49 protein-coding genes (2 of these 49 only partly in view) are annotated in these 57,336 nt (G+C 63.8%); 32 read left to right on the top strand and 17 right to left on the bottom strand.

Annotated features, from left to right (window positions below; genetic code table 11):
• The 5 genes from ftsW to BLU15_RS03610 all read left to right on the top strand — a co-directional run.
• Window positions 1–601: the 3' portion of a putative lipid II flippase FtsW gene (gene ftsW, locus BLU15_RS03630; protein ID WP_034792447.1), read on the top strand. It extends 554 nt beyond the left edge of the window; the window shows 601 of its 1,155 coding nt (coding positions 555–1,155); its start codon lies beyond the left edge, outside the window; its stop codon occupies window positions 599–601.
• 3 nt (window positions 602–604) lie between these two features.
• Window positions 605–1,729: an undecaprenyldiphospho-muramoylpentapeptide beta-N-acetylglucosaminyltransferase gene (murG, locus tag BLU15_RS03625; protein ID WP_089043442.1), complete on the top strand. Its 1,125-nt coding sequence runs from the start codon at window positions 605–607 to the stop codon at window positions 1,727–1,729.
• A complete protein-coding gene (gene murC / locus BLU15_RS03620; protein WP_090294314.1) occupies window positions 1,726–3,135 on the top strand; it encodes a UDP-N-acetylmuramate--L-alanine ligase in 1,410 nt (469 codons plus the stop codon). Before murG ends, murC begins: the two co-directional genes overlap by 4 nt.
• 2 nt (window positions 3,136–3,137) lie before the next feature.
• Window positions 3,138–4,112, top strand: a complete 975-nt coding sequence (murB, locus tag BLU15_RS03615; protein WP_090294313.1) for a UDP-N-acetylmuramate dehydrogenase — start codon at window positions 3,138–3,140, stop codon at window positions 4,110–4,112.
• 150 nt (window positions 4,113–4,262) lie between these two features.
• On the top strand, window positions 4,263–4,826 hold the full coding sequence (locus tag BLU15_RS03610; RefSeq protein ID WP_143034195.1) for a hypothetical protein: 564 nt from the start codon (window positions 4,263–4,265) through the stop codon (window positions 4,824–4,826).
• A 167-nt stretch (window positions 4,827–4,993) separates the two neighbouring features.
• Here the strand turns inward: BLU15_RS03610 and BLU15_RS03605 are convergent, their stop codons facing one another.
• Window positions 4,994–6,304, bottom strand: coding sequence for an MFS transporter (locus BLU15_RS03605; RefSeq protein WP_060515931.1), 1,311 nt, complete (start codon window positions 6,302–6,304; stop codon window positions 4,994–4,996).
• 320 nt (window positions 6,305–6,624) lie between these two features.
• Here BLU15_RS03605 and aqpZ point away from each other — a divergent pair, with 320 nt between their 5' ends.
• The 10 genes from aqpZ (at window position 6,625) to ligA (ending at window position 20,124) form a co-directional block, all read left to right on the top strand.
• Window positions 6,625–7,311, top strand: coding sequence for an aquaporin Z (aqpZ, locus tag BLU15_RS03600; protein WP_034792491.1), 687 nt, complete (start codon window positions 6,625–6,627; stop codon window positions 7,309–7,311).
• 310 nt (window positions 7,312–7,621) lie between these two features.
• Window positions 7,622–8,548, top strand: a complete 927-nt coding sequence (locus BLU15_RS03595; RefSeq protein WP_090294311.1) for a D-alanine--D-alanine ligase — start codon at window positions 7,622–7,624, stop codon at window positions 8,546–8,548.
• On the top strand, window positions 8,536–9,486 hold the full coding sequence (ftsQ, locus tag BLU15_RS03590) for a cell division protein FtsQ (RefSeq protein ID WP_060605507.1): 951 nt from the start codon (window positions 8,536–8,538) through the stop codon (window positions 9,484–9,486). The genes BLU15_RS03595 and ftsQ overlap by 13 nt, the downstream gene beginning before the upstream one ends.
• On the top strand, window positions 9,483–10,814 hold the full coding sequence (gene ftsA / locus BLU15_RS03585; RefSeq protein WP_034792498.1) for a cell division protein FtsA: 1,332 nt from the start codon (window positions 9,483–9,485) through the stop codon (window positions 10,812–10,814). Before ftsQ ends, ftsA begins: the two co-directional genes overlap by 4 nt.
• 105 nt (window positions 10,815–10,919) lie before the next feature.
• Window positions 10,920–12,707, top strand: a complete 1,788-nt coding sequence (gene ftsZ, locus BLU15_RS03580; RefSeq protein ID WP_034792500.1) for a cell division protein FtsZ — start codon at window positions 10,920–10,922, stop codon at window positions 12,705–12,707.
• 334 nt (window positions 12,708–13,041) lie between these two features.
• Window positions 13,042–13,995: a UDP-3-O-acyl-N-acetylglucosamine deacetylase gene (gene lpxC / locus BLU15_RS03575; RefSeq protein WP_034792502.1), complete on the top strand. Its 954-nt coding sequence runs from the start codon at window positions 13,042–13,044 to the stop codon at window positions 13,993–13,995.
• A 173-nt stretch (window positions 13,996–14,168) separates the two neighbouring features.
• A complete protein-coding gene (locus BLU15_RS03570; RefSeq protein ID WP_034792504.1) occupies window positions 14,169–15,035 on the top strand; it encodes an outer membrane protein assembly factor BamD in 867 nt (288 codons plus the stop codon).
• A gap of 37 nt (window positions 15,036–15,072) precedes the next feature.
• On the top strand, window positions 15,073–16,746 hold the full coding sequence (gene recN, locus BLU15_RS03565; protein ID WP_090294310.1) for a DNA repair protein RecN: 1,674 nt from the start codon (window positions 15,073–15,075) through the stop codon (window positions 16,744–16,746).
• A 159-nt stretch (window positions 16,747–16,905) separates the two neighbouring features.
• Complete coding sequence (locus tag BLU15_RS03560; RefSeq protein ID WP_113080892.1) at window positions 16,906–17,895, top strand: hypothetical protein; 990 nt, start codon at window positions 16,906–16,908, stop codon at window positions 17,893–17,895.
• Window positions 17,896–17,970: 75 nt separating this feature from the next.
• On the top strand, window positions 17,971–20,124 hold the full coding sequence (ligA, locus tag BLU15_RS03555) for an NAD-dependent DNA ligase LigA (RefSeq protein WP_090294466.1): 2,154 nt from the start codon (window positions 17,971–17,973) through the stop codon (window positions 20,122–20,124).
• Window positions 20,125–20,158: 34 nt separating this feature from the next.
• Here ligA and BLU15_RS03550 read toward each other — a convergent pair whose 3' ends face one another.
• The 3 genes from BLU15_RS03550 to BLU15_RS03540 form a co-directional block, all read right to left on the bottom strand.
• Window positions 20,159–20,812: a CatB-related O-acetyltransferase gene (locus tag BLU15_RS03550; protein ID WP_060528756.1), complete on the bottom strand. Its 654-nt coding sequence runs from the start codon at window positions 20,810–20,812 to the stop codon at window positions 20,159–20,161.
• A gap of 203 nt (window positions 20,813–21,015) precedes the next feature.
• Window positions 21,016–21,426, bottom strand: a complete 411-nt coding sequence (locus BLU15_RS03545) for a VOC family protein (protein WP_060515938.1) — start codon at window positions 21,424–21,426, stop codon at window positions 21,016–21,018.
• 320 nt (window positions 21,427–21,746) lie between these two features.
• Complete coding sequence (locus BLU15_RS03540; protein WP_060515939.1) at window positions 21,747–22,046, bottom strand: hypothetical protein; 300 nt, start codon at window positions 22,044–22,046, stop codon at window positions 21,747–21,749.
• Between the two features lie 249 nt (window positions 22,047–22,295).
• On the opposite strand from BLU15_RS03540, the gene panC reads away from it, so the two are divergent.
• The 5 genes from panC (at window position 22,296) to BLU15_RS03515 (ending at window position 25,660) form a co-directional block, all read left to right on the top strand.
• On the top strand, window positions 22,296–23,171 hold the full coding sequence (panC, locus tag BLU15_RS03535; RefSeq protein ID WP_034792514.1) for a pantoate--beta-alanine ligase: 876 nt from the start codon (window positions 22,296–22,298) through the stop codon (window positions 23,169–23,171).
• Window position 23,172: 1 nt separating this feature from the next.
• The gene (gene panB / locus BLU15_RS03530; RefSeq protein WP_034792516.1) at window positions 23,173–23,994 is read left to right on the top strand and encodes a 3-methyl-2-oxobutanoate hydroxymethyltransferase; all 822 of its coding nucleotides are present in this window, start codon (window positions 23,173–23,175) and stop codon (window positions 23,992–23,994) included.
• Window positions 23,995–24,204: 210 nt separating this feature from the next.
• A complete protein-coding gene (locus BLU15_RS03525; RefSeq protein ID WP_034792518.1) occupies window positions 24,205–24,921 on the top strand; it encodes an AzlC family ABC transporter permease in 717 nt (238 codons plus the stop codon).
• A 2-nt stretch (window positions 24,922–24,923) separates the two neighbouring features.
• A complete protein-coding gene (locus BLU15_RS03520; RefSeq protein WP_034792520.1) occupies window positions 24,924–25,238 on the top strand; it encodes an AzlD family protein in 315 nt (104 codons plus the stop codon).
• A gap of 182 nt (window positions 25,239–25,420) precedes the next feature.
• Window positions 25,421–25,660: a hypothetical protein gene (locus tag BLU15_RS03515; protein WP_034792522.1), complete on the top strand. Its 240-nt coding sequence runs from the start codon at window positions 25,421–25,423 to the stop codon at window positions 25,658–25,660.
• Window positions 25,661–25,780: 120 nt separating this feature from the next.
• On the opposite strand, the gene BLU15_RS03510 is transcribed toward BLU15_RS03515, so the two are convergent.
• Window positions 25,781–27,616: an aminopeptidase P family protein gene (locus BLU15_RS03510; RefSeq protein ID WP_090294309.1), complete on the bottom strand. Its 1,836-nt coding sequence runs from the start codon at window positions 27,614–27,616 to the stop codon at window positions 25,781–25,783.
• A gap of 620 nt (window positions 27,617–28,236) precedes the next feature.
• Between BLU15_RS03510 and BLU15_RS03500 the strand changes: the two genes are divergently transcribed.
• Window positions 28,237–29,994: an adenylate/guanylate cyclase domain-containing protein gene (locus tag BLU15_RS03500; protein WP_089043449.1), complete on the top strand. Its 1,758-nt coding sequence runs from the start codon at window positions 28,237–28,239 to the stop codon at window positions 29,992–29,994.
• Window positions 29,995–30,065: 71 nt separating this feature from the next.
• Here the strand turns inward: BLU15_RS03500 and BLU15_RS03495 are convergent, their stop codons facing one another.
• From BLU15_RS03495 to BLU15_RS39435, 3 genes are all read right to left on the bottom strand, one after another.
• A complete protein-coding gene (locus BLU15_RS03495; RefSeq protein ID WP_034792526.1) occupies window positions 30,066–30,941 on the bottom strand; it encodes a 50S ribosomal protein L11 methyltransferase in 876 nt (291 codons plus the stop codon).
• A 161-nt stretch (window positions 30,942–31,102) separates the two neighbouring features.
• Window positions 31,103–31,702, bottom strand: coding sequence for an SCO family protein (locus BLU15_RS03490; RefSeq protein WP_060582701.1), 600 nt, complete (start codon window positions 31,700–31,702; stop codon window positions 31,103–31,105).
• A 338-nt stretch (window positions 31,703–32,040) separates the two neighbouring features.
• Window positions 32,041–32,199: a hypothetical protein gene (locus BLU15_RS39435; protein WP_034792531.1), complete on the bottom strand. Its 159-nt coding sequence runs from the start codon at window positions 32,197–32,199 to the stop codon at window positions 32,041–32,043.
• Between the two features lie 370 nt (window positions 32,200–32,569).
• On the opposite strand from BLU15_RS39435, the gene BLU15_RS03480 reads away from it, so the two are divergent.
• The 3 genes from BLU15_RS03480 to BLU15_RS03470 all read left to right on the top strand — a co-directional run bounded on the left by BLU15_RS03480 (window position 32,570) and on the right by BLU15_RS03470 (window position 35,705).
• Complete coding sequence (locus tag BLU15_RS03480; RefSeq protein ID WP_244546701.1) at window positions 32,570–34,669, top strand: methyl-accepting chemotaxis protein; 2,100 nt, start codon at window positions 32,570–32,572, stop codon at window positions 34,667–34,669.
• 2 nt (window positions 34,670–34,671) lie between these two features.
• A complete protein-coding gene (locus tag BLU15_RS03475) occupies window positions 34,672–35,136 on the top strand; it encodes a chemotaxis protein CheW (protein WP_034792537.1) in 465 nt (154 codons plus the stop codon).
• A 260-nt stretch (window positions 35,137–35,396) separates the two neighbouring features.
• The gene (locus BLU15_RS03470) at window positions 35,397–35,705 is read left to right on the top strand and encodes a hypothetical protein (RefSeq protein WP_034792540.1); all 309 of its coding nucleotides are present in this window, start codon (window positions 35,397–35,399) and stop codon (window positions 35,703–35,705) included.
• A gap of 244 nt (window positions 35,706–35,949) precedes the next feature.
• On the opposite strand, the gene BLU15_RS03465 is transcribed toward BLU15_RS03470, so the two are convergent.
• Both BLU15_RS03465 and BLU15_RS03460 read right to left on the bottom strand, forming a co-directional pair.
• On the bottom strand, window positions 35,950–36,444 hold the full coding sequence (locus tag BLU15_RS03465) for a CreA family protein (protein ID WP_034792543.1): 495 nt from the start codon (window positions 36,442–36,444) through the stop codon (window positions 35,950–35,952).
• 153 nt (window positions 36,445–36,597) lie between these two features.
• Complete coding sequence (locus BLU15_RS03460) at window positions 36,598–37,842, bottom strand: GGDEF domain-containing protein (RefSeq protein WP_162731973.1); 1,245 nt, start codon at window positions 37,840–37,842, stop codon at window positions 36,598–36,600.
• A gap of 333 nt (window positions 37,843–38,175) precedes the next feature.
• Here BLU15_RS03460 and BLU15_RS03455 point away from each other — a divergent pair, with 333 nt between their 5' ends.
• From BLU15_RS03455 to BLU15_RS03445, 3 genes are all read left to right on the top strand, one after another.
• The gene (locus BLU15_RS03455; protein ID WP_090294307.1) at window positions 38,176–38,847 is read left to right on the top strand and encodes a phosphoribosyltransferase; all 672 of its coding nucleotides are present in this window, start codon (window positions 38,176–38,178) and stop codon (window positions 38,845–38,847) included.
• A 169-nt stretch (window positions 38,848–39,016) separates the two neighbouring features.
• Window positions 39,017–39,652 carry a cysteine hydrolase family protein gene (locus BLU15_RS03450; RefSeq protein WP_089043453.1) on the top strand — a complete coding sequence of 212 codons (636 nt, stop codon included), beginning with the start codon at window positions 39,017–39,019 and terminating at the stop codon, window positions 39,650–39,652.
• A 43-nt stretch (window positions 39,653–39,695) separates the two neighbouring features.
• On the top strand, window positions 39,696–40,157 hold the full coding sequence (locus BLU15_RS03445) for a GNAT family N-acetyltransferase (RefSeq protein ID WP_034792558.1): 462 nt from the start codon (window positions 39,696–39,698) through the stop codon (window positions 40,155–40,157).
• Between the two features lie 19 nt (window positions 40,158–40,176).
• Here the strand turns inward: BLU15_RS03445 and BLU15_RS03440 are convergent, their stop codons facing one another.
• The 4 genes from BLU15_RS03440 to BLU15_RS03425 form a co-directional block, all read right to left on the bottom strand.
• Window positions 40,177–41,427, bottom strand: coding sequence for an adenylate/guanylate cyclase domain-containing protein (locus BLU15_RS03440; protein WP_090294306.1), 1,251 nt, complete (start codon window positions 41,425–41,427; stop codon window positions 40,177–40,179).
• A 155-nt stretch (window positions 41,428–41,582) separates the two neighbouring features.
• Window positions 41,583–44,048, bottom strand: a complete 2,466-nt coding sequence (locus BLU15_RS03435; RefSeq protein WP_034792560.1) for an ATP-dependent helicase — start codon at window positions 44,046–44,048, stop codon at window positions 41,583–41,585.
• 133 nt (window positions 44,049–44,181) lie between these two features.
• Window positions 44,182–44,589, bottom strand: a complete 408-nt coding sequence (locus tag BLU15_RS03430) for a carboxymuconolactone decarboxylase family protein (RefSeq protein WP_034792561.1) — start codon at window positions 44,587–44,589, stop codon at window positions 44,182–44,184.
• 124 nt (window positions 44,590–44,713) lie between these two features.
• Complete coding sequence (locus tag BLU15_RS03425; RefSeq protein ID WP_090294305.1) at window positions 44,714–45,358, bottom strand: hypothetical protein; 645 nt, start codon at window positions 45,356–45,358, stop codon at window positions 44,714–44,716.
• 345 nt (window positions 45,359–45,703) lie between these two features.
• Here BLU15_RS03425 and BLU15_RS03415 point away from each other — a divergent pair, with 345 nt between their 5' ends.
• Window positions 45,704–46,018 carry an EthD family reductase gene (locus BLU15_RS03415; RefSeq protein WP_034792570.1) on the top strand — a complete coding sequence of 105 codons (315 nt, stop codon included), beginning with the start codon at window positions 45,704–45,706 and terminating at the stop codon, window positions 46,016–46,018.
• Window positions 46,019–46,169: 151 nt separating this feature from the next.
• Here BLU15_RS03415 and BLU15_RS03410 read toward each other — a convergent pair whose 3' ends face one another.
• Window positions 46,170–46,991: a cyclase family protein gene (locus tag BLU15_RS03410; protein ID WP_034792573.1), complete on the bottom strand. Its 822-nt coding sequence runs from the start codon at window positions 46,989–46,991 to the stop codon at window positions 46,170–46,172.
• A gap of 317 nt (window positions 46,992–47,308) precedes the next feature.
• Between BLU15_RS03410 and BLU15_RS03405 the strand changes: the two genes are divergently transcribed.
• Both BLU15_RS03405 and BLU15_RS03400 read left to right on the top strand, forming a co-directional pair.
• Window positions 47,309–48,490, top strand: coding sequence for an efflux RND transporter periplasmic adaptor subunit (locus BLU15_RS03405; protein ID WP_060582713.1), 1,182 nt, complete (start codon window positions 47,309–47,311; stop codon window positions 48,488–48,490).
• 59 nt (window positions 48,491–48,549) lie between these two features.
• On the top strand, window positions 48,550–51,660 hold the full coding sequence (locus BLU15_RS03400; RefSeq protein WP_060516170.1) for an efflux RND transporter permease subunit: 3,111 nt from the start codon (window positions 48,550–48,552) through the stop codon (window positions 51,658–51,660).
• Window positions 51,661–51,687: 27 nt separating this feature from the next.
• On the opposite strand, the gene BLU15_RS03395 is transcribed toward BLU15_RS03400, so the two are convergent.
• Together BLU15_RS03395 and BLU15_RS03390 are read right to left on the bottom strand one after the other, a co-directional pair.
• A complete protein-coding gene (locus BLU15_RS03395; RefSeq protein WP_034792578.1) occupies window positions 51,688–52,119 on the bottom strand; it encodes an anthrone oxygenase family protein in 432 nt (143 codons plus the stop codon).
• A 191-nt stretch (window positions 52,120–52,310) separates the two neighbouring features.
• Entirely contained in the window at window positions 52,311–52,571 is a 261-nt protein-coding gene (locus BLU15_RS03390) for a hypothetical protein (protein ID WP_060515956.1), read from the bottom strand.
• 315 nt (window positions 52,572–52,886) lie between these two features.
• On the opposite strand from BLU15_RS03390, the gene BLU15_RS03385 reads away from it, so the two are divergent.
• Together BLU15_RS03385 and BLU15_RS03380 are read left to right on the top strand one after the other, a co-directional pair.
• A complete protein-coding gene (locus BLU15_RS03385) occupies window positions 52,887–54,293 on the top strand; it encodes an FAD-binding oxidoreductase (RefSeq protein ID WP_162731974.1) in 1,407 nt (468 codons plus the stop codon).
• A gap of 256 nt (window positions 54,294–54,549) precedes the next feature.
• Window positions 54,550–57,336, top strand: partial view of an AsmA family protein gene (locus BLU15_RS03380; protein ID WP_371589298.1) — the 5' portion only. 930 nt of this gene lie beyond the right edge of the window; the window shows 2,787 of its 3,717 coding nt (coding positions 1–2,787); it begins with the start codon at window positions 54,550–54,552; the stop codon falls past the right edge of the window.

Below are 57,336 nucleotides of genomic sequence, written 5' to 3'. Positions count from 1 at the left end.
GGCCGGCATGCCCTGGCTCTGGATCATCCTGCTTGGCGGTGCGGCCCTCGGCGGCTTCTTCGTCGCCTATACGTTGCTGCCGCACGTGGCCGCGCGTATCGACAAGTTCCTGACGGGCGAAGGCGACACCTTCCAGATGGATACCGCCCGCGAGGCGATCATCCGCGGCGACTGGTTCGGCCGGGGCCCGGGCGAAGGCATCGTCAAGCGCATCATCCCGGACAGCCATACCGACTTCGTCTTTTCCGTTGCCGCCGAGGAATTCGGCATCGTCTTCTGCATGGTCATCGTGCTGATCTTCGCCTTCCTGGTGATGCGCGGCCTCAACCATGCCTTCCGCGAACGCAACGACTTCAACCGGTTCGCCGTTGCCGGCTTGGTGCTTCAGATCGGCATCCAGTCGATGATCAACATCGGCGTGAACCTCGAACTGCTTCCGGCCAAGGGCATGACCCTGCCGCTGATCTCCTATGGTGGCTCGTCCATGGTGGCGATCTGCGTCACTGCCGGCTTCATCCTGGCCTTGACCCGTCACCGCCCGGAGAAGCGCGCCGTGGAGCGCAGCCTGTTTCGGTCCGGCATTGGCGTGCCGGCGGAGTAAAATATGACTAAAGGCATCATCCTGCTTGCCGCCGGCGGTACCGGCGGCCATCTCTTTCCGGCAGAAGCGCTGGCCCACGAGCTGAAGGCCATGGGCTATTCGGTGCATCTGGTCACCGATAGCCGCGCCGAACGTTATGCCGGCAAGTTCCCCGCCGACGAGGTTCATGTCGTGCCTTCGGCGACAATCGGCTCGAAGAACCCGGTCAGCGTCGTCAAATCGCTCTGGACGCTGTGGAGCGGCATGCGCGCGGCGCGAAAGCTGATTGCCCGGCTGAAGCCCAAGGCCGTCGTCGGCTTCGGTGGCTACCCGACCGTGCCGCCGCTCTTGGCGGCAACCGGCATGGGTGTGCCGTCGATCATCCACGAGCAGAACGCCGTCATGGGCCGCGCCAACAAGGCGCTGGCCTCGCGCGTCAAGGCGATCGCCGGTGGCTTTCTTCCGGAGGGCACGGGCGCCTTTGCCGCGAAAACCGTGACGACGGGCAACCCCGTTCGCCCGGCGGTGCTAGCCGCCGCCAACACGCCCTATGTGTCGGCTGTCGGCGACGCGCCATTCCATCTCGTCGTCTTCGGCGGCAGCCAGGGCGCACAGTATTTTTCCAAGGCAGTACCGCAGGCGATCTGCCGTCTGGACGACGAGGTTCGCCAGCGATTCAAGGTCACGCAGCAGGCCCGGCCTGAAGACAGGGACGGCGTGATCGCCACCTATGAGAAGCTCGGTGTGCCCGCCGAGGTCTCGCCGTTCTTCACCGATATGGCCGAGCGCATCGCCGGCGCTCAGCTCGTCATTTGCCGCTCCGGCGCCTCGACGGTATCGGAGCTTGCGGTCATCGGCCGGCCGGCGATCCTCGTGCCCTATCCCTATGCGCTCGATCACGACCAGGCGGCCAATGCGGCCGCCCTTGCCGCCAAGGGTGGCGCACGCGTGATCGCGCAGGCCGAACTCACCGCCGACCGTCTCGCCGGCATCCTCAATGATGCGATCGGCAAGCCGCAATCGCTCGCGGAGATGGCGGCAAATGCCCGGGAAACCGGCAAGCCAGACGCAGCAAGCTTGCTTGCATCCCTCGTAGAGGCTATTGCCAGCGGTTTGACAGTCGAGAAATTCAGGGAAACACGCTCATGAAAATGCCGAAAACCATCGGGCTGGTCCATTTCATCGGTATCGGCGGCATCGGCATGAGCGGCATCGCCGAGGTGCTGCACAATCTCGGACACAAGGTCCAGGGTTCCGACCAGTCCGACAGTGCCAATGTGCAGCGCCTGCGCGCCAAGGGCATCGAGGTCTTCGTCGGCCACAAGGCGGAAAACCTCGGCGAAGCCGAGGTGATCGTCGTTTCGACCGCGATCAAGAAGAACAATCCGGAACTGATCGCCGCGCGCGAGAAGTTCCTTCCCGTCGTGCGCCGCGCCGAGATGCTGGCCGAGCTCATGCGCTTCCGCAATGCGATCGCGATCGGCGGCACGCATGGCAAGACGACCACGACCTCGATGGTCGCAGCGCTGCTCGAGGCCGGCGGGCTCGACCCGACCGTCATCAACGGCGGCATCATCAATGCCTATGGCACCAACGCCCGCATGGGCGAGGGCGAGTGGATGGTGGTTGAGGCCGACGAATCCGACGGCACCTTCCTGAAGCTGCCGGCCGATGTTGCCATCGTCACCAATATCGACCCGGAACATCTCGACCACTACGGCAATTTCGATGCCGTGCGCGCCGCGTTCCGCCAGTTCGTCGAGAACGTGCCCTTCTACGGTTTCGGCGTGCTCTGCCTCGACCATCCGGAAGTGCAGACCATGGTCGGCAAGATCGAGGACCGCAAGGTCGTGACCTACGGCGAGAACCCGCAGGCCGACGTGCGCTTCCACAACATCCGCATGGACGGCGCCACCTCCGTCTTCGACATCGAGATCCGCCGCCGGCGCACCGGCCAGGTGATCCCGATGAAGGACCTGCGCCTGCCGATGCCCGGCCGCCACAACGTGTCCAATGCGACCGCGGCGATCGCCGTTGCGCAGCGCCTCGGCGTCAGCCCGGAAGCGATCGCCAAGGGGCTTGCCTCCTTCAGCGGCGTCAAGCGCCGTTTCACGCTGACCGGCGAGACGAACGGCGTGCGCGTCTATGACGACTACGGCCACCATCCGGTCGAGATCAAGGCGGTGTTGCGCGCCGCACGCGAGGCCTGCCAGGGCCGAATCATCGCCGTGCACCAGCCGCACCGCTACTCGCGCCTTTCGAGCCTGTTTGAAGATTTCTCGGCCTGCTTCAACGATGCCGACACGATCCTGATCGCGCCTGTCTATGCGGCCGGCGAAGACCTCATTCCGGGCGCAACGGCCGAGGAACTGGTCGATCGCATCAAGGCGGGTGGCCATCGCGACGCCCGTTACGTCTCCGGTCCGGAGGCAATCGCGCCGGTTGTCAGCAAGATTGCACAGCCCGGCGATTTTGTGGTTCTCTTGGGGGCTGGCAGCATCACCTACTGGGCGGCTGCCCTGCCTAAGGAACTCGCGGATATTTCAGGAAATTGAGCATGAAACAGGTCAACGGTCAGAAACTACTGGAATCGCTCGGAAGCGGCGTAAGCGCTGTGCGCGGCCGTATCACGCCGGATGCGCCGATGGATCGTGTCACCTGGTTCCGCGCCGGCGGTCTTGCCGAGTTGATGTTCCAGCCGCACGACACCGACGATCTCATCACCTTCCTGAAGCTGGTCCCGGCTGAAGTGCCGGTCACGGTTGTCGGCGTCGGCTCGAACCTGCTGGTGCGCGACGGCGGCATTCCCGGTGTCGTCATCCGGCTGTCGGCCAAGGGTTTTGGCGATCTGGAACTGGTCGGCGAAAACCGCATCAAGGCCGGCGCGATCTGCCCGGACAAGAACATCGCCGCCATGGCGCTCGATCACGGCATTGGCGGCTTCTACTTCTACTACGGCATTCCCGGCTCGCTCGGCGGCGCGCTGCGCATGAACGCCGGCGCCAATGGTGCCGAGACCCGCGAACGGGTCGTCGAGGTGCACGCGGTCGACCGTCAGGGCAACCAGCATGTGCTGTCGAATGCCGACATGGGCTATGCCTACCGCCATTCGGCGGCGGCGAAGGACCTCATCTTCACCCACGCGGTGTTCGAAGGCTACGCCGAGGACAAGAACAAGATCCGCACCGACATGGATGCCGTGCGCCAGCATCGCGAAACGGTGCAGCCGATCCGCGAAAAGACCGGTGGCTCGACCTTCAAGAACCCGGAGGGCCACTCGGCCTGGAAGCTGATCGACGAGGCTGGCTGCCGCGGCATGATGATCGGCAGCGCGCAGATGTCGCCGCTGCACTGCAACTTCATGATCAACACCGGCCAGGCGACCGGCTACGAGCTCGAATATCTCGGTGAAACCGTGCGCCAGCGCGTGCTCGAACATTCCGGCGTCCGGCTCGAATGGGAGATCAAGCGCATCGGCAACTTCATGCCGGGCTACGAGATCAAGGAGTTCCTCGGCCGCGGCATCGCGTAAGGCTCGGTTGCGAGACGTGATCTGAAAGGCCGTGGCGGAAGCGCTGCGGCCTCTTGTTTTTCCGGCGGGCGGCAAGCGGCTGCCAGCGCCTTTGCAGAATGCCGGGGTCCCTACTCAATCACGGTCGAGGAGAAAGCTCGAGTGCGTTGCTTGCAAAGACTGTCGTATGCGAGGTTGCTCGCCGTTTCAGCCCTATTGGCCAATCTTGCGTTCTTTGCGCCCGTCAAGGCTATGGATGAGGTGCGTCTGCAAGCTGCCGTCGCCTCGCTCGGTGACGGTGCTGACGCCCAGCGTCTCGAAGCCAGGGTTGCCGATCTCGTAAAATCAGGCGACCAGATCGAGCTTGCGAAGCTGGCCGAACAGATCCGGATGAAAGACGGCGATTTCCTCGACATTCTGGCAAAGTTCTATGAGCAGCCGGAGCAAGCGAACGCGACGCCCGGTTGGCAGCAGATCGCACTCTCAATGGGGCCATGCCACTACGCCAACGCTGCCATCCGCATCGTCGCGATGAAGATCGCGAACGGCACTCACCCAGCCATCCGAAACGGCGTTGTCATGATCGACGGCACGGAGGTCGACAATATTTTCGCGGAATCGATGCATCGCTGCGAGTTGATTGCGCGTCTTCCCAAGTCCACGTGGCAGGTCGGCTCTAGCTGCGCCATGACCGGCGACTGCGCCGACGATCCGGACCTCATGGAGCAGCAGTGAGTCGAGCAGCCAGCGCTTTGCTGGCGCTGGCCCGCCGCGTGCTGCGATCGTCATCGGATTGGCTTCGGAGGCTTCGCGAACAGAGGGCGCCAAACGAAAGGGCCGCAGCGTTGCCGCTGCGGCCCTTCTTGGTTGTGATCGGCCGCGCTAGGCGGGGCCAGTCGTGATCAGGCCGAAACCTCGTCTTCCGTCGACAGCACCAGGCACAGAAGCGTGATGGCGGCGGCGGCCAGCAGGTAGTAGCCGACGTAATCGAGGCTGTAGTTGGTGGCGAGCCAGGTGGCGATGTACGGCGCCAGCGACGCGCCGAAGATGCCGGCGAGGTTGAAGGTCATGGACGCGCCGGTGTAGCGCACCGAGGTCGGGAAGGGGGCTGCCAGCGCTGCGCCGATCGGGCCGTAGGTGAGGCCCATGAGGCCGAGGCCGATGATCGAGAACAGGAAGGCGCCGCCAAGGCCGCCGGCAAGAAGCGGGGCCATGAACAGGCCGAAGACGCCGATGCCGATGGTGGTGATGATCAAGATCAGGCGACGGCCGTAGCGGTCCGAGAGGATACCGGCAACCGGGATCATCAGGCCGAAGAAGACGACGCCGGTCATCTGCACGACCAGGAACTGCTCACGCGAATAGCCGAGCTTCGCCGTGCCCCAGGAGAGCGAGAAGACGGTCATCAGGTAGAACAGCACGAAGGTCGCAAGCGCCACGAAAGTGCCGAGCACCAGGCTGCGCTTGTGGAAACGGAAGATCTCGGCGATCGGCACCTGCACGCGCTCGTGCTTGTCGACGGCCTTCTGGAACTCTGGCGTTTCGGTGATCTTCAGGCGGACATAAAGGCCGACGGCGACGAGCAGGATGCTGGCGATGAACGGCACGCGCCAGCCCCAGGCGAGGAAGGCTTCGTTGCTCATCACTTCGCCGAGGATCAGGAAGGTGCCGGCCGACAGGATGAAGCCGATCGGCGCGCCGAGCTGCGGGAACATGGCGTACCAGCTGCGCTTGCCCTCAGGCGCATTCTCGGTGGCAAGCAGCACTGCGCCGCCCCATTCACCGCCAAGGCCGAGACCCTGGCCGAAACGGCAAAGCGCGAGCAGCAGCGGAGCTGCGACGCCGATCGTGGCATAGGTCGGCAGAAGGCCGATGACGACCGTGGAGATGCCCATGGTCATCAGCGCCGCCACCAGCGTCGCCTTGCGGCCGACCTTGTCGCCGAAATGGCCGAAGATCACGGCGCCGAAGGGGCGGGCGAAAAAAGCGATCGAGAAGGTCGCGAAGGATTGCAGCATTGCCGAGGTCGGGTCCGAGCCCGGGAAGAACAGGTGCGGGAACACCAGAACGGCGGCGGTGGCGTAAACGTAGAAGTCGAAGAATTCGATGGTCGTGCCGACGAGGCTTGCGAACAGCACCCGGGCAGGGGAGTTCACTGCCGCGTGCTTTGACGCATTGTCCTTCGGCGACAGGGAGGTTGTCGCGTCTGTCATTATCATTGTTCCTATGGATGTAAGACCGTCTTGGGAGGCGGGTGCGGGCGTCTTAACGCAAGTTTCGACATGACGAAACCCTGATATCGTAAGAAGTGCGAACGATATCGACGTCATGCGCATCATTATTCTGTCGGCGCTCCGCTCTGGGGCCGCGGCGCGGGACGGCCTTTTCGCTTGCGCCTCAACTGCTTTGCCGTAGGCAGATTTTCACGTTTTGCGGGAGCTTCGCTTGGCGGGACAACCCGGATTGACGAGAATCAAATTGTGGCAAACTCTCGACGGCGAAGCGATCGGCTTCGTTTTTCAGGAGCGAATGCATGTTCAAAAGGCTTTCTGCGGAATTTCTCGGTACATTCTGGCTCGTTTTCGGCGGTTGCGGCAGCGCCGTGCTGGCGGCTGCCCTGCCTGAGGTCGGTATTGGCTATCTCGGCGTCTCCTTTGCTTTTGGCCTGACGGTGCTGACCATGGCCTATGCGGTCGGCGGCATTTCCGGCGGGCATTTCAATCCGGCCGTCTCGGTGGGGTTGCTGGTTGCGGGCAAGTTCCCGGCGCACAAACTTGTCGGCTATGTCATCGCCCAGGTGCTGGGTGCCATCGCCGCGGCGGCGGTTATCTATCTGATCGCCAGCGGCAAGGGGGATTTCCAGCTCGGTGGCTTCGCTGCCAACGGTTACGGCGCGCATTCGCCGGGCGGCTACTCGCTGACGGCGGCGCTGGTTGCCGAGGTGGTGCTGACCGCCTTCTTCCTGTTCATCATTCTCGGCTCCACCCATGGCCGAGTGCCCGCGGGCTTTGCGCCGATCGCCATCGGCCTGGCGCTGACACTGATCCATCTGGTCTCGATTCCGGTGACGAACACGTCGGTCAATCCGGCCCGCTCGACGGGGCAGGCGCTCTTCGTCGGCGATTGGGCGGTCGCGCAATTGTGGCTGTTCTGGGTGGCGCCGATCGTCGGCGCGGCGATCGCCGGCATCGTCTGGAAGATCGTCGGTGATGACGACTGATCCAATTCGGATGCCGTCAGGCATAGACCCGCCGCCCTGGCTGCGGCGGGTTTTTTCATTTTTTCTTCTGTTTATGCATTAGATTCAAGATTACTCCGCAACCCTTTGATCTCTCGCTAAAATGCCTTGTTCCACATGCGCTTGCGCCTGCAACCGGCGTTTCATTTCCTGACCGGGGTTAACGAAAGTAAACGGTTCGTTAACCTTAATGACGTTCTAGTGACCCCAATGGCGCAGCTGACTCGCGAGGGCGGGAGCCAGCCAGACGCAAGGAAGCCTTGCGATAGTGGCGTATTGTCTGGGGGTTTGAATGAACGGCAAGCATGTGGCTGTCCTGATGGGCGGATTTTCTTCGGAGCGACCGGTTAGCCTGTCGTCCGGGGCTGCCTGTGCGGATGCCCTGGAGGCTGCCGGCTATCGCGTCACCCGGATCGACGTCGATCGCAATGTCGCAGAGACGCTGGCCGCGCTGCGACCCGACGTTGCCTTCAACGCCCTTCATGGACCGTTCGGCGAGGACGGCACGATCCAGGGCATCCTCGAATATCTTGAGATCCCCTACACCCATTCCGGCGTACTTGCCTCGGCGCTCGCCATGGACAAGGCGCAGGCCAAGCACGTTGCGGCTGCTTCGGGTATTCCAGTTGCCGATGCGCAGGTCATGGATCGCCATGCCTTTGGTCCGAAGCACCCGATGAAGCCGCCTTACGTGGTCAAGCCGGTTTCCGAAGGCTCCAGCTTCGGTGTCGTCATCGTCCAGGAAGATCAGTCGCATCCGCCGCAGGTGGTGACGTCGAGCGAATGGCGTTACGGCGACCGAATCATGGTCGAGCGTTATGTCGCCGGCCGCGAACTGACCTGTGGTGTCATGGGCGACAAGGCGCTCGGCGTCACCGAAATCATCCCGCAGGGCCATGCCTTCTACGATTATGATTCCAAATACGTAAAAGGTGGTTCGCGTCACGTCATTCCGGCACAGATTTCACCAAATATTTACCAAAAAATACAAACACTCGCTCTGAAGGCGCATCAGGCAATCGGTTGCCGGGGCGTCAGCCGATCCGACTTTCGTTTCGATGACAGTTCCTCCGCCGAGGGCGAGCTGATCTGGCTGGAGATCAACACCCAGCCCGGCATGACACCGACCTCCCTGGTGCCCGAGATGGCCGCGCATGCCGGCTACAGCTTCGGTGAGTTTTTGAGTTGGATGGTGGAGGACGCGTCGTGTTTGCGTTGAGGGGCAAAAGGGGCAAGAGGGTTCGTCACCTCGATGGCGCCGCCGCCGTCGATGTGGATGGCGCGCGCGTACTGCCGCGTCCGCTTCGTCGCGTCGTGCGCTTCTTCGTCAGCCTCGGCGCTGGCCGCATCCGCTTTCCCGCCTATACCGGCACGCTGTCGGCGATCGCCTTTTTCGCCGCCACCGGCTTTTACGGCATGTCGCTCGGCGGCCATACGCAGAATTTCGCGCAGGCCTCGACCACGGCCGCAGGCTTCGCGATCGAAGACGTCAAGGTTTCCGGCAACGACCAGACCTCGGAAATCGACATTCTCCAGCAGCTCGGCCTCGACGGCACGACGTCGCTGGTGGCGCTCGATATCGCCGAAGCGCGCAAGCTGATTGCGGAAATGCCCTGGGTGCAGGGCGTCACCGTTCGCAAGATCTATCCCGGCACGATCGAGGTTAGCCTCACCGAGCGCAAGGCCTTCGGCATCTGGCAGCACGGATCGGACCTTTCGCTGATCGAGCGCAGCGGCAGCGTGATCGCGCCCTTGCGCGACAACAAGTTTGCCGCTCTGCCGCTCTTCGTCGGCCGTGACGCCGAAACGGCGGCTGCCGATTTCTACGACGAGTTCTCCCGCTGGCCGGAGATCCGCTCGCGCGTGAAGGCCTTCGTGCGCGTGGCCGGCCGCCGCTGGGACCTGCGCCTCGACAACGGCATCGTCGTCAAGCTGCCGGAGCACGACGTCGCCCGGGCGATGAAGGTGCTCTCCGACATGGAAAGCCAGCACCAGCTCCTCGAGCGCGATATCGCTGCCGTGGATCTGAGGCTCGAAGACAGAACAACAGTTCAGTTGACGCCGGACGCAGTGACCCGGCGCGAAGTTGCCTTGAAGGCGAGGGACAAGATGCTGAAGGCGCAGGAGACCGAAAAGAAGAAAGAAGGCCGCATATGAGTCTATTCGGTTCCTCCAGCTTTGGCCTGCCGCGCCTGAAGCCGCTTTCCTCGAAGCGGTCTCATGTCGTCTCGGTGCTGGATATCGGTTCGACCAAGGTGGTCTGCATGATCGGCCGGCTGACGCCGCGCGCCGAAAGCCAGATCCTGCCCAACCGTACGCATAGCGTCGAAATCATCGGCATCGGCCACCAGAAGTCCCGCGGCGTCAAGAACGGCGTCGTCGCCGACCTCGATGCGGTCGAGAGCGTCGTCCGGCTCGCCGTCGATGCGGCCGAGCGCATGGCCGGCCTCACCATAGACAGCCTGATTGTCAACGTTTCGGCCGGCCGGCTGCAGAGCGACGTCTATACCGCGACGATCGATCTCGGCGGCCAGGAAGTCGACGCCAATGATCTGCGCAAGGTTCTCTCCGCCGCCGGCCAGCAGTCGCTGCGCTCCGACCGCGCCATCCTGCACTCGCTGCCGACGGGCTTCTCGCTCGACGGCGAGCGCGGCATCCGCGATCCGCTCGCCATGTTCGGCGACGTTCTCGGCGTCGACATGCATGTGCTGACGGCCGAACGGGCAGCGCTCAAGAACCTCGAACTCTGCGTCAATCGCGCCCACCTTTCGGTCGAGGGCATGGTGGCGACCCCCTATGCCAGCGGTCTTGCCGCTCTGGTCGACGACGAGGTCGAACTCGGCTGTGCGGCGATCGACATGGGTGGCGGCACGACGACGATCTCGGTCTTTGCCGAAGGCAAGCTGGTTCACGCTGACGCTGTCAGCCTCGGCGGCCATCACGTGACGACGGATCTGGCGCGCGGTCTTTCGACCCGCATCGAGGATGCCGAACGGCTGAAGGTCGTGCACGGGTCGGCTCTGCCCAACAGCGCCGACGAACGCGACATCGTATCGGTTCCGCCGATCGGCGAGGACGACCGCGATCAGCCGACGCATGTGCCGCGCGCACTTGTGTCGCGCATCGTGCGCGCCCGCATCGAAGAGACGCTGGAACTCATCCGCGATCGCATCCAGCGCTCGGGCTTCAGCCCGATCGTCGGCAAGCGAATCGTTCTGACGGGCGGCGCCAGCCAGCTGACTGGCCTGCCGGAAGCGGCTCGCCGCATCCTCGCCCGCAATGTTCGCATCGGCCGTCCGCTCGGAGTTTCCGGGCTGCCGGCCGCTGCCAAGGGCCCGGCCTTCTCCACGGCGGTCGGCCTGATGATCTATCCGCAGGTCGCCGACCTCGAGACCCATGCCTCCCACGGCGGCATGTTCTCGGCGCTCGGCGCCGGCAACGGCCGCATCGCCCGCATGGGCCAGTGGCTGAAAGAGAGCTTTTGAGTGACGGCCGGCTCCGACAGGGACGGGGCCGGGTGAAGACAAACTAGGACTTTGAAAGATTTGGCCGGCTCGGCAAGGCGGCCAGAAACCAGAAGGAACGGGACTATGACTATCAACTTGCAGAAGCCGGATATCACGGAGCTGAAGCCCCGCATCACCGTCTTTGGTGTAGGTGGCGGCGGCGGCAATGCTGTCAACAACATGATCACCGCAGGCCTCCAGGGCGTCGATTTCGTCGTCGCCAACACGGATGCCCAGGCACTCACCATGACCAAGGCCGAGCGCATCATCCAGATGGGCGTCGCCGTCACCGAAGGTCTCGGCGCCGGTTCGCAGCCGGAAGTCGGCCGCGCGGCCGCCGAAGAGTGCATCGATGAGATCATCGATCACCTCAACGGCACCCACATGTGCTTCGTCACCGCCGGCATGGGTGGCGGCACCGGCACCGGTGCAGCCCCGATCGTCGCGCAGGCCGCCCGCAACAAGGGCATCCTGACGGTCGGCGTCGTCACCAAGCCGTTCCATTTCGAAGGCGCGCGCCGCATGCGGCTCGCCGACCAGGGCATCGCCGAACTGCAGAAGTCGGTCGACACCCTGATCGTCATCCCGAACCAGAACCTCTTCCGCATCGCCAACGACCGCACGACCTTTGCGGACGCGTTTGCTATGGCCGACCAGGTTCTCTATTCGGGCGTTGCCTGCATCACCGACCTCATGGTCAAGGAAGGCCTCATCAACCTCGACTTCGCCGACGTCCGCTCGGTGATGCGCGAAATGGGCCGCGCCATGATGGGCACCGGCGAAGCTTCGGGCGAAGGCCGCGCACTGGCCGCCGCCGAAGCCGCGATCGCCAACCCGCTGCTCGACGAAACCTCGATGAAGGGCGCCCAAGGCCTCCTGATCTCGATCACCGGCGGCCGCGACCTCACCCTGTTCGAACTCGACGAAGCGGCTACCCGTATTCGCGAAGAAGTCGACCCGGATGCCAACATCATCCTCGGCGCGACGTTCGACGAAGACCTCGAAGGCCTCATCCGCGTCTCGGTCGTTGCCACCGGCATCGACCGCACGGCCGCGGAGGTGGCGGGTCGTTCCGCCGACTTTCGTCCGGTAGCAGCAAAGCCGGTCGTCCGCCCGTCCGCCGCCGTTCCGGCCCAGCAGCCGCAGCCGGTTGCCCAGCACCAGCCGGCCCCGGTTCACCAGCCGGTGATGCAGCAGCCGGTCGCCCAGCCGGTTCAGCAGCCGATGCAGCAGCAGGCAACCGCCGACCAGATCGCAGCCGCCATCCGCGAAGCCGAAATGGAGCGCGAGCTCGACATCGCGACCCGGGCTGCCCAGGTGCAGGCCCAGGCCCCGGTTCAGCAGCCGATGCACGACGACAACTTTCGTCCCCAGAGCAAGCTTTTCGCCGGTGCTGCACCGGTAGAGGCCGCTCCGGTCATGCGCCAGCCGCAGCCGCAGATGCAGCCGGTTCAGCCCCAGCCGCAGCCGATCATGCGCCAGGAGCCCGTCGCTCCGGTCATGCGCCAGCAGCCGGAACAGGTTCGCATGCCGAAGGTCGAAGACTTTCCGCCGGTCGTAAAGGCAGAGATGGACCGCCGCGCACAGCCGGCTGCCCCGATGCAGGAAGAGCGCGGCCCGATGGGTCTGCTCAACCGCATCACCAGCTCGCTCGGCCTGCGTGACCGCGAACAGACCCCGGCAGCCGCCGACATGACGGCTTCCGCCCCGACCGCTGCTTCCCAGCAGCGCCGGCCGCTCTCGCCGGAAGCGAGCCTCTATGCGCCGCGCCGCGGCCAGCTTGACGATCACGGTCGCGCTTCGCCGCAGGCGCGCCCGCAAGAAGATGATCAGCTCGAAATCCCGGCGTTCCTGCGCCGTCAATCGAACTGATTGGAAGGCCCGTTCCTTCACCTTGCCGAATGCCCGGGCAACTGCCCGGGCATTTTTGCATTTTGTTCATTATTTCAGGTGTTTGATTCGATGTTACGGACCGTCGCAAATGCGTAACAAAGCGAAACGAACAGTGATTTGGAATGGTGCCTCCAAACTCCTATTTTCAGACTCGGAATTGGGGACGCATGCGATTCGATCAAGCGCTGTCTGTTCGAAACGCAGAGGACCGGTCGTTGAGCCGGGACTCTCGGGCATCTTTCTTGTGCCCTGAAGATCGTTGCGTCCACCAGCAGGTTTTGGCCATTGGCCACAGGTATTGAAAGTGACGAGAATGGGAATCGAATTGCTCGGGTTTCAGACGACGATTGCAAGCCCGGTAACGCTCAAGGGAATTGGCGTTCATTCCGGTGCGGAAGTGTCGATCACCTTCCATCCGGCCGAAGCCGATGCGGGCATCGTTTTCCAGCGCGTTCTCTCCAACGGCCGGGTCAGCGAATACAAGGCGGTTTCCTCGCAGGTCGGCAACACCGATCTCTGCACCGTTCTCGGCATGTCGCCGGCGACTTCGATCGCCACGATCGAGCATGTGATGGCGGCGATCTACGCGCTCGGCCTCGACAACCTCACGGTCGAAGTGCACGGCGCCGAAATGCCGATCATGGACGGCAGCTCCGAACCCTTCATCGACGCGATCGAGCAGGTGGGCGTTCGCGCCCTTGCGGTCAAGCGTCGCTACATCCGCATCGTCAAGCCGGTGCGCATCGAATCGGGTGCCTCCTGGTCGGAGTTCACGCCCTATGACGGCATGCGCTTCGAGGTCGAGATCGATTTCGATTGCCCGCTGATCGGCCGCCAGGCCTGGAAGGGCGACATGACGCCTTCGGTCTTCAAGCGCGAGCTGTCGCGTGCCCGCACCTTCGGCTTCATGCGCGATGTCGAACGCCTCTGGGCGGCTGGTTTTGCGCTCGGCTCCTCGCTCGAAAACTCCGTCGTCATTTCCGACGACAACACGGTGATCAACGTCGAGGGCCTGCGCTACACCGACGAATTCGTGCGCCACAAGACGCTCGATGCGGTTGGCGACCTCTCGCTCGCCGGCGCGCCGTTCATCGGCTGCTACCGCTCGTACCGCGGCGGCCACAAGATGAACGCCAACGCGCTGAAGGCACTTCTCAGCGACCCGACGGCCTACGAAGTCGTCGAAACGGCAACCCCGCGCCAGCGTACCCGCGCGCGCGATATGGTTGCAGTGGCAGCTCCGGGCTTCGCGCCCTGGTCCGCATAACAAGAAAAGTCATCATCTCCTCCAGTCGCCGGCCGAAAGGCCGGCATTTTCATGATAGAGCTGCCACAAATTTGCATGAATCACCGATCATGACGTTGCGGTCTCAAGGTAACTTGCTCTAAAAGCGCATGTCTGGCGGGGTGCATGCCCGCAGAATGGAACGGGAATATCCGATGGTTCTTGCAGTTTCTGTGGATTTGAAAAAGTCAGCGCGCGTCGCCGCCGTCATTGTCGCGGCCGTTGCCGGCAGCGCCCTGATTACCGCCTGCCAGAACGATCCCGATATCGACATCACCAAGCTGACGGCCGAAACCGATCCGCCGGAAGTGCTCTACAATCAGGGCCTCGCCAACCTCAATGCCGGCAAGACGACGGAGGCGGCGCGCAAGTTCGAAGCGCTCGACCGCCAGCATCCGTTCTCGGAATATGCCCGCAAGGCGCTGGTCATGAACGCTTTCGTTTCTTACCGTAACGGTCAGTACCAGGAGGCGATCAACGCCACCGGCCGCTACCTCAATCTTTATCCGCAGTCGGAAGACGCGGCCTATGCGCAGTACATCCAGGGTCTCGCCTATACCAAGCAGATCCCGGCGGTGACGCAGGACCAGAAGCCGGCCTTCAAGGCGATCGAGGCCATGCAGGCGGTCGTAGACCGCTACCCGGACTCCGAATATGTCGACGACGCCAAGTCGAAGATCCGCTTTGCCCGCGACCAGCTGGCCGGCAAGGAGATGCAGGTCGGCCGCTACTATCTCGAGCGCAAGGAATACCTTGCCGCCGTGTCGCGTTTCCGCGTCGTCGTCGAGCAGTATCCGAACACCAACCAGGTTGAAGAAGCGCTGGCGCGCCTGACGGAAGCCTATTTCGCGATGGGCGTGACTCAGGAGGCGCAGACCGCTGCCGCCGTTCTCGGTCACAACTACCCGGACAGCCAGTGGTACAACGATAGCTTCAAGCTGCTGCAGTCGGGTGGCCTTGAGCCGCGTGAAAGCGGCAACTCCTGGATTTCGCGCGCCGCCAAGAAACTCGTCGGCGCCTGATATCTATCGGCGCCCTTCAAGGAAGATATAACCCCGGATGCTTGCCCAGCTTTCGATCCGCGATATCGTCCTGATTGAACGGCTCGATCTCAATTTCGACGCCGGGCTCTCGGTGCTGACCGGTGAAACCGGGGCCGGCAAGTCCATCCTTCTCGACAGCCTGTCGCTCGCCCTTGGCGGGCGCGGCGATGGCTCGCTCGTCCGCCACGATTCCGACAAGGGGCAGGTGACGGCGGTCTTCGACGTGCCGATGGGGCATTCGGCGCGGCTGATGCTCAGGGAAAACGGCATCGACGACGACGGCGACCTGATCTTTCGTCGCGTGCAGTCGGCCGACGGCCGCACCAAGGCCTATGTCAACGACCAGCCGATCAGCGTCCAGCTGATGCGCCAGCTCGGCCAGACGCTGGTCGAAATTCACGGACAGCACGATGACCGCGCGCTCGTCGATATCGATGCGCACCGCACGCTTCTCGACGCCTTCGGTGGCACCGCCGAAGAAGCGGCACATGTGAGCGAACTCTATCGCGCCTGGAAGGATGCCGAGCGCGGCCTGAAGAAGCACCGCGAGCGGGTCGAGGCGGCCGCGCGCGAGGCGGACTACCTTCGGTCTTCGGTCGAAGAACTGGAGAAGCTCAGCCCCCGCGACGGCGAAGAGGACGAGCTTGCCGAGAACCGGGCGCGGATGATGAAGGCCGAGCGCATCGCCGGCGACATCAACGAGGCCTCGGAGTTCCTGAACGGCAACGCTTCGCCGGTTCCGCTGATCGCCTCACTCGTGCGCCGTCTCGAGCGCAAGAGCCAGGAGGCGCCGGGCCTGCTCGAAGAAACGGTCGAGTTGCTCGACGGTGCGCTCAACCAGCTTTCGGACGCGCAGATGTCGGTCGAGCGGGCGTTGCGCAACACGGAGTTCGATCCGAAGGAATTGGAGCGGGTGGAGGAGCGGCTGTTCGCGCTGCGCGCCGCCAGCCGCAAATATTCGGTTCCGGTCACGGAACTGCCGGCACTCGCGGTTCGCATGATTTCCGATCTCGCCGATCTCGATGCCGGCGAGGAAAAGCTGAAGCAGCTCGATGCACAAGTCGGCGTGGCACGGGTGGCGTTCGACGCTTCGGCGCGCTCGCTCTCCGAAAAGCGTCGCCATACCGCGACCGCGCTTTCCGACGCTGTCATGGCCGAGCTGCCGGCGTTGAAGCTCGAGCGGGCACGCTTCATGGTCGAGGTGCAAAGCGATCCGTCGCTGCCGACGGTCGACGGTATCGACCTCGTCGAGTTCCACGTCCAGACCAACCCCGGCACGCGGCCGGGCCCGATCATGAAGGTGGCTTCCGGCGGCGAACTTTCGCGCTTCCTGCTGGCGTTGAAGGTGGCGCTTGCCGATCGCGGCTCGGCGCCGACGCTCGTCTTTGATGAAATCGACACCGGTGTCGGCGGTGCGGTGGCCGATGCTATCGGCCAGCGGCTGAAGCGGCTCTCGGCAACGGTGCAGGTGCTCTCCGTCACCCACGCGCCGCAGGTCGCGGCCCGTGCGGCAACGCATCTTCTGATCTCCAAGGGTCCTTCGACCGAGAAGGCCGAGATGATTTCCACCCGTGTCGCCCGCATGGACGACAAGGCGCGCACCGAGGAAATCGCCCGCATGCTTGCCGGCGCCTCGATCACCGAAGAGGCGAGGGCGGCTGCCGCTCGCTTGCTTTCCGGCAACGGCTAGATCATCCTGGCGCCAAGTGGAAGCATTGGCGGCTGAAGGATGCGATGTCCTCAGAATGTTCATCTGAACCCACGGTCTTGGGCTTCCTAAGCCTTTTGGTTGAATTGTTGCGCCGCTGCACCCGTGTTCTATTTCCTCTGCGGTTGGGGCACTTCGGGCATGTGGGAGAAACTTGAGCATAGACTGGAGATCCGGTTTGCGCAGATGCGTGCGCATCCGGAACTGATCCTGCTCATCGCGCTCGCCTATGCCGGCCTTATCCTGACGATAAAGGAAGCGAACCAGGAACTGGGTGGCTTCGGGGTGTTCGCGTGCATTGCGATCGCCGTGACTGCAGCAACTCTTGTCGCAAGGCTGCGACACGCCTCGCAGGTCGGGCTGGCGGAGGAGGAGGCCGATCCTCAGCCGCCGAACGCGGACGAAGTCACGCCATTGGCGCTTGTGGCGCCCTGTGCGCACGGGGACCGTTCCTATCTTGTCCGCGTCCCGGCGCCGACGGCGGTTGCCTATGAGGTGGTCCGCAAGGCACAGGATGTGTTTCGCAGCGGCGCGATCGATCCCGAAGAGGATATGAGGGCGTTCCATTCCGACCCCTACAGCCTGATCTGCCTGCAGGACCTCGACGGCAACATCTTCGGCTTCATCGACTACTACGCCTTCGAGAAGAACCACTTCAAACTGTTCCTGCAGGGGCATTATGCCTTCGGCAACCTGCTGGCGAGCGGGCTGCTTGCCCATCCGCAGGCGCGAAAGGCGAAGGTCGTCTATCTCGCGACCATCCTCAATATGAGCTTCCTGCTCGATTCCATGCGCGCCGAGCGCCGCAGGCAGAACGGCATTCTCGTCTGGGCGACGGTTTCGGCGATCCTCGAACACCACACGTTCCCGCCCGACGGCATCGACATCTACAGCATCGGCTGGGACAAGGGCGGGGCCGCGATCCTGAAGATGTTCGGTCTGCAGCCGGTGAGCCGGGTGATGCGTGGCCAGGCGGAAGGCAAATGGATCTACTGCAAGCGTGGTGTCCAGAAAAAGGATCTCGAGGCCATCCGCTGCCGTTATCAGAGGCGCTATGAACGCTGGTGCGAACTGGATGTCAGGCCGCTTGTCGGGCTCGCGCCGGGGGCCGTCAATGCCACTGGCGCGTGAGCTGACGGCGCCGGACGGTCTTTTCTTTCCCATCAGTTGCTCTACAAAACGACTTCGAATCCGGAGTCGTCGCGCATGTCCCAAGAATTGAAACCCGTCGAGAATCTCAATGAAACGGAAGCGGCCGAAGAGCTTGCCTTTCTCGCGGCCGAGCTTGCGCGCCATGACGCGCTTTATCATGGCCAGGACGCGCCGGAGATTTCGGATGCGGACTATGACGCGCTGAAGCGGCGCAACGACGCGATCGAGCAGCGCTTTCCGGTACTCATCCGCGACGACAGCCCCTCGAAGAAGGTGGGTGCTGCACCCTCCGTCACCTTCCAGCCGGTCGTGCACGCCCGGCCGATGCTGTCGCTTGACAACACGTTTTCCGACGAGGACGCGCGCGATTTCGTCGCCTCGGTCTATCGTTTCCTCGGCCAATTGCCGGACAACTCCATCGCCTTTACCGCCGAGCCGAAGATCGACGGGCTCTCCATGTCGCTGCGCTATGAGAACCGCCGGCTGGTGACGGCCGCGACCCGCGGCGACGGCACGACTGGCGAAAACGTCACCGCCAATATCCGCACCATCGGCATGATCCCGCAGACGCTGCCGGCAGGTGCGCCCGATGTCGTCGAGGTGCGCGGCGAAATCTATATGGCGAAATCGGACTTTGCCGCGCTCAACGCCGAGATGGCGGCGCTCGGCAAGCCGCTCTATGTCAACCCGCGCAACACCGCTTCGGGCTCGCTGCGCCAGCTCGACGCCAAGGTGACGGCGAGCCGCAAGCTGCGTTTCTTTGCCTATGCCTGGGGCGAGATCTCGGAAATGCCCGCCGACACGCAGATGGGCATGGTCGAGGTGTTCAAGAGCTGGGGCTTCCCGGTTAACCCGCTGATGCAGCGGCTCTCCTCGGCCGACGCGCTGCTGGAGCATTACCACCACATCGAGCGCGAACGGCCGGATCTCGACTACGATATCGACGGCGTCGTCTACAAGGTCGACCGGCTCGACCTGCAGGCCCGCCTCGGCTTCCGTTCGCGCTCGCCGCGCTGGGCAACCGCGCACAAGTTTCCTGCCGAGCAGGCCTTCACCCGGCTGACGGCGATCGACATCCAGGTCGGCCGTACCGGCGCGCTGACGCCGGTGGCACGCCTTGAGCCGATCACGGTCGGTGGCGTCGTCGTCACCAACGCGACGCTGCACAACGAGGATTACATCAAGGGTCTCGGTAATTCGGGCGAGGCGATCCGCGAGGGCCGCGACATCCGCATCGGCGACATGGTGATCGTCCAGCGCGCCGGCGACGTCATTCCACAGATCGTCGACGTGGTCATGGACGAGCGCAAGGCGGGGAGCGAGCCCTATCGCTTCCCGACCACATGCCCGGTCTGCGGCAGCCATGCGGTGCGCGACATCAACGAGAAGACCGGCAAAGTAGATGCGGTGCGCCGCTGCACCGGCGGTTTCGTCTGCCGCGCGCAGGCCGTCGAGCACCTGAAGCACTTCGTCTCGCGCAACGCCTACGACATCGAGGGCCTCGGTTCGAAGCAGATCGAGTTCTTCTTCGAAAGCGAAGACCCGACGCTGATGATCCGCACGGCGCCGGATATCTTCACGCTGGAGAAACGCCAGGAGGCGTCGCTCACCAAGCTCGAAAACATCGACGGCTTCGGCCGCGTCAGCGTGCGCAAGCTTTACGACGCCATCAATACGCGCCGTTCGATCGCGCTGCAGCGTTTCATCTATGCGCTCGGCATTCGCCATGTGGGCGAGACGACGGCAAAGCTGCTGGCGCGTTCCTATGGCACCTACGAGCACTTCGGCGAGGCGATGCGCGACGCGTCGACGTTTACGGGCGACGCCTGGAATGAACTCAACAGCATCGACGGCATCGGCGAGGTGGTCGCCCGTGCCATCGTCGAGTTCTACAAGGAGCCGCGCAACCTCGAAGTCGTCACCCGGCTGTTGTCGGAGGTGACGCCGGAGGCAGCGGAAGCACCGGTTGCCTCAGACAGCCCGGTCGCCGGCAAGACTGTCGTCTTCACCGGTTCGCTCGAAAAGATGACGCGCGATGAAGCCAAGGCCAAGGCCGAGAGCCTCGGCGCCAAGGTGGCAGGTTCCGTGTCGAAGAAGACCGACATCGTCGTTGCCGGACCGGGTGCCGGCTCCAAGCTCGACAAGGCCCGCGAACTCGGCGTCGCGACCATGGACGAGGACGAGTGGCTGGCGCTGATCGGCGGGTAATCCCCGCCGGTTGCATGCAATCGGCAGAGCGTCGTTACGCCTGCCTGCTGTCGTACTCTTCGGAGGCGGCTTTCAGGGCGGCAATATCGTCGGCGCAGATGAAACGGCGCAGCGCGTCGAACTTCGACCGTTCCCACTGGTAGATGCCGAGCGCAATCAGCGTCTCGACATCGGTCGCGGGGAAACGCTGGCGCACGGGGCGGGCAGGGTTCCCCGCAACGATGGTGTAGGGCGCAACGTCCTTCGTCACGATGGCACCCGACGCGATGACGGCGCCTTCGCCGAGCGTCACACCCGGCATGATCATGGCGCGCATGCCGATCCAGGCGCCGTCGCCGATGACGGTGTCGCCCTTGCCGACATAGGCTTCGCCGATCACATCGAGGAAGGGATAGAGGCTAACCCAATCGGTGCGATGGGTGTGGTTGCCGCCCATGAGGATCACCGCCTCGGCGCCAATCGCGACATAGTCGCCGATCAGCAGTTGATCGATTGGCCATTGCGGTTCCCAGGCCCTGAGGCTGTATTCGTCGCCATAGAGGTAGCGAACGACACTTTCCTCGAAGGATCCGGTCCAGGCGTTGCTGTAGTAGCTGTTGCTGCCGCGCACGTGAATGTTCGGGTTGCGCACTGTCTCATGCAAGAGCTCGACCTTGGACCAATGCTTGGCTTCGACCTTCGTGGACATGGGGTTCCTCATTCTCAATGCTTGCAAGCGAAGCTGCGCGTCGCTCGCCATTCGTATCCCGTCCCAACTATCGGATTCACCGGTCGCTTTCTTCTCAAATCGGGCGCCGACCGGAAGCTTTGGCGGGCACTGCGATCATTCCATCACACAAAAACGCCCGCCGCTTTTGGCGGCAGGCGCAAAGTTCGGGGCACTGCGCGAGATCAGGAGGCCTGCTGCTGGGCGGCTTCCTGGTCCATCCACATGAATTCCCAGACGTGACCGTCGAGGTCCTGGAAGGAAATGCCGTACATGAAGCCGTAGTCGAGAGCCGGCTTCCAGGGCTTGGCGCCGGCAGCGAGCGCCTTGGCGAGCATGTCGTCGCATTCAGCGCGGCTGGACGCGGAAAGGGCGGTAATGACCTCGGTTCCTTTCCGGGCGTCGCTGATCTCGCCGGTGATGAAGTCGCGGAACTTCGGCTCGGTCAGAAGCATGACGAAAATATTGTCCGAGATCACCGTGCAGGCGGCGGTGTCGTCGGAGAACTGCTCGTTGAAGGTGAAGCCGAGGGCGGCGAAGAACGCGCGCGAGGCCTTCAGATCCTTGACCGGCAGGTTTACGAAAATCATGCGCATGAAATGCTCCTTGGAATGGATTTCGTGTTTTACGGATCTGATCACTTCGTTGTTTCGGCGAAACCACGAAGCGATCTAACTCTTTGATTGACGCAACTCCGGACGGAAAACTGCGTCGCACTTTTCCTGGAGTTGCCCTAAGGACGAATGCCGGTCGACGATCCCGACACCGGCTCAAAGATTTTTTGAGCCGGGCTGATGTGGGGTGCAACTACAGGTCTTCAAGCGGAGCGAGACCTGCTTCGATGCTGCAAATAGGATCGACGGTGCTAGCGGCTGCGAGCGGCCCCAAGGGCGCGCGCCGCTGCTCGATGTTATTGTCACTTCACCGTGCACACGCCGTTGGCGCCGCCCTTGCCGGTGTAGGACACGCTCGGCGAGCCGTCGGGATTGATGCTGAGCGAGATGGTGACGCCGGCGCCGTGCGCTTCGTAGTAGTTCTCGTTGAACACCTTGAGCTTGGCTTCCTTGCCGTTGATGTAGATCGGGCCGCCTTCGTCGGCATGGACCTCGATCTTGCCGGGGCAGGTGGCGTTGACCAGCGGGATTTTTGCTTCGGCCGCAGCGGCGAAGGCAAGCGTCGGGACGAGAACGCCGAGAAGGCGCAGGCAGGGTTTCATCTTGCTCTCCAGCGTGGGTTGCATGTGGCGTCGATCGCCAACCGTGACAGGCTGCCGGTGGAAGTCAAGCGCGGCTGAGCGTCACCAAGCTGTCATCAATCCGATTGTTTTTTTGCGCTGCACAAGATAGAGGATTGCAGCCGAATTTTATGCAAATGCCTTTTCGCGGAGCAGGTCGCGGCCATCTGCGAAGGCAGCGCACCAGCATCCCAAAGGGCAGGGCGCCGGCGCGGATTGGAGGGTCCGGAGATGAAGACTTTCACCACCATCGCCGAGCTGCGTGCAGCGCTTGCCGAGCATAGACGCGCCGGCAAGACGGTCGGCTTCGTGCCGACCATGGGCTACCTGCATGTCGGCCATATGGAGCTGATGCGCCGGGCCCGCGAGGAAAACGACGTCGTCGTCGCCAGCATCTTCGTCAATCCGCTGCAGTTCGGCGCCAACGAGGATCTTTCCAAATATCCGCGCGATCTCGCCCGCGACCAGGCGATGCTCGAAGCGGGCAGCGTCGACTATCTCTTTGCCCCCGGTGTTGCCGACATGTATCCGCGACCGATGGAAACGGTCGTCGACGTGCCGACGCTTGGCAGCGAGCTCGAGGGCTCCGTGCGCCCCGGTCATTTCGCCGGTGTTGCCACCGTCGTCACCAAGCTCTTCAACATCGTTGGGCCCGATCGCGCCTATTTCGGCGAGAAGGATTTCCAGCAGCTGCAGATCATCCGCCGCATGGTGGACGATCTCGCCCAGCCGGTGACCGTGATCGGCGTGCCGACGGTGCGCGAGGCCGACGGGCTCGCCTGCTCGTCGCGCAATGTCTACCTGACGGCCGAAGAGCGGCGTGCCGCGGCGATCGTGCCGAAGGCGCTGGATGAGGCGCAGCACCTCGTTGCCTCCGGCGTCAGCGATGTCGTCGAACTCGAAAAGGCCGTGACCGAGTTTCTGGCGAGCGAGCCCTTGGCGAAGCCCGAGGTCGTAGCGGTGCGCGATCCCGAGACGCTGGAGACGATCGAAACGATCGGCGACCGGCCGGTGCTGCTTCTGCTCTTCGTCCGCTTCGGCACGACGAAGCTGCTCGACAATCGCGTGATCGCCCCGAAATCCGCATCATTTGCAAAGGTTGCCTGACATGAGCGTGCAGACCGCCAAGCGCCGGCTCAGCCCCGCCAACATCGAAGCGCTGAAGGGCGAGCGCCCGATCGTCAGCCTCACGGCCTATACGACGCCGATTGCGCGGCTGCTCGATCCGCATGTGGACTTTCTGCTGGTCGGCGATTCCGTCGGCATGGTGCTCTATGGCCTCGACACGACCGTCGGCGTGACGCTGGAAATGATGATCGCCCATGGCCAAGCGGTCATGCGCGGCTCGCAGCAGGCCTGCGTCGTCATCGACATGCCCTTCGGCTCCTACCAGGAATCGAAGGAGCAGGCGTTCCGCAGTGCGGCGCGTATCCTCAAGGAAACCGGCTGCAGCGCAGTGAAACTCGAGGGCGGGGCGGAGATGGCCGAGACGGTCGAGTTTCTCGTCAGCCGCGGCATTCCGGTGCTCGGCCATGTCGGCTTGATGCCGCAGCTCGTCAACACGACCGGCGGTTATCGCTCGGTCGGCCGCAACGACAAGGAAGTGGCAAAGATCCGCCGCGACGCCAAGGCGATCGACGATGCCGGAGCGTTTGGCATCGTCATCGAGGGCACGGTCGAGCCGGTGGCCCGCGACATTACCGCGGAGCTGCGCTCGCCGACGATCGGCATCGGCGCGTCGCCTGCCTGCGACGGCCAGATCCTCGTCTCCGACGACATGCTCGGCCTCTTCAACGACTTCAAGCCACGCTTCGTCAAGCATTTTGCCGAGTTGGCGCCGGCGATCTCGAAGGCTGCCGAGGAGTATGCGAACGAGGTGAAGGCGCGCACGTTCCCCGGCATCGAGCATACGTTCCAGGTCAAGAAGTAAGGGGCGGCTGGCCCGCGCCGGCGCTTATTCCAAGCGATAAAGCGCATCGTTTTCCTGATCGGTGCGCCTTTTGTTCAAGCCTCGTTCGCCGAGGCATCATAAAATTCAATCATTGTATCAGCGCATTTGAATTGTTGCCGGGGGCGCAAGCGCCTATCAGTCCGGCACCGGCCGCATGGCGCGTCATCGCCTCGGCCGGCGGAGGTTTCCATGAAAAAAGATGAATTCTGGGAAGGGGTCCGCGGCGGCTTTCCCATCATGCTGGCAGCATCGCCCTTCGGTGCGCTGTTCGGGGCGCTTGCGGTCGACAATGGCTTCACCATTGCCGATGCGGTGTTCATGAGCGCGACCGTCTATGCCGGCGCTAGCCAGATGGTCGGCATCGAGCTCTTCGGCAATCACGTCCAGCCCTGGCTGGTGGTGCTCTCCGTCTTTGCGGTCAACTTCCGCCACGTGCTCTATTCGGCCTCGATCGCCAAATATGTCCGGCACTTCACCTTCGGGCAGAAGTTCCTCGCCTTCTTCCTGCTGGTCGATCCGCAATATGCCGAGACCGAAAAGCGCGGCGAGCGCGGCTTGCCGATCACCTTTGCCTGGTATCTCGGCTTCGGTCTCGTGATCTACATCCCGTGGATCATCAACACGCTGGTCGGCGCGATCTTCGGGCAGATGATCGGTGACCCCAAGGCGATCGGCCTTGATGTCCTGCTGCCGGTCTATTTCATGGGTCTCGTCATGGGCTTCCGCAAGCGTGACCGGTTCCTGCCGATCGTCATCGTCTCGGGGCTTGCATCCGTCGCCGGCATGCATTTCGTCGGCTCGCCATGGCATGTCAGCATCGGAGCACTAGCCGGCATCATTCTTGCCGCCTGTCTGCCGCCAAGCGAGCGGGCAGTGGCACCGACGGGTGTCGAGAAGGAGGCGTGAACATGGATCCGCAACACCTGAACCTCATCTACCTGATCATCGCGGCGGCCGTTGCGACCTTCCTGACGCGTGTCGGCGGCTATATCCTGATCACCCAGATGAAAGAGATCCCGCCGCGGCTGGAGGCGGCGCTCAACGCCGTTCCCGCAGCCGTTCTGACGACGCTGGTGGCGCCGGCCTTCGTCTATGGCGGGCTCGACGTGACGATCGCCATGTTCGTCGCCTTTGCCATCGCGCTTGGGCTGAATCTCTCAACACTGCGCATGCTCGTCATCGGCTGGGTGGTGGTCATGGTGATCCGGCATCTGGTGATGTAGGACGCCCGTCCGCGGTGGTGTGCGAAGCCGTGGACGGATGTGTTGCGCCCGTTTCGATTGGCGGCGCGCGCATCCTGGACTATCATCTCTGCCGTTGCCGGAGAGGCAGGACATATCCCCCCTCGTTAGGTGGCGTACGACGTCACCGCAGCATGAAGCCTCCCGGCAGTGGAGGAGCGACCATGTTGACCAGGATCTCTATTGCCCTTTTGCTGGCGCTCGCGCCGGCAACGGCCTTTGCCAATCAATGCCCGACCATGATGAAGGCGATCGATGCGGCCATGCAGACCGCTTCCTTGTCCGATGCCGACATGGCCAAGGTCAAGGAATTGCGCACCAAGGGTGAGGCACAGCACCAGGCTGGCGATCACGCCGCCTCGGAGGCAACGCTTGGCGAAGCGAAGAAGCTTCTGGGCATCTGAACGAGAGACCAGGACGTCCGGAGCCAAGGTCTGGCGGGTGAGGGCGCAGCACGCTATCGGCTGCGCGACGGCTCGTTTTATGGGCCCCCGCGACAGCAGGAGCCCAGCAGAGAGCATGACTCAGCGTGACAGCGCTTCCGTTGCGGCCTTCAGCCAGGCGCGCGTCTCGTCGCTGGCCAGCAGCGGCATCAACTTTTCGCGCGTCTCGGCGTGATAGGCGTTAAGCCAGGCGAGTTCCTCGTCGGTCAGAAGCGCCGGCAGCACCAGGCGGCGATCGATCGGGCAGTAGGTGATCGTGTCGAAGCCGAGCATCGGCAGGTCGCCGCCATCAACCATCGTTGCCGGCTGCACCACGATGAGGTTCTCGATGCGGATGCCGAAGGCGCCGGGGCGGTAGTAGCCGGGCTCGTTGGAAAGGATCATGCCGGCCAGCAGTTCCTGCGTCGAAAGACGGGCGATGCGCTGCGGGCCTTCATGCACCGAGAGATAGGAGCCGACGCCGTGGCCGGTGCCGTGGGCATAGTCGGCGCCCGCCTTCCAGAGCGCGATGCGCGCCAAGGGGTCGAGATCCACGCCGCGCGAGCCCTTGGGGAAGCGCGCCGTGCTGATCGCAATCATGCCCTTCAGCACCAGGGTGAAGAAGCGTTTCTGCTCTTCAGGCACGGCGCCGACGGCCACCGTGCGGGTGATGTCGGTGGTGCCGTTGATATACTGCGCGCCGGAATCGATCAGGAACATGGTGCCCGCTTCGATTGCCTGGTCGGTGGCCGTGGTGACGCGGTAGTGCATGATCGCCGCGTGCGCGCCGGCGCCGGAGATGGTGTCGAAGGAGATGTCCTTCAGCGGGTTCTGCATGCGCTCGCCGACGGTGGCGCGGGCGGCTTCCAGCTGGTTGGTGGCACCGATCTCGGTGACTGTGCCGGGCTGTTGGCTGTCGAGCCAGGTGAGGAACTCGACCATGGCCGCACCATCCTGCAGATGGGCGCGGCTCGAGCCTTCGATCTCGGCCGTGTTCTTCTGGGCGCGGGGCAGGCGGGCGGGATCGACCGCTTCGACGACCTTGCCGCCCTTGGCGCGGATCAGTTCGGAAATGGCGAAGGAGGCGAGATCGGGATCGATCATGACGGAGGCGCCGGCGGTGCCGAGAGCCCGCAGACGGTCGTCGAAGGTCGACGGTGCGACGATGTCGGCGATCTGGGTGAGGTAGGCCTCCTGCTCGATGCCGGTCTTGCGCTTGTCGAGGAAAAGTTCGGCGCGGCCGTCGGCGTGGATGATGGCGCGGGCCAGCGGATGCGGCGTGTGCGGCACGTCGGACCCGCGGATGTTGAATGTCCAGGCGACGGACGAGGGGTCGGTCAGCACGACGGCTTCGGCGCCCGTCTTGGAAAGGCCGGCTGCGATCGTCGCGATCTTGTCCTTGGCAAGCGTGCCCGCATGTTCGATCGGCTGGATCGTCACCTTCCCGAGCGGGGCAGCCGGACGGTTCGTCCAGATCCTGTCGAGCGGGTTGTGATCGAGGAAGACGAGCGAACCGCCGAGGGAAGCGAGCGCCTTTTCCAGCCGGCGCACTTCGGCGCCGGTGTGGACCCAGGGATCGATGCCGAGCTTGAAGCCCTTGGCTCCATGGTTTTCCAACCAGAGATGCGGCGGCTCGCCGATGAGGTCGCCACCGGTAAAGACCGCGCCGTCGACCTGCTCCTTCAATTGCGTGACGTAGCGGCCATCGACGAAGACGACCGCTTCACGCTGCGTGATGAGGGCGACGCCGGCCGAGCCGGTAAAGCCGGTGAGCCAGGACAGGCGCTCGGAGGAGGCCGGCACATACTCGCCCTGGAACTCGTCGGCGCGCGGCACGAGAAAGCCGTCGATGCCGAGGGCTGCGAAGGACGCGCGCAGGGCTTCGGTGCGCTCCTTGCCGAACTGCGGCGTGGAGGTGACTTCAAATGACTGAAACATGAGGGAATTCCGGTAGATTGAGCGGCAAACCGCGGGAAAAGATGGGCTATGTTAGCGGAAATCGCCCTTGCCGGGAAAGAGGCGATATCCTGCAGGGTGGCCTGATCCCCGGCCCGCGCAACGCTGCGGTTGCACCCTGATAGGAGGGCAATTGCTCATTTACCATACATATGCGCTCAGCGCATGGCACCCATGCTCAGAAAACTCTTTCTCTATCGGAATAATAGTTTATAAGCCGCCTCAACGAACACGGACGAACATCCGGTGGTTCAAAAAGCTGCGGTTCCGAGAATAGTTGGTCACTCTGTTCTCCTCCTCCCTCAAGGGTGGTCAGCTTCGGAACGGTAGACGCCCGCTCGAGCACTCCTCCTCCTCAGGCTCGCGGGCATGGTTGGCCACAAGCCAACCAGCAGGCGATGCCTCTGGCATCGCCTTAGTTTCGAAAGGCCGCCCGTCATGATGGACGAGGCGGCCTTTTCGTTTTTCCCACTTTGCCTTGCGGCTGACGCGCCGCATTCGCGTGCGTGCGGCGGGGTGATTTAGCTGCACGTCATAATCCGATATTGTGGGAGACGTTCGATTTCCGAACGGGGTGCATCACCCGGAGGAGAGCTGGGAGCGTGGTCGAGAAGCCCATCCACCGTCGCTTGGTTGCGATCCTCGTTGCCGACGTGGTCGGCTACTCCCGCATGATGGAAGCCGACGAGGCCGGAACGTACGAAACGTTGAAGCAACGACGAAACCACGTGCTCGATCCCGTTGTTAAGGCGCACGGAGGACGCATCGTCAAATTGATGGGTGACGGTGTACTGGTTGAGTTCGCCAGCGCGGTGGACGCCGCTGAGGCGGCCATTGAACTCCAGCGAAAGATGAAGGAGGCGAATGCCGGCGTTTCCGAATCTCGCCAGATCTTGCTCCGCATCGGCATCAACATGGGCGATGTGATCGGCGAGGGCTCCGACATCTATGGCGAGGGCGTCAACATCGCCGCTCGGCTGGAGGCGTTGGCCGAGCCCGGTGGCCTCTGCATGTCGGAAAAGGTTCACAATGAGATTCAAGGCAAAATCCCCGTCGTGATGAAGGATCTGGGACTGGTGCAGCTCAAGAACATTGCGGCACCCGTCCGGACCTTCGGGATGGAAACGGCACGTCCGCTCGCGGGGGTGCCGCCTTCCCGCGGCAAGGAATTTACCACCATCGCGGTTCTTCCCTTCACAAACATGTCGGGTAATGCGGACCAGGACTACTTCGCCGACGGCATTACCGAGGACATGATCACCGAGTTGAGTCGATTCCGAAATCTCTCTGTCGTCGCCAGAAACACCACCTCGAGTTACAGGGGGCAATCGGTAAACGCGGCGAACGTGGGGCAAGAACTTGGCGCAGACTTCGTGCTTGAAGGCAGTGTCCGGCTGGCCGGCCAGCGCCTGCGCGCCTCGGTGCAATTGATCGAAGCACAGACCGGTGCAAACGTCTTTGCCGAGCGGTTCGATCGCGAAATGGCCGACATCTTTGCGGTTCAGGATGAAATCGTGGAGGCGATCGTCGCGCGGCTGTTCTTCAATCTGCAAGAGGTTGCGGGTGTCGTTCGTGCCAGGAGCGCCAAGACGAACATCTCTGCCTATACATCGTGGCTGCGGGCAGGGGCCGCCTGGCGCAATGGAGACGAACCGGGTGCGCGCGAACACATGCAGCAGGCGATTGTCCTCGACCCGGCCTATGCGCCCGCACTCGCCTCGCTGGCGCTGCTTTATGCCTATTGGCGGTTCAGCGAGCCGAACGCGGCGACGGATGCCAAGCTTGAGGCCGAGTGCCAGGAGTTCGCAGCGCGAGCAATCGCTGCCGACAAGAACGATCCATTCGTGCTTTCCACCGTTGCCGCCTGCTTGCTGTTGGTCGGGAGAGTTGACGACGCCATGCGCTACTCGGGCATCGCGATCTCGATGAGCCCGCGCGATATCAACGGTCTCGTTGCCCGAGGCATGATCGTTTCCTATGCGGGGCTACACGAAGAAGGGTTGGCTCTTGTCGAACGGGGCTGCAAGTTCGAGCCGCTCCTGCCGCCGGCGTTCCTCTCCAGTCTCGGCGATTGCCACTATCTGGTGCGCCGGTTCGATGCGGCGCTGGCAGCCTACGGAAGCCTTATCGATCCGCCGATCTTCTTCAGGCTGAACCAGGCGGCGTGTCTGGCCCAGCTTGGCCGAGCCGAGGAGGCGGCAGCCATAATGCACGCAATGCCGCAAGCGTTTGACACGGAAGTCTATGCTCGAAACACGGCGAAGATGTGCGCCTTGCCTGAAGATGCGGAACTTTGGCTGAGTGGCTTCCGCAAAGCAGGAGCGCTTATCGCTCCGTCCTCCGGTCCGGCAAAGGGGTAGGCCGCGCACCTCGGTGTCGGCAGCTTCTCATTGAAGTCTGCCGTCGATGTGTCACCTCCGTGTGGAGCGGCTTACTTCTCCAGATGAATCGTCACCCAGCCGTTGCGCCAGATGGTGCGCACGTGGCGCAGATGCTGGCCGTTGTAATGGGCGAGCACTTTCCAGCGCTGTTCGGCGAGAATGCCCGAGAGAATGACCGAGCCGCCGGGGGCGAGGTTGGCGACGAGCTGCGGCGCCATCTTCATCAAGGGGCGGGCGAGGATGTTGGCGATGATCAGATCGAAGGGGCCGTTGGTGCTGAAGGCCGTCGAATGAAAGCCAGGGGCGGTCGCAAAGGTCATGCCGGTAACGACGCCGTTGACCCGGGCGTTTTCTTCGGCGACGCGGGTGGCGATCGGGTCGATGTCGGTGGCAAGGACCGGCACGTGCATCAGTTTCCAGGCGGCGATCGCCAGCACGCCGCTGCCGGTGCCGAGATCGAGCACGTTGCGCACCGTGCGGGTGCGCGCGACGGTCGCCAGCACTTCGAGGCAGCCGGCGGTGGTGCCGTGATGGCCGGTGCCGAAGGCCTGGCCGGCGTCGATCTCGATGGCGATTTCGCCGGTCTTGACCTTGTCGCGGTCATGCGAGCCGTGCACGACGAAGCGGCCGGCGCGCACCGGCGCCAGGCCCTCGAGTGACTTGGCGATCCAGTCGATATCCGGCAGCACTTCGCGCTCGATCGGGAGATGAGCGAAGTTTTCGGAGAGCGCTTCGGTGAGACGTTCGCCCACGCTCTCCTCGTCGACCATCATCATGTAGATCGAGGCTTCCCAGATGTCGCGCTTCTCGTCGACTTCCGTCGTGCCGATGGCATAGTCCTCTTCGCCGAAGACCTCGCTCATGCGGTCGAGCACGGCTTCCGCCTGCTTCTCGGTGGTGGTGACGAAAAGTCTGATCTCGCTCAAGGGTCCGTCCTTCGGCTGGCAAATCCGCCGCCCGCACCAAGCCCTGAAAGGGGTGCGCTCAAGCGTCGGCAATCGTGTGCTGTGCGCTATCACGATTGCCCTACAAAGGCAAAGCGCCGGACGGGGCCGGCGCTTGCATCTTCAGGTCAGGATCGAAGGGCTCAGCCCTTGGTCAGGTTTTCCAGCTTCTTTACCGCCGTCTCCGGGTTTTCCTCGTAGGCGATGGTGCCGGAGAACTTGCCGTTGGCGTCGAGCAGGAACACCGATGCGGTGTGGTCCATGGTGTAGTCGCCGTCGGGCTTTGCGGCGTCGACCGGAACCTTCTTGGCGTAGACGCGGAAGCCCTTGACCATCTCCATGACCTTGTCGGCCGGGCCGGAAATGCCGGTGATGCGCTTGGAGACGTTGGAGACGTACTGGCCGAGGATTTCGGGCGTGTCGCGCTCAGGGTCGACGGTGATGAAATAGGCTTGCAGCTTGTTGCCTTCGGGGTCGACCTTTTCCAGCCAGCCGTTCAGTTCGAACAGTGTCGTCGGGCAGACCTCGGGGCAATGGGTAAAGCCGAAGAAGAGCGCGGTCGGCTTGCCGGTGAAGGCCTTCTCGGTGATTTCCTTGCCGTCCTGGGCAACCAGCGTGAAGGGCACGCCGAACGGGCCGGAGGCGGCCTGCTCTTTCGACTGGGTCATTTCATAGGTCAGCCAGCCCAGGATGCCCGCCATGACGACGACGGCGGCCCAGAGGACGATGCGGATGGTTTTCATGCGTGCTACCGATTTTGTTGGGGCCGAAGACGGCCGTGTCCGGTTGATAGGCCCTTGATACCGCCTTCACGGACCCCGCGCAAATGGGACAATTGCCGCAGGTTGTGACAGCGGGGTGAGCATTTTGTCGGGCGGCTGCCACTCATCCCGCTGCCGCGACCTTCGTCGTGACGGGGAGAAGGGACCGCACGGCCACCTCCCGCTCCGACAATGAGCCTCAGTGCGCCAACACCCACCGCAGAAGAACCGCACGGCGACGTTTCGCTCGCTTTCGTCCCTTCTTCCCGCAAGCAGGGAGAGGGTAAGGGTAAGGGGCAAAACTTAGAAGCGTGTCCGCGCTAAAAACACCAGGAAAGGCCGGACTGGGCGAGTGCCAGGAACATCTCGGCGCCGTTTTCCATCCAGCCGCGGAAGGCAAGCAGCAGCACGACGGCGATCGCGGCCGCAAGGGTTGCGACGAGAGGAAGGCGGATCGAGCGCTCGGTCTTCGTGTTCATGGCGTCATCATAACAGTTCGGGCGGCAAGGGGAAGCGGGCGCGCTGCCGGCGGACCGTGGGTCTGTCTGGGCCTGTCACGAGATCGGTGTCAAAACCGGCACCCGGCGTGCTGATGGATTGTGCCCTCAAATGCCGGGAAAACCGGCGCTTGCAGTAAATATGCGCGATCTCGAAAATAAGGCGCTTTCCCTGGGGATCGGCGAGGCGCCTTAGCGAATGTTTAAGGTCTGTTTGACAGTGTTTTTTCAGCGCGGGGGAGCGTTGTGCTCCGACATGACATGAGGTCATCCGGTTTGATCGAGCCCGGTTTTCCGCATCGATCCTAACGGAGGATCCGGCCCGCGCCGGGTCCGTGAGCATGGAATGTCTATGACCGCCGCATCTTCCCCATTGAAGCGCAATCTTTCCGTAAGCCAGCGGCTGGCAACGCTTGCCGGTGCCGCTTTCGTCGGTTTTGGCTCCGTGCTCGGAGTCGCCTGGTACGAGGGCCGGCAGGCGAACGATGCCCTGCAGGGCGCGCTCGCCGCGCAGAACGGGCTGACCACGGTCGACGAGGTCCGGCTTGCGACCACCAATCTCGTGCTCAATGCGATGGACAGCATCATCGACCGCGAGGAGGGCGCGATCCAGCCGGCGCGCGCCGCCAGCATCGCCGAGATCCTGAAACTGCTTGAGACGAAATCGACCGATATCAAGGCGCTTGCCGGCCTCATTGGCGGCAGCGATGCGCTTTCGACCTTTGACGCCGATGTGGCGGAACTGCGCCAGGCGATCGGAACGGACCTGAAGGCACTGATCGAAGGCAAGGCTTCGGCTGACGACTTCGGCAAGATCGACGACGCGATCGACGGTGCCGGCGAACGGGTCGCCACGGCGCTCGCCGGCCTTTCCGAAGCGGCAACGACGCTGGTTCAGACGCGCGTTGCCGAGGCGCGCGCCACCTCCGACGAGGCGTTCCAGCTTCAGCTCGCCTCCGGCCTCATCGCCATGGCGACGCTGCTTTATCTGCTCTGGTTCCATGGCAGCACGCTCAGGCGCGGCATTCTCTCCCTGCGCGATGGCATGCAGCGGATCCAGAAGGGCGAACTTTCGACCAAGCTGGAAGCGCTCGACCACGGCGACGAAATCGGCGCCATGGCGCGCTCCGTCGACCTCTTCCGCCTGTCGGCAATCGAAAAGCAGTCTCTCGAACAGAGTGCTGCCCACAGCCGCCGCGAGATCGAGAAGGAACGCGAACAGCAGCAGCAGGAGCGCGAGGAGGCGGTGCGCCGCATCCAGGCGGCGATCGACAATCTCGGCCGCGCGCTGACCCAGCTTGCCGAGGGTGACCTTGCCGTTGCCATCGACCGACCGTTCGACGGCAATCTCGACCAGCTCCGGCAGAACTTCAACCAGACGGTCGAGCGGCTGCGCGTGGTGCTTTCGAGCGTCAAGGACAATGCGCTTTCGATCGAATCCAACGGGCGGCAGATGCGCACGGCGGCCGACGACCTGGCGCGCCGCACCGAGCGGCAGGCCGCTTCGCTGGAGCAGACCTCGGCAGCCCTCGACGAAATCACCGTGACGGTCCGCACCGCGACCCAGCGCGCCGAAGAGGCGAGCCAGATGGTCGACCAGACCCGCACCAATGCCGAGGAGTCCGGCCGCATTGTCGGCCAGGCGATCGCCGCCATGGCCCGCATCGAGGGTGCCTCGAACGAAATCGGCAAGATCATCAACGTCATCGACGAGATTGCCTTCCAGACCAACCTTCTGGCGCTCAATGCCGGCGTCGAGGCGGCGCGCGCGGGCGAAGCCGGCAAGGGCTTTGCGGTCGTGGCGCAGGAAGTGCGCGAGCTGGCGCAGCGCGCCGCCGGTGCCGCCAAGGACATCAAGGCGCTCGTCAGCCGCTCCGGCAGCGAGGTCGGCACCGGCGTCAAGCTGGTGCAGGCGACCGGCGAGGCGCTCGGGCGGATCGGCACTGATGTCGCGCGCATCAACGAACTGATGACCGCGATCGTGATGGCGGCGCGCGAACAGTCGACGGGTCTCAACGAGATCAGCACGGCCGTCGGCCAACTCGACCAGATGACGCAGCAGAACGCCGCCATGGTCGAGCAGACCAATGCCTCCAGCCACACGCTGGCGCAGGACGCCGAACGCCTGACGGACCTCGTCGGCCAATTCCGCGAAGGGCACACGATGCAGCGCGCCATGCCGACGGCGGCGCCGGCGCCTGTGACGCCCGCGGCGAGGACCGCTGCGCCGGTGCAGACGAAAACACCTTCGGTTTCAGCCGTTCAGCGGCCGGCAGCCAAGGGCACCAGCGAAGCGGTGCCGCTGCGCAAGATCGGCGCTGCCAAAATGGCCTCGTTTCCAACTCCATCTCCCGCCAAGGCCCTTATGGGCAAGCTTGCGGGCGCATTCGGCAACAAACCGGGCTCGGTGCCGTCGACGACGGCCTCCGGTGAAAACTGGGAAGAATTCTGAACATGAGCAACGCAATCAAGCAGTCCGGCGCCTATCTCGAAATCGTGTCGTTCCACCTCGGCGACCAGGAATTCTGCATCGATATCATGGCGATCCGCGAAATCCGCGGCTGGGCGCCGGTAACGCCGATGCCGCATACGCCGCCCTACGTGCTCGGCCTCATCAACCTGCGCGGCGCGGTGATCCCGGTCATCGACATGGCGGCCCGCCTCGGCATGAAGATGACCGAGCCGTCCGAGCGCTCGGCGATCATCGTCACCGATATCGCCGGCAAGCTCGTTGGCCTCCTGGTCGAGCAGGTCTCGGACATGATGACGATCAAGAGCGAGGCGCTGCAGCCGGCGCCGGAGATCATCCCGGAAGCGCAGCGCGCCTTCTGCCGCGGCATCGTCGCTTTGGAAAAGACCATGGTCTGCTTCCTCAACCTCGATACCGTCATTGCCGACGAGCTGGCCCAGGCCGCCTGACGCAAGCTTGTTCCTTATCTGAGAAAGCCCTGGTGCATCGGCGCCGGGGCTTTCTTGCGTTTCGGCGTGTTTTCAGACCGTTTCCGCACGTACTGGAACGATACGGTCAAGTTAAACTTCGGCAATGAACTTCACGCTTGGGCGATGCCATTGTGACAAAACGTCAAGTGGCTGGGCGGGTTACTTGTACTACTTTACCGGTGTTGCCGGGTGCCCGAACGGAGGCCGGGTGCCTGGTCCCGTCAACAGGAGTTGAACCTATGACAATCTCTCTCAGGAAACTCGCCGCCGTGCTCTCCGTTACGATGGTCATCGCCGGACCGGCCCTGGCCGACAGCTATTACCAGGGCATCGACGTCAACAATCCTCCCGGAACGCAGAACACACACAAGATGATGACGCCAATGAAGCGGCCGAGCGCTTCGGTTGACACGATGTCGACGGGCAGCATCAACAGAATGTCGGCGCCGGCGCCGACGCCGGTCTACCGTGATCGCAACCCCTATGGCGGATACCAGGGCGGTGATGGCGACTACTACCAGGGCATCGTTCCGCCGACGGCCTACTAGATCATCCCGCGGTGAAGTGGAAACGTTGAAAGCGGAAATTCGATTTGGCATGAATGCGCCAGGGAGTTCACGTAGGTTCGTGTGAACGCACGGAACGTCAGGTGCTTACAAAAGCGGAACGGGTTGCTCCCAGACTTCTCCCTGTTTCGCACCGAAGAGGTTTCGGAAGCGCCCGCAAAGCGGCGGGCGCTTTCAACCTTTGACCGATCGCCTTGCACGCCGATGCCGGCGGCAGGGACCGCTCCTACTGCGGCTTGCCGTTCTGCCAATTGACCGTCTGGCCGTAGAGCGGAATGGTGGTGATCGACATCTTGGCAGAGCCATCCGTCAATTCGCGCGAATGCGCCAGATAGATCAGCGTATCGTTCCTTCTGTCGTAGATCCGTGTGACGAGCAGGTTCTTCCAGACGAGCGACAAGCCGGCGCGAAACACTTCCTCGCCTTCCTTGGAAAGATCGATGTCGCCGATTTCGATCGGGCCGGTCTGCCGGCAGGCGATCGAATTGTTCGACGGATCCTCGAACCAGTTGCCGTTCTTCAGCCGGTCGATGACGCTGCGGTCGAAATAGGTCACGTGGCAGGTCACACCCTTGATCTTCGGGTCGCTCACGGCATCGATCATGATGTCGTTGCCGAGCCAGTCGACCCCGACTTCGCCGACTGTTTCGGCGCGAGCGGGCAGGGCTGTGGCGGCTATGGCAAGGCCGGCAAAAAAGAGCGCACGAAGCGAACGCGACATGGATGTCCTCCTGCAGCGCCTGACGTCTCACGCAAGGTCGCCGTAGCATTTTGAATTGACGCATGTTTTTGCCGAGGCAATCCCCGGGAAGGCATGCGCTCGGGCAGCCAGGTTCACATAGGTTCGGGAATTGGCTTTACAAGGCGTGCCGGCTCAACCGGTGCCGCGAAGAAGCTGCGGCTCGAGGTTTCGGTGGTCGGCAGCGCGCATTTGCGCGGCGGCGGCGGCAAGAGCCCGTGCGCTGGCCTCGGGCTGGAAGCGGCCGGCGATGGTGCAGCGGTCGCGGCCGTCGGCTTTGGCGTCGTAGAGCGCCATGTCGGCGCGGATCATGATGTCGCTGATCGTATCGCCGGGCTCGGCCTCGGCAAGGCCAATGCTCACTGTCAGCCGGATCGGGCGGTCGAAGCGGCCGATCGGCGTATCGCGCACCGTGCGGCCGATCTCCTCGGCCACTGCAAAGGCGGCATCTTCCGAGTGATTGGGCAGGACGATGCCGAACTCTTCGCCGCCGATGCGCCCGAGCGTGCCGCGCCCGCCGAGACAGGCGGCGACCGTGCCGGCGAAGTGGCCGAGCGCCGTGTCGCCGACCGCATGGCCGTAGCGGTCGTTGATCTGCTTGAAATAATCGAGATCGAGCAGCAGGAAGGTGACGGGTCTCTGGCGCGCAAAACCCACTGCCAGCGCCCGCTGTCCGAGGTCGAGCAGCGCGCGGCGCGACAGGGCGCCCGTCAGCTCGTCGCGGGCAATGGCGCTCTTGAGGTCGGTGATCACTCGGTTCTGGATCATCAGGATCACGCCGAGGAACAGCACAGGCAGGTAGAAATATCTAAGCACGACGCAGGCGAAGTCCCAGCTGGCTGACGCAAGCGGGGTTTCGGCGGTCCCGTGAGCGATCGGCGAGAAAATCGTGACCGCAATCAGGGCGGAACAGCCGATGGCGGCGCAGCCGATGACGCAGAGGCGCTCGATCGGCCCGGGCGCTGCGCGACGGTGCTGCGAACAGACGGCGATGATCAGCACGAAGGCGGCGGCGATGCCGACGGCCGACAGTGCGTGCAATGTCGCGCTGTGCGGGCCGAAGGCGGCAATCAGCACCACCACGGCCGAAATCGAGGCGGCAGCGACCAGCGGCGTCGACATCGGCCGGAGGACACCGAGCGCCCGGTGAAAGCCCGAGAGCACGAAAAGACAGGCGCCAATGAGAAAGACGATGCCGATCAGCGACAACGGCCGCAGCGCCGGGATCTCGGATAGCATCAGAAACAGCGTTGCCGCCGCTGCGACGGCGCAGGCGGCTGCGAAATCCGTGCCCCCCTCGACCATGGAGGCGCGCAGGGAAATCAGCACCGGGAGCATCGCCAGAAGAGCGATGATCGATATGGCAGGGAGAAAGCTCATTTCGAAACGGCCTGTCGTGCTAAAATCAACAAAGGCGGCTTGCGTCTCAGCCAGATATGTGACGCCAATTGGTAGCGATGGCGCCTTAACGAAACCCGGCGAAATCCGTTGCAATTTTAGCGATTGGTCGGGATTGGCACGGTTGTTCACAGCGGCGCCCGATCAACCGTGGGGCGGCACGCCGGCAGGCGAAGAGGCGTGCATGAACGGTACCGCCCGCAGCCCCGGGGTGAGGCCCTTCGGGCGGCGCGATCCGAGCCTCCGGCCAGGCATGCGCGCGCCTTGTTTTCAGGGCCCGATACTCACGCAGCAGGACGAACCGGGAGAGGCGACATGTTCACGGCAACGTGGCTCTTCGAGGACAGGGCGGATGCCGGGCGCCAGCTGGCGCGCGCGGTCGAAGACAAGGGTCTTGACGATCCGCTCGTCATGGCGCTGCCGCGCGGAGGCGTTCCGGTCGCCTATGAAATCGCCGTCCATATTGCGGCGCCGCTGGAAATCCTGATCGTGCGCAAGATCGGCGCGCCTGGGCATGAGGAATTCGGTCTGGGCGCTCTGGTCGATGGCGAGGAGCCGGAACTGGTGCTCAACCGTCGGGCGATCCGGCTGGTCCGTCCGCCGAAAGGCTATCTGGAGGCCGAAACGGAGCGCCAGCGCGCCGAGATCCTGCGCCGCCGCACGCTCTATTTCGGAGACCGCGCGCCGGCGTCGCCCCGAGCCCGTGATGTAATCCTCGTCGACGACGGTATCGCCACCGGCGGCACCGTGCGGGCGGCGATCAAGGCGCTGCGGCGAATGGGGGCGGGGCGCCTCGTGCTTGCTGTTCCGGTGGCGCCGAAAAGCGAACTTACCGAACTGCGCAGCCAGGTCGATCGCATCGTCTGCCTCGCCACGCCCTTCGCCTTCCGTGCCGTCGGCCTGTACTACCGCAATTTCGAGCAGACGGCAGACGAAGAGGTGCTGGCGCTGATGGAGAAGGCGCGGCTGCGCAACGAGCGCAATTGATCCATGTTCCGGGCAAGCCGGGCTCCGGTTGCCGCGATTTCCGCCAGGCATCCGAATAGTTGCGCGAGGCGGCCGAAACCGTCTTGCAAGCCTCCTTCTCCCGCGCCACATTCCCGGCGCGCGATGTTGCCGGGAGAGGGCGCCGGAGGAGGCGCCCGGAGGAGATGTCATGGCCGCGAAACTGGAAATCGGAAAGACGCTTGAGGATTTCTGCCGGCCGGAGCGGATGGCGCTCATCGTCTACGACATGCAGGTGGGGATTACCAATCAGGTCAAGAACGGCCCGGCGGTGCTTTCCAAGGTGCTGAAGGTGCTGGACGCTGCGCGGGCCGGCGGGTTTCCGGTGATCTTTCTCCGGCATCTGTCGATGCCGAGGCCGCTGATGGGCGCCTTCCAGCTACGCCAGGCGATGGCCTGGCAGCGGACAGACGATCCGGATGCGGTGCACCCCTGGTTTCTGCGCGGCACGCCGGGCTTCGAGCTGGTGCCAGAACTTGCGCCCCGTGACGACGAGGCGATCCTCGACAAGATCACGTTTTCCGCCTTCGAGGGCACGCCGCTCGCCATGATCCTGCGCGACCTCGGGCTTACTTCCTTCGCCATCTGCGGCATCGCCACGGAAATCGGCATCGACCCGACCGTGCGCCATGCGACCGATCTCGGCCTGGTGCCCGTCGTCGTGCGCGACGCCTGCGGGGCAGGCCACCACGAGGCCGGCGAGCGCGCGATGGAAAACATCGCCTTCATGGGCGATGCGATCATGACCGACGTTCAGGCAATCACCGCCGCGATGACCAAACACTAGGGGCCGCAGTGCCGCTCCATCCAATCGATCACAGGACCGACAAATGACCGACAAGCTTCACATCCGCCCGATAGCCCGGACCGACTACGAACAATGGCTGCCGCTCTGGGACGGCTACAACGCCTTCTACGGCCGCTCCGGCGAAACCGCGCTGGACCCGGCGATCACCGCCATGACCTGGTCGCGCTTTTTCGACGCCTACGAGCCGGTGCATGCGCTGGTGGCGGAGAGCGAAGGGCGGCTGATCGGGCTTACGCACTACCTCTTCCACCGCAGCACGACGATGATCCAGCCGAACTGCTACCTGCAGGACCTCTTCACCAATGCGGAAGCCCGCGGCAAGGGCGTCGGACGAGCGCTGATTGAGGGCGTCTATGAGGCGGCACGTGCCGTCGGCGCGCCACGCGTCTACTGGATGACGCACGAGACCAACGAGACGGCGATGACACTTTACGACAAGGTGGCGGAGAAGTCGGGGTTTCTCGTTTATCGCAAGGCGGTCTGAGGGCTCTCCCTGCGGCTGCTTACGTCGCCGTGTGCGCGCGGATGCCAGGGACACATGCATCGGGATCCGGCATCCGCGTGGTCCAGATCTCGGTCGGGCCGAAGCCCTTGATGTCCTCGCGGCCAGAGCAAATGAACAGGAAAGACTCGCCTAGTCGCTGCCTGATTTCTGCGGTGGTGGTGATGCAGCCGGGCTTGCCGATCGCTTCCAGGCGCGCGGCAAGGTTCACGGGTGCACCCCAGATATCATAGGCGTATTTCGCTCGCCCAAGCACGCCAGCCGTTACCGATCCCGAGGCCATGCCAGCGCGCAGCTTGAGGACGACGCCATGGCGTTCGCCGATCTCGCGGGCCGCGGCGATGGCGCCGAAGCCGAACACTGCCGCCGCCTTCTCGGGCGTGGGGTGCCGGGCGGGCACGCCCGCCACCGCAAGATAGGCATCGCCGACGGTCTTGATCTTTTCGACACCGGTTGCTGCGGCCAGGCGATCGAACTCGCTGAAGAGCTCGTTGAGCAGGTTGACCGTCCGTTCCGGCCCCAGGCTGTTTGACAGGGCCACGAACTGGACGATGTCGATCAGGACAACAGTCGCATGCTCGAATTCGTCGATGATCGTTTCACGCTCGTTCCTCAGCAGGCGCGCCACGATCTCGTCCGGCATGATCGACGTCATCAGGCGGGCGAGCCGCCCCTGCGCCTCTCTCGCCATCTGGAAGGCATAGTAGATCGTTGCGAAGCACATGAGCGTGAGGGTGATGATCGACGACGAATGGAGGAGTTGCAGGAAACGGGTGTCGTCATAGACACCCGCCCGCGCCTGAGGAAACGCGATGGATGCGGCGATGACCGTGATTGCAGCCATGGCGCTGAGGACCGTCACCAGTGCGATGTTTTGAAACCCGAGGATCGCGAAGGCGACCGGCGTCACGCCGAGCAGCGTCAGCAGGACGCCGGAGTCCCGGCCGACATAGGAGGCGATCCAGACGAGGACCACCACACAGATACCGAATTCCCAAAGCCCTGACGCGACGCGGCCGAAGCGATGAAAAAGCGGAGTCATGGCTGCCGCGACGGCTAGCGCGAGATTGGCATAGACGAGGGGGATGAGGCTCGGCTCGCCATAGAGTGCGTAGATGAGCGCAAAGCTCGTGGTGGTGACGACGATCACACAGGCCGCGACATTCGCGACGAGGATGCCTTCACGGTCACCCTCCGCAACATTTGCGGCGCCCAGCTCCAGCAGGCTGCGAACAGCGCTCGTCCAGGACATGTCTCCACCCACTTTGCGTCGAGGGAGATCGGTACATGGTTTCGTTCAAACGCGAGAATTGTGCCCGCAATATTATTGCACTTCGCCGGTTGGCGCCATGAGATCGATGGTTGTGCAGTCCATAGGGAGTGCACGTGAGGAGGGCTTCGACCTCCTCACGCCTTCTCCACAAATCCATCCAGCACCCGCTTCTGGCCGGCGCGGTCGAAGTCGATGGTGAGCTTGTTGCCTTCGATGGCGGCGATGTTGCCGTTGCCGAACTTCATGTGGAAGACGCGGTCGCCGACCGAGAAACGCGAGGGTTCGGTGGCCGTCGATTTCGCCACCAGCTCGCCGTCGATCGTGCGGCCGCGCGGGCCGCTTTCGCCGTAGCCGATGCGCTCGACCGCATGGCCGGAGCGGGTGCCCCAGTTGTCGCGGGTGGCGTCGGAGCGGTGCTGCTGGGCGCGCTTCCAGCCGGGCGTGGAGTAGTTGTTCTGGAAGGGATCAGCCTTGTCGAAGCGCGACTGGCCGTAGCCGCCACGACCATAGCCGCCATAGGATTGTTCATTCTCGGCCACGTCCACATGGGCGAGCGGCAGCTCCTCGAGGAAGCGTGACGGCATGGTCGACTGCCAGAGGCCGTGGATGCGGCGGTTGGAGACGAACCAGATGTGGCAGCGATGCTTGGCGCGGGTGATGCCGACATAGGCGAGGCGCCGTTCTTCCTCAAGGCCGGAGCGGCCGCCCTCATCAAGCGCGCGCTGGTGCGGGAACAGGCCTTCCTCCCAGCCGGGCAGGAAGACGGTATCGAACTCCAGGCCCTTGGCCGAGTGCAGCGTCATGATCGAGACGGCATCGAGGTTCTCGTTCTGCTCGGCATCCATGACCAGAGCGACGTGTTCGAGGAAGCCGCGCAGGCTCTCGAAGGCTTCCATCGAGCGGATGAGTTCCTTCAGGTTTTCCAGCCGTCCGGGGGCTTCCGCCGTCTTGTCGTTCTGCCACATGGCCGTATAGCCGCTCTCGTCGAGGATCTGCTCGGCAAGCTCGGTGTGCACGGTCGTTTCAAGCAGGCTCTGCCAGCGGCGGAAATCGGTGACGACGTCGAACAGTGCCTTGCGCGCCTTCGGCTTCAGCTCGTCGGTCTCGATGATCTCGGAGGCCGCCGCCAGCATCGGGATGTCGCGGGCGCGGGCATAGTCGTGCAGCGTGCGCACGGTGGTGTCGCCAAGACCGCGCTTCGGCGTGTTGACGATGCGCTCGAAGGCCAGATCGTCGGCCGGCTGGCAGACGAGGCGGAAATAGGCCATGGCATCGCGGATTTCGAGGCGCTCGTAGAAGCGCGGGCCGCCGATGACGCGGTAGTTGAGGCCGAGCGTGACGAAGCGGTCTTCGAATTCGCGCATCTGGAACGAGGCGCGCACAAGGATCGCCATGTCGTTGAGCTTGTGGCTCTTGCGCTGCAACTGCTCGATCTCTTCGCCGACGGCGCGGGCTTCCTCTTCGGAATCCCAGGCGGCGTGCACCTGCACCTTCTCATCATCCGGATCGGTGCGGTCGGTAAAGAGCGTCTTGCCGAGGCGGCCCTCGTTGTGGGCGATCAGGTGACCGGCAGCGCCCAGAATGTGCTCGGTCGAGCGGTAGTTGCGCTCAAGCTTGATCACCTTGGCGCCCGGGAAATCCTTTTCGAAGCGCAGGATATTGTCCACTTCCGCGCCGCGCCAGCCATAGATCGACTGGTCGTCGTCGCCCACGCAGCAGACGTTCTGCGGTACGCCCTTGGGGCGCTGGGCAAGCAGCCGCAGCCACATGTACTGCGCCGTGTTGGTGTCCTGGTACTCGTCGACGAGAATGTAGCGGAACTTGTCGTGATAGTCCTTCAGCACATCCGCATGCATGCGGAAGATGCGGATCGGGTGCAAAAGAAGATCGCCGAAGTCGCAGGCGTTCAGCGTCAAGAGCCGGTTCTGGTAGGCAGCATAGAGTTCGCGGCCCTTGCCGTTGGCAAAGGCGCGGGCGTCTCCCTCGGGGATCTGGGCGGGATCGAGGCCCTTGTTCTTCCAGCCGTCGATCATGCCGGCAAACTGCTTGGCCGGCCAGCGCTTGTCGTCGATGCCTTCGGCCTGGATGAGCTGCTTGATCAGCCGCACCACGTCATCTGTGTCGAGAATGGTGAAATCGGAACGCAGGCCGACGAGCTCGGCGTGGCGGCGCAGCAGCTTGACGCCGATCGAGTGGAAGGTGCCGAGCCAGGGCATGCCTTCGACCGCATGGCCGACGAGCACGCCGATGCGCTCCTTCATCTCGCGTGCCGCCTTGTTGGTGAAGGTCACCGCCAGGATCTGCGAGGGAAAGGCGCGGTTGGTCGAAAGGATATGGGCGATGCGGGTCGTCAGCACCCGGGTCTTGCCGGTGCCGGCGCCGGCAAGCACGAGCACGGGGCCATCGAGCGTCTCGACCGCTTCGGACTGTTCCGGGTTGAGGCCGGAGAGATAGTCCGGGCGCGGCTGGGCGCGATCGCGCGCCGCCATGGCGCGCGCGGCGATGCCGCCCGTTGCCGGAATACCTGCGGGGGCGGGCTGCTGCTTGCGCGGCGCCGGCTCCTCGTCGAAGAAGGGAATATCGTCGAAACCACTCATCATGCGGCTCAATGTAGTGATTCGGTGGGGAAAGGCCAGAAAGGATGTTCTTCTTTTATTCCGTTTTCTGCGCCAGCCGCACCAAGCCTGTGGAAAGACAGGCGATTTCGAGACCGCTTATTCTTGGTCGCGCGGTCTATTCTTTTGTCTTGTCGAAGGCGGTATCCACAGGCACCTGCAGCGCCGTCGCCAACTGGTTGGTGCGTGCGGCAAGCGAGATCACCCTGAGCAGGTCCGCATGCTCGGCGTCGGTCATGCCTTTCGCCCTTGCCGCCGCCGTATGGGAATGGGCGCAGTAGCCGCAGCCATTGGTGACGGAGACGGCGATATAGAGCATCTCCTTGACCAGCGGATCGAGCGCCGAGGGCGTTGCCATCACCGCCTTCACGTCGCGCCAGGTCTGTTCCAGGAGCTCCGGATCGAAGGCGAGCCACAGCCACATATTGTTGATGAAGTCGGATTTGCGGGTGGTGCGAATGTCGTCGAACACGGCTTTGACACGCGGATCGGCTTCCGGGTTCTGAGGCGGGGATACGGTGCTCATGGGGCTCCTTCGCTGTTGTTCTCGGCGGTTGTGTGCGGGCCGGCCGGTCGCCTGAAGCGGTGACGATAGCCGACGTCGCGGCGATTGCCAGCGCTGCGTTTTGGGGAAGCCGTCGCCGATGCGTTCAGTTGGGGATTTCGTTGCAGGGCTGATTGTTCGAGCCGAAGGGTCCGGTCGTAAACAGCACGCCCTTGCTCGAGCCCTGATAGGCGTTGCCGTTCTGCGTGACGATGAAGACCCTGCGGCCGCAAAAGCCCGTCGGCTGCGCGGCAACCACGCGCGTCTGGCCACTGGCGTCAGTGACGGTCTTGGGGTTGCAGGCGCCATAGGGCGTGTCGGCCATGCGAACGGTTGCCGTCGAGCTGCGGCTGAGCGGCGCGGAACTGCCGGGTGGGTATGTGCCCGAAGCCGTGCCTGCAGCGGCCACGGTCGATTGCGTGATCTGAAAATCTGCCGTGCTGTCGTCGTAGCGGCACCGCTTGATGGCCCAGATCCAGACGGCAATGTCGCGCACACCGCTCTCGGGGTCTTCGGCCGAAGCCGCGATGGTGAGCGGCGCCAGGTCGGGAACACTTCGGCGGCGGTTGCAGCAGCTGCTGTCGTTGAAGACCGGGTCGGGATTGCCATGGTCATCCAGGATGCCGGTGATCTCGAGTTTCGTGGTCGGGCCGGTCTTGTCGTCCGCCTGGACAGTCACGGTCTGACACCCCGCAAGAAGCAGGCCCATGGAGACGAGCGCAAATGTCAGGCAAAATGCATGCGGCCCCATGACGACCCCCGCCATTGTCCGTACCGCTGCCCAAGATACTCCCGAAGACTTTTGCCCGCAAACAAGCGCCTTCCTTTGCCGCGCTCGATCAACCCCGCGGCATCGTTGCCGTCCACAAACGATGCGCGTCCTTCAGCACCTTCCTCTGTCGCTATCGCAACCTCGTCGAACGCTTCGTCAGCACTCAGGCACTTCCGTGCCGTCGTCACCGGCTTCGACAAGCACAGCGAAAACGACCTTGCTCTCGTCAAACTCGCTTCAGCCAAAACCTGGTTGTGCTCTATAGGTCGGTGACCTAGAAGAAGCTTCGAACGCTCGGAGCGGCGTTCAGGCAGGAGCCCGACCATGATCAAGATGAGCGTCTACTATCCGGCCGATGGCGGCTCGAAGTTCGATCACGACTACTACCGCACCCGCCACATGCCACTGATCCAGGAACGGCTCGGCGATGCCTGCCTGCGCTACGAGATCGATAAGGGCCTTGCGGGTCGCGAGCCTGGAAGCGCGCCGGGGTTCGTCGCGGCGTGCCACGTCTACTCGCCGAGCCTCGAGACATTCCAGGAGGCGTTAGGTCCCCACCGCGCCGAGATTGCCGCGGATGTCGCCAACTATACGGACATCGCGCCCATCGTGCAGATCAGCGAAGTCGTTGGAGGGTAGGGTGCTTTGGCGCACCATGACCCATGGTGGCGCAGCCGGTGCGGAACCGGTTGACGGTCGGGGACATGTGGTTGCCGTCGAAGCGTAAACGACCTTGCTCTCGTCAGTCTAGCTTCAGCCAAAACCTGGTTGTGCTCTATAGGTCGGTGACCTAGGCCAGCGCGAAGACGCGGGCCGGGCCGCCGGTGCCGCCGCGGTGCTTCGGTGCGCCGAGGATGAGGGTTGCGCCCTTGACCGGCAGCTTGTCGAGATTGGCTGCTGCCTCCAGCCCCCAGCGACCCTCCGGCAGCCAGGCGTAATGCGTGGCGAAATCGGGCGAGGGGCCATGGTCGAGCGACAGCGTATCGACGGCGATACCGGCTGCCTTGCTTTCCTCGATCAGATATTTGGCCGCCTCGACGTGGAAGCCGGGGAAATGCAGCTTGCCGCCGCCATCGGCATTGCGGAACTTGTCCGTGCCCAGATGCGCGCCCCAGCCCGACAGCATGGCGACGCAGGCGTTTTCCGGGATCTCGCCATTGGCGGCGACCCAGGCCTTGAGGTCGTCGGGCGTCACCTGCGCATCGGCATCGGCCTCAGCCTTCTTTCTGATATCGACAATCACCAGCGGCACCACCAGCTTGTCGACGGGCAGTTCGGCGACCGAGAGGCCATCGGCGGAAAAGTGCAGGGGCGCGTCGACATGGGTGCCGGTGTGTTCGTTCACCCGGAGCTCGAACATGTTGAACTTGTCTTTTGCGTAGTTGAACTTCTCCTCGCGGAAGAACTGCTGCTGGCCGAAGAAGGTCGGGAAATCTTCGTGCAACTCGTGGGTCAGGTCGGTGACGCTTGAATGCCCCTGCGCCAGCGCCGGCGGGGCCGCGCCCACGCTTGCGGCGGCAAGACCCGCGGTTCCGACCGCGGCGGCTTTGAAGAAGCTGCGGCGCGAGAGCATGCGCTCTTTCACCGTTTCCATAACACAGGCATCGCACATCGACTTCTCTCCCCCAAGAGGCCTGAAGACAGGCGCAAAGCCGGCCGAAACACGCTGCCGGCGGTTGCAGGATAGCGCAGTGTCGGCGGCTGTAAACGGTAATTCTCTAGTGAATTTCTGGACAAAGCTGCGAGGCGTCGAGCGAAGCCCCCGTGCGTCATCATCCCGCCAACAAATTCGCTTTTATTACAATTGCGTAATGATGGTATTCTGTCGTTGCCCCGACACGCGCGAACAGGGATACTCCGCGCACAATCGGAACGAACCGCCGGCCGCGCCGCGCTGGGGCGTGTTTTATGTTTAATTCGGAGACTTGAATGCGGGTTTGGAAACAGCTTGCGGTGAGCGCCGCTGTGCTTCTCGTGGGCGCAGCCGTCTGGGTGCGTTTTGTGCCTGGTGCTGGTGAAACGCTGGCGGCGATTGGTGTTTCGCATCCGCTGATTGATGCCTTGTCCAAGCCGGGCGCCGGTGGCGGCGAGGGCGGCGAACGCGGCAATGGCCGCGGGCAGGGCGGCAACAACGCCATTCTCGTCATGGTCCGGCCTTCGGGCACGTCTGTTGTCAACGACCGGCTGAACGCGATCGGCAACGGCGAGGCGATCCATTCCGTCACCGTGACGCCGACGGCAACCGGCAACCTCACCGAAATCCTCGTGCGCTCCGGCGAAAAGGTGTCGCAGGGTCAGGTCATTGCCAAGCTCGACAGCGACGACCAGAAGATTGCTGCCGACCAGGCGAGGCTGACACGTGACAGCGCACGCGAAAAGGTCGAGCGCTACCGCAACCTGAGCACCGCCCGCGCGGTGACAGCCGTGGACGTGCGTGACGCCGAAATCGCCATGCAGACCGCCGAGCTGGCGCTGAAGACCGCAGAGCTCGACCTCAAGCGCCGCGACATCGTGGCGCCGTCGAAAGGCGTCGTCGGCATCATCACCGTCAATGTCGGCGACTACGTCACGACCACGACGCCGATTGCCGTCGTCGACGACCGCTCGGAAATCCTCGTCGATTTCTGGGTGCCCGAGCGCTTCGCCAACAAGATCTTCGTCGGCCAGCCCGTCACCGCCTTCGCCATCGCCCAGCCGGGCAACCAGCTCGACGGTGCGATCCACGCGATCGACAACCGCCTCGATCAGGCGAGCCGGACGCTGCGCGTGCGCGCACGGCTTGAAAACCCCGACGACAAGCTGAGGGCGGGCATGTCCTTCTCGGTCACCGTGGCCTTTGACGGCGACACCTATCCGACGGTCGATCCGCTGGCGATCCAGTGGAGTTCGGAAGGCTCCTATATCTGGCGCGTCTCCAGCGACAAGAGCGAGAAGGTGCCGGTGAAGATCATTCAGCGCAACCCGGACAAGGTGCTGGTGGACGCCGCACTGTCGGAAGGCGACGAGATCGTCACCGAAGGCGTGCAGCGCCTGCGCGACGGCGGCGCCGTGCGCATCGCCGGCCGCGAGAACAAGCAGGAACCGCAGAAGGTTGCGGAGGAAACCAAGTGAGCGGCGGCGACAGTCAGGCAAGCGGCCATGGTGCCGGCCAAGGCAGCGCCGGCGGCCAGATGTCGGCCCGCGAACGCGGCAAGACCGGCTTTACGGCACTCTTCATCCGCCGGCCGATTTTCGCGCTGGTGGTCAACACGCTGATCGTCGTTGCCGGCCTTGCGGCCTGGAACGGCATCGAGATCCGCGAACTGCCGCAGGTCGACCAGCCGGTCATCTCGGTGACGACGACGCTCGATGGTGCCGCACCCGAGACGATGGACCGCGAAGTAACGTCGGTCGTCGAAGGGGCGGTCTCGCGCGTGCAGGGCATCCGCGACATTTCCTCGACCTCGTCCTTCGGCCGCAGCCGCGTGACGCTGCAGTTCTCCGACACGACCGATATCGGCCAGGCTTCCAACGACATTCGCGACGCGCTCGGCCGGGTGCGCAACCAGCTTCCCGACAATGTCGACGAGCCGAGCATCGTGAAAGCCGATGCCGACAGCCAGCCGATCATGCGGCTGGCGCTGACCTCCGATACGATGTCGATGGAAGACATGACGCTGCTCGTCGAAAACGAGATCAGCGACCGGCTCGCCGCCGTTGAAGGCGTGGCCGACGTTGCCGTCTATGGCGACCAGGAGAAGATCTTCCGCATCGACCTCGACCAGGCGAAGCTCGCCGGGCGCGGGGTAACGGTCGCCAACCTCAGGACCGCGCTTGCCAACGCCTCCTACGACGTGCCGGCCGGCAAGCTGACGAGCGCCAGCCAGGACATTTCGGTGCGCGCCACGGCCGACCTGCAGACGCCGGAGCAGTTCGAAAACCTGATCCTCGTCAACAATGTGCGCCTGCGCGACGTGGCGACCGTCACGCTCGGTCCCGACACCGGCACGACGGCGCTGCGCTCCAACGGCCGCCAGGGCATCGGCCTTGGCATCGTGCGCCAGGCGCAGTCCAACACCGTCGATATCTCCGAGGGCGTGCGCAAGGTCGTCGAGACGATCCAGACGCAGATCCTGCCCGAGGGCACGCAGCTCCGCATTACCAGCGATGACGCCGTCTTCATCAACGGCGCTATCCACGAGGTGGAAATCGCGCTGATCGTCGCGGTCTTCATTGTGACGCTGGTCATCTACATGTTCCTGCTCGACTGGCGGGCGACGCTGATCCCGACGATCTCGATGCCGATCGCGCTGATCGGCACGGTGGCGGCGATCTATCTCGCGGGCTTCTCGATCAACATCCTGACGCTGCTCGCGATCGTGCTTGCGACCGGGCTTGTCGTCGACGACGCCATCGTGGTGCTCGAAAACATCGTGCGAAGGCGCGCCGAGGGGCTTGGACCACGCGCGGCGGCCGTTCACGGCACGCTCGAAGTGTTCTTCGCGGTGCTGGCGACGACCGCGACGCTTGCCGCCGTCTTTGTGCCGCTCTCGTTCCTTCCGGGCCAGACCGGCGGTCTCTTCCGCGAGTTCGGCTTCGTGCTTGCCTTCGCGATCCTCCTGTCCTCCTTCGTGTCGCTGACGCTTTGCCCGATGCTCGCCTCGCGCATGCTGACGAAGGATACGCATACGGTGCCGGGGCCGATGGCGCGGTTCGGTGCGCGGGCGGCCGGGTTCTACCGGGTGACGCTGCGCGCCTGCCTCAACTCGCCGCTGATCGTCTTCGTCGTCGCGGGCTTCTTCACCGCCATGGGGGCTGCCGGCTTCCTGACGCTGAAATCGGAGCTGACGCCGACGGAAGACCGCTCGCAGATCATGATGCGCATCAACGCGCCGCAGGGCGTTTCGCTCGAATACGCCCAGGCCCAGATGCGCCGCATCGAGGACGGTTTGCAGCCGTTGGTGAAATCCGGCGAGATCGACAACATCTTCTCGATCTCCGGGCAGGGCGGTTCGGTCAACAGCGGCTTCATGGTGCTGACGCTCGCTCCCTGGGACAAGCGTGACCGCACCCAGCAGGAGATCGTCACCGACATCAACAAGGTGACCGGGCGCATCCCCTCGGTTCGCGTCTTTGCCATGCAACCGAACAGTCTCGGCATTCGCGGCGCCGGCAGCGGCCTGCAGGTGGCGCTCGTCGGCAACGACTACAACAAGCTCGGTGATGCCGCGGCAAAGCTGGTGCGCCAGATGGAAGACACCGGCCGCTTCGAAAACGTCCGCCTCAACTACGAGGCCAACCAGGCGCAGCTTTCGATCACCATCGACCGCGAGCGCGCCTCCGACATGGGTGTCGATATCGGCGGCCTTGCCTGGGCGCTGCAGGCCATGCTCGACGGCAACAGCGTCGTCGACGTCTATGTCGACGGCGAATCCTATCCGGTGAAGCTTCTGTCCTCGACCAACCCGGTCAACGACCCGACCGATCTGCAGAACATTTTCCTCAAGGCCGGCGACGGCAAGATCGTGCCGATGTCGACGATCGCCAGCGTCGAGGAGATGGCGGTGGCGCCGCAGCTGTCGCGGGAATCGCAGCTTCGCGCCGTTTCGCTTTCGGCCGGCCTCAAGTCCGATCTGGCGCTCGGCGAGGCACTGACCATGGTCGAGCAGATGGCAGAGCCGCTTCTGCCGCCGGGCTCACGGATCATGCCGCTTGCCGAAGCCGCAACGCTCAACGAAAACGCCAACGGCCTCTTCGTCACCTTCGGCTTCGCGCTCGTCATCATCTTCCTGGTGCTGGCGGCCCAGTTCGAAAGCTTCGTCAGCGGCCTGATCATCATGTCGACGGTGCCGCTGGGGCTTGCCTGCGCGGTCTTTGCGATGATCATGACCGGCAACACGCTGAACATCTACAGCCAGATCGGCCTCGTGATGCTTGTCGGTATCATGGCGAAGAACGGCATCCTCATCGTCGAATTCGCCAACCAGCTGCGCGACCGCGGCCAGGACGTGCGCTCGGCGATCGAGAATGCCGCCAACATCCGCCTGCGCCCTGTCATGATGACGATGATCGCCACCATCGTCGGCGCGGTGCCGCTGGTGCTTGCCAGCGGCGCGGGCGCCGAGGCGCGCATCGCGCTGGGCTGGGTGCTCGTCGGCGGTCTCGGTCTTGCGGTGATCGTCACCCTCTACCTGACGCCGGTCGCCTATCTGGTGATCGCACGCTTCACCAAGCCGCATGCGGACGAGGAGCGCAAGCTGCACGAGGAAATGGATGCGGCGGCAGCGCTGGAGGTGCGCTAGCCGGAACGGCCGTCGCGCGACGGCTTATTATTCGAGCCCGGCGGCAACGAGAAAGATCGCTGCCGCCAGCCCGCCGAGCGCGCTGCGCCCCGCGTGAAGCCTGCCCCAGAGACCGAGGAGATCTCGGCTTTCCGGGCCGGCGTCGTCCGGCCGGACTGCCTCCAGCTGGCGATTGACCGGCATCACGAAGAGCAGCGTATAGGGCCAGTTCAGGATGATGATCGCGGCCCCCAGCCCCCACAGCACATGGCCGGTCTGTCCCCAGGCACCGGCGCCGAACAGGCCCGAGACGAGCGCGAGCGTCGCCTGCATCTCGAAGCCGCGCCGATAGGACGGCACCCACTGCACGAGTGCGGCGCGATCATCGAGATGCAGCCGTGCGGGCTGTTCTGCCCAGGTGATGTAGATGGCGGCGCCGAAGAAAACCGACGCGGTGAGCAAAGCGGTTAGACCCAGCATTTGCCTCTCCTTCCTTCACGCCTCCATCATAATCCAAGGCTCACGAAACGGCAGGTGTTTTCTGCCGTTTCGCTCTCATACGTAGCAGTACCGGAGTTCGGTCGGTCTGAGGCGTGACTTTTGCCAGCAGCAAATGTGGTGCGACGCGGCTTGCCCGTTTGCAAGGCCCTCTGTCTACGGGCCCGCCCGCCCTATGTGCCGTCACGCCGCACGGCCAGCGCCGTCGCGCAGAGCACGACCTCCACCTCTTCTTCGAGTTCGAGGCAGATCTGCCGGTACTCGTCAGCGAGATCCGGGCGGCCGCCGCCCAACACGAGTGCGTCCCGCATGTTGACCGCGAGTTCATAACTGCAGAACAGCTCAATCATGCAATCTGACGATGCCGACGCGATGCTGCCCCTCAAGTGCGGCAACCGCATCATCAGTCGCTTTCTGCCGATCTCTCCAAGCACGTCACACGTCCTTCCGCTCGGCCTTTATACGCAAGGACTTCCCGAGCGGATCACCGCGCGGCGCGGTGTGGAGATGACATTTCGGCAAACGGGGACATATCGTGTCGGCTTTTCAGCGTTGGTGTTTTCCACGCTGTCATACAGTCTTGTGACACTCCGGTCTCACGTCAGGCGTTTTCCTGCGCTACTGTGACCGGGAAGTGCGCGAGCGTCTGGACAAAGTGATTCCGATTTGCACAGTAGCGCCTTGAAATGACTGCGCTTCCCGAACATCGAAAAGGCGGCGTGGCGAATGCAAGAGGAAGGGCGTTTTCCGTGGCATTGAAGGCGATCAGGGCTGGCGCGAGAAACGAGGCGGGGATTGCGGCGGCGAAGGCGGACCTTTCCGCCCGCTTCGGCGACCGGTTCCAGACGGGCGAGGCGATCCGCGCCCAGCATGCCCACACCACCACCTATATTCCGGCACAGCTTCCCGACGGCGTGCTGTTTGCCGAAAGCGCCGGGGACGTGCGCGAGATCGTCCAGATCGCCGCTCGACACAAGGTGCCTCTGATCCCGTTCGGCACCGGCTCTTCGCTCGAAGGTCATATCAACGCGCCCCATGGCGGCATCTCGGTCGATCTCTCGCGTATGAACAAGGTGCTCGAGGTCAATGCCGAGGACCTCGACTGCCGCGTCGAGCCGGGCATCACCCGCGAGGAGCTCAACACCTACCTGCGCGACACCGGCCTGTTCTTCCCGATCGATCCCGGCGCCAACGCCTCGATCGGCGGCATGGCCTCGACGCGGGCGTCGGGCACCAATGCGGTGCGCTACGGCACGATGAAAGACAATGTGCTGGCGCTGACGGTGGTGACCGCTGACGGGCGCGAGATCCGCACGGCGCATCGGGCGCGCAAGTCGTCTGCCGGCTACGACCTGACGCGGCTTTTCGTCGGGGCCGAAGGCACGCTCGGCATCATCACCTCGATTACGCTCAGGCTGCAGGGTATTCCGGAGGTCATTTCCGGCGGCGTCTGCCCGTTCCCGACGATCGAGGACGCCTGCAACGCGGTGATCCTCACCATCCAGTCGGGCATTCCGGTCGCGCGCATCGAACTGCTCGATGCGCTGCAGATGAAGGCCTGCAACGGCTATTCCGGCCTTTCCTATCAGGAGACGCCGACGCTCTTCGTCGAATTCCACGGCAGCCCCGAGAGTGTCGAATTACAGGCGCGCCAGTTTGGCGAGATCGCTTCGGAGTTCGGGGCCAGCGACTTCCTCTGGACCACCAATCCGGAGGAGCGGGCGCGGCTCTGGAAGGCGCGGCACAATGCCTATTGGGCGCAAAAAAGCCTGATCCCGGGCGCGGCGATCCTGTCGACCGATGTCTGCGTGCCGATCTCGCGGCTGGCGGAATGCGTGGCGGCAACGCAGGAAGATAGCGCCGCCCACGGGCTGACGGCGCCGATCGTCGGCCATGCCGGCGACGGAAACTTTCATGTCGGCTTGCTGTTTGACGACAAGGATCCGGCGGACGTGGCGCGGGCCGAGGCCTTTGTCGAGCGGCTGAACGCGCGGGCGCTCGCCATGGACGGCACCTGCACCGGCGAGCACGGCATCGGCCAGGGCAAGATGCCGTTCCTTGAGGCCGAACTCGGCGACGCGCTCGATCTGATGCGCCAGATCAAGCACTCGCTTGATCCGGACAATATCTTCAACCCGGGCAAGATTTTCGCTTGAGGAGAGATACGCGCGGCGGGCCGTTTTTTGGGACAATGCGCCGGCGACAAAGTGTGATACTGCATAATTCTCAAAGTCGGAATCGACCCCTCGGGAATTATGCGGCAAATCAAAGATGCTACGGCGCCATCAACGGCGCTGCAGCCGGGCGCCGGTTTCTGGCGCTTAAATCGATTTGCGGCGCGGATGCGCCGATGAACGGAATGGGAATATAGGCACGGTGCTTTCGCGAATTCTTCTTGCCGTCGGCGGACTTGTGGTCGTTGCGCTCTTTGCGGCGCTGATCGCCCCGTGGTTCATCGACTGGACGGGTTTCCGCAAGGAGTTCGAGCGCGAGGCAAGCCGCATCATGGGCAAGCCCGTCGTCGTGCATGGCAGCGTCGATGCGCGGCTGATCCCATTCCCAACCGTGACGCTCAACGACGTGCGCGTCGGCGCCGCCGAGGACGGCGACCCGCTGATCCAGGTGGCGCAGTTCTCGATGAGCGCCGAGCTTGCGCCGTTCCTGAGCGGCGAGGCATTGATCTTCGACATGAAGCTCGATCGTCCGCGGGCCAAGGTGCGCCTGTTGCCCGACGGTACGCTCGACTGGGCGAGGGGCCGCCGGGCCTCGATCCCGGCCAAGACCGTCGTGCTTGAAAACGTCGAGATCACCAATGGCCAGGTCGAATTCGTCGACGAGCAGACCGGCCGCACCCGCCGCGTGAGCGGACTTGCCGCAGACATTTCGGCCCGCACGCTCGCCGGGCCCTGGAAGGTTGAGGGGCGCGCCGCGCTCGATGGCGAAGCCGGCAGTTTCTCCTTTACCAGCAACGAAGTGGACGAGGCGGGTACGCTCAGCCTGAAGGCGCGGGTAACGCCCGACAAGCGTCCCTTCGGCGTCGAGACCGACGGTTCGCTGCGCATCGTCGATTTCAGGCCGGTCTATAGCGGCCGCTTCACGCTGACGGAGAACCGCCCGCAGGCCGAGACGAAGGATGCGGATGGGCGGGCGCCGCTGCGCATAAACGGCAACTTCCAGCTGACCAACGAGAGCATCCGCGTCCCGGAATATCGCTTCGAAATCGGCCCGTCGGATGATCCCTATGTGGTCACCGGCGAGGCAACGCTCGATACCGGCAAGGACCAGAAGTTCCTGCTGATCGCCGACGGCCAGCAGATCGACGTCAGCCGCATCGGCCCGAGCCGCAACAACAAGACCGGCCGCGATCCGGCGATCTCGATGCGCCAGCGGCTCGAAGCCATGCTGGCGATCGCCGGCGAAATTCCCATCCCGCAGGTGCCCGGCCGCGCCAGCCTGAAGCTGCCGGCGATCGTCGTCGGCGATACGACGGTCCGCGACGTGCGGATCGACGTACAGCCCGATGGCGCCGGCTGGGTGATCGACAATGTCGTGGCGCTGCTGCCGGGGCGCACGCAGCTCGAAGCCAAGGGGCGGCTGAACCTCAAGGGACAGCGCACTTTCCGCGGCGACCTTCTGCTGGCCTCCAACCAGCCTTCCGGCCTTGCCAACTGGCTGGCGGGCTCGGTCGATCCGGCGATCCGCAAGCTGAGGACCGCCGGCTTTTCCGCCAAGGTGAACCTCACCGATACATTGCAGCAGTTCGAGAACCTCGAAGTGGCGGCCGACGAGGCGAGCCTCAAGGGGCGGCTGGAGCGACAGTCCTTCGCCGACCAGCAGCCGAACCTTTCGCTGCAGCTGAAGGGTAATCGCATCGACTTCGAAGCCTTGCAGGCGCTGACCGGGCTGGTGGCGGGCGACGCTTCCACCGACACCTTGCTGCAGCACGCGATTGCCGCCGATCTTTCGGCTGACGAGTTTTCCGCCTTCGGCGAGCAAGCGCAGGACGTGCAGGCGGTGCTGACGCTGAAGAACGGCCAGCTCCAGGCCGAACGCGTGGCGATCGGCTCGCTCGCCGGCGCACAGCTCGCCTTTTCCGGCCGGGCCAGCGGCGACCTCGAAAAGCCCGTCGTCTCGGCCAAGATGAAGCTTGCCGCCAAGAACCTGACGCCGTTCCTGGAAATGATCGGCCGCCACGCGGTCAATCATCCAGCGCTCCGGCAGTTGATCAAGGCCGGTCCCTATTACAGCGACACGGCCTTCGACGTGACGCTGACGGCCGGCAACAAGGAAGGCAACGCGCCCGCGACCTTCGGCATCTTCGGGACCGCGAACGGTACCAAGATCGCCGCCAGCTACCAGGCGCCCGACATGGCGCAGGCGCTGACCGGCAAGGCCATGCTTTTGGAAGCGACGCTCGAAAATCCCGAGACGCGGCTCCTGCTCGGCCAGACGGGTTTCGATCCCTTGCCCTTCGATGCGGATGCCAACGGCATTCTCTCCGTCAAGCTGCAAAGCACCGACGGACCGACGGCGAACGGCACGGTGACCTTTACGACCGAGAAGACGTCGCTCGCCGCCAAGGGCAGCGTCGATCTTTCCCGCGATCATTTCCTCGAAGGTCAGGCGAAGGTGACGCTGCAGACCCAGGACCTGGAGCCCTATCTTCTGCTCCAGGGCGTGGCCTTGCCGCAGATGGGCAGCGGCCTGCCGCTGACCGTCTCTGCCGATATCGCGACGACGCCCGAAACAATTGCGCTGACCACTGTCGAGGGCAAGGCCGACCACAACGGCTTTACCGGCAATCTGACGATCGACCGCAAGACACCGGGGGCGGCCAGCGGACAGCTGACGCTCGACGCGCTCGATCTCGCCTGGCTCGGCGAGGGCGTCCTCGGACCGATCGAGGATACGAACGGGGCCTTCTCGAAGGGGGCTCTGGCGCAGCCTGCCTGGACCGGGCTCAACGTGGCGCTGGACGTGCAGGCGCAGAAATTCTGGCCGGGCGTCTATGGCGCGGTCACGAGCTTTGCCGGCAAGATGGAATGGAAGGGCGACGAGGTCGCGCTGACCGATGCGGCCGGCGACTGGCTGGGCGGCAAGCTCGCCGGGCGGGTGCAGATCGGCAATGCCAATGGCTCGGGCTTCCTGCGCTCGCGCCTGGACGTCAAGGGCGGCGACCTTGCCCAGGCGGGCTGGGCC

The organism is Ensifer sp. YR511, assembly GCF_900103045.1.
GTDB lineage: Bacteria > Pseudomonadota > Alphaproteobacteria > Rhizobiales > Rhizobiaceae > Ensifer > Ensifer adhaerens.
Note: the sequence above shows the minus strand (reverse complement) of the source record. Positions and strands in the feature narration are given on the sequence as shown.

What these genes read in the sequence shown, in the direction of transcription:
- murG (WP_089043442.1), top strand. Translation starts at nt 605, where the DNA reads ATGACTAAAGGCATCATCCTGCTTGCCGCCGGCGGTACCGGCGGCCAT.
- murC (WP_090294314.1), top strand. Translation starts at nt 1,726, where the DNA reads ATGAAAATGCCGAAAACCATCGGGCTGGTCCATTTCATCGGTATCGGC.
- murB (WP_090294313.1), top strand. Translation starts at nt 3,138, where the DNA reads ATGAAACAGGTCAACGGTCAGAAACTACTGGAATCGCTCGGAAGCGGC.
- BLU15_RS03605 (WP_060515931.1), bottom strand. Translation starts at nt 6,304, where the DNA reads ATGACAGACGCGACAACCTCCCTGTCGCCGAAGGACAATGCGTCAAAG.
- aqpZ (WP_034792491.1), top strand. Translation starts at nt 6,625, where the DNA reads ATGTTCAAAAGGCTTTCTGCGGAATTTCTCGGTACATTCTGGCTCGTT.
- BLU15_RS03595 (WP_090294311.1), top strand. Translation starts at nt 7,622, where the DNA reads ATGAACGGCAAGCATGTGGCTGTCCTGATGGGCGGATTTTCTTCGGAG.
- ftsA (WP_034792498.1), top strand. Translation starts at nt 9,483, where the DNA reads ATGAGTCTATTCGGTTCCTCCAGCTTTGGCCTGCCGCGCCTGAAGCCG.
- ftsZ (WP_034792500.1), top strand. Translation starts at nt 10,920, where the DNA reads ATGACTATCAACTTGCAGAAGCCGGATATCACGGAGCTGAAGCCCCGC.
- lpxC (WP_034792502.1), top strand. Translation starts at nt 13,042, where the DNA reads ATGGGAATCGAATTGCTCGGGTTTCAGACGACGATTGCAAGCCCGGTA.
- BLU15_RS03570 (WP_034792504.1), top strand. Translation starts at nt 14,169, where the DNA reads ATGGTTCTTGCAGTTTCTGTGGATTTGAAAAAGTCAGCGCGCGTCGCC.
- recN (WP_090294310.1), top strand. Translation starts at nt 15,073, where the DNA reads ATGCTTGCCCAGCTTTCGATCCGCGATATCGTCCTGATTGAACGGCTC.
- BLU15_RS03560 (WP_113080892.1), top strand. Translation starts at nt 16,906, where the DNA reads ATGTGGGAGAAACTTGAGCATAGACTGGAGATCCGGTTTGCGCAGATG.
- ligA (WP_090294466.1), top strand. Translation starts at nt 17,971, where the DNA reads ATGTCCCAAGAATTGAAACCCGTCGAGAATCTCAATGAAACGGAAGCG.
- BLU15_RS03550 (WP_060528756.1), bottom strand. Translation starts at nt 20,812, where the DNA reads ATGTCCACGAAGGTCGAAGCCAAGCATTGGTCCAAGGTCGAGCTCTTG.
- BLU15_RS03545 (WP_060515938.1), bottom strand. Translation starts at nt 21,426, where the DNA reads ATGCGCATGATTTTCGTAAACCTGCCGGTCAAGGATCTGAAGGCCTCG.
- BLU15_RS03540 (WP_060515939.1), bottom strand. Translation starts at nt 22,046, where the DNA reads ATGAAACCCTGCCTGCGCCTTCTCGGCGTTCTCGTCCCGACGCTTGCC.
- panC (WP_034792514.1), top strand. Translation starts at nt 22,296, where the DNA reads ATGAAGACTTTCACCACCATCGCCGAGCTGCGTGCAGCGCTTGCCGAG.
- panB (WP_034792516.1), top strand. Translation starts at nt 23,173, where the DNA reads ATGAGCGTGCAGACCGCCAAGCGCCGGCTCAGCCCCGCCAACATCGAA.
- BLU15_RS03525 (WP_034792518.1), top strand. Translation starts at nt 24,205, where the DNA reads ATGAAAAAAGATGAATTCTGGGAAGGGGTCCGCGGCGGCTTTCCCATC.
- BLU15_RS03520 (WP_034792520.1), top strand. Translation starts at nt 24,924, where the DNA reads ATGGATCCGCAACACCTGAACCTCATCTACCTGATCATCGCGGCGGCC.
- BLU15_RS03515 (WP_034792522.1), top strand. Translation starts at nt 25,421, where the DNA reads ATGTTGACCAGGATCTCTATTGCCCTTTTGCTGGCGCTCGCGCCGGCA.
- BLU15_RS03510 (WP_090294309.1), bottom strand. Translation starts at nt 27,616, where the DNA reads ATGTTTCAGTCATTTGAAGTCACCTCCACGCCGCAGTTCGGCAAGGAG.
- BLU15_RS03490 (WP_060582701.1), bottom strand. Translation starts at nt 31,702, where the DNA reads ATGAAAACCATCCGCATCGTCCTCTGGGCCGCCGTCGTCGTCATGGCG.
- BLU15_RS39435 (WP_034792531.1), bottom strand. Translation starts at nt 32,199, where the DNA reads ATGAACACGAAGACCGAGCGCTCGATCCGCCTTCCTCTCGTCGCAACC.
- BLU15_RS03480 (WP_244546701.1), top strand. Translation starts at nt 32,570, where the DNA reads ATGACCGCCGCATCTTCCCCATTGAAGCGCAATCTTTCCGTAAGCCAG.
- BLU15_RS03475 (WP_034792537.1), top strand. Translation starts at nt 34,672, where the DNA reads ATGAGCAACGCAATCAAGCAGTCCGGCGCCTATCTCGAAATCGTGTCG.
- BLU15_RS03470 (WP_034792540.1), top strand. Translation starts at nt 35,397, where the DNA reads ATGACAATCTCTCTCAGGAAACTCGCCGCCGTGCTCTCCGTTACGATG.
- BLU15_RS03465 (WP_034792543.1), bottom strand. Translation starts at nt 36,444, where the DNA reads ATGTCGCGTTCGCTTCGTGCGCTCTTTTTTGCCGGCCTTGCCATAGCC.
- BLU15_RS03460 (WP_162731973.1), bottom strand. Translation starts at nt 37,842, where the DNA reads ATGAGCTTTCTCCCTGCCATATCGATCATCGCTCTTCTGGCGATGCTC.
- BLU15_RS03455 (WP_090294307.1), top strand. Translation starts at nt 38,176, where the DNA reads ATGTTCACGGCAACGTGGCTCTTCGAGGACAGGGCGGATGCCGGGCGC.
- BLU15_RS03450 (WP_089043453.1), top strand. Translation starts at nt 39,017, where the DNA reads ATGGCCGCGAAACTGGAAATCGGAAAGACGCTTGAGGATTTCTGCCGG.
- BLU15_RS03445 (WP_034792558.1), top strand. Translation starts at nt 39,696, where the DNA reads ATGACCGACAAGCTTCACATCCGCCCGATAGCCCGGACCGACTACGAA.
- BLU15_RS03440 (WP_090294306.1), bottom strand. Translation starts at nt 41,427, where the DNA reads ATGTCCTGGACGAGCGCTGTTCGCAGCCTGCTGGAGCTGGGCGCCGCA.
- BLU15_RS03435 (WP_034792560.1), bottom strand. Translation starts at nt 44,048, where the DNA reads ATGATGAGTGGTTTCGACGATATTCCCTTCTTCGACGAGGAGCCGGCG.
- BLU15_RS03430 (WP_034792561.1), bottom strand. Translation starts at nt 44,589, where the DNA reads ATGAGCACCGTATCCCCGCCTCAGAACCCGGAAGCCGATCCGCGTGTC.
- BLU15_RS03425 (WP_090294305.1), bottom strand. Translation starts at nt 45,358, where the DNA reads ATGGGGCCGCATGCATTTTGCCTGACATTTGCGCTCGTCTCCATGGGC.
- BLU15_RS03415 (WP_034792570.1), top strand. Translation starts at nt 45,704, where the DNA reads ATGATCAAGATGAGCGTCTACTATCCGGCCGATGGCGGCTCGAAGTTC.
- BLU15_RS03410 (WP_034792573.1), bottom strand. Translation starts at nt 46,991, where the DNA reads ATGTGCGATGCCTGTGTTATGGAAACGGTGAAAGAGCGCATGCTCTCG.
- BLU15_RS03405 (WP_060582713.1), top strand. Translation starts at nt 47,309, where the DNA reads ATGCGGGTTTGGAAACAGCTTGCGGTGAGCGCCGCTGTGCTTCTCGTG.
- BLU15_RS03400 (WP_060516170.1), top strand. Translation starts at nt 48,550, where the DNA reads ATGTCGGCCCGCGAACGCGGCAAGACCGGCTTTACGGCACTCTTCATC.
- BLU15_RS03395 (WP_034792578.1), bottom strand. Translation starts at nt 52,119, where the DNA reads ATGCTGGGTCTAACCGCTTTGCTCACCGCGTCGGTTTTCTTCGGCGCC.